Origin of the sequence: Microbacterium sp. CFBP9034 (genome assembly GCF_034045255.1) — a bacterium.
GTDB lineage: Bacteria > Actinomycetota > Actinomycetes > Actinomycetales > Microbacteriaceae > Microbacterium.
This window is the reverse complement of sequence record NZ_JAXCWC010000001.1, coordinates 1,849,848-1,906,532: the sequence shown is the minus strand read 5'-3', so window position 1 is coordinate 1,906,532 and position 56,685 is coordinate 1,849,848. Positions and strand designations below refer to the sequence as shown.

Annotated in this window: 54 protein-coding genes and 3 tRNA genes (1 of these 57 cut by a window edge); 26 read left to right on the top strand and 31 right to left on the bottom strand. The window is 67.8% G+C overall.

Annotated features, from left to right (window positions below):
• A protein-coding gene (locus SOM19_RS08720) for a DUF6993 domain-containing protein (RefSeq protein ID WP_414683634.1) crosses the window boundary here: on the bottom strand, positions 1-470 show its 5' portion. Its footprint begins 76 nt before the window's first position; only the first 470 of its 546 coding nucleotides appear in the window; it begins with the start codon at positions 468-470; its stop codon lies beyond the left edge, outside the window.
• A 43-nt stretch (positions 471-513) separates the two neighbouring features.
• Positions 514-1,074 carry a single-stranded DNA-binding protein gene (ssb, locus tag SOM19_RS08715; protein WP_320486130.1) on the bottom strand — a complete coding sequence of 187 codons (561 nt, stop codon included), beginning with the start codon at positions 1,072-1,074 and terminating at the stop codon, positions 514-516.
• Positions 1,075-1,303: 229 nt separating this feature from the next.
• On the opposite strand from ssb, the gene SOM19_RS08710 reads away from it, so the two are divergent.
• The gene (locus SOM19_RS08710) at positions 1,304-1,567 is read left to right on the top strand and encodes a hypothetical protein (protein WP_320486129.1); all 264 of its coding nucleotides are present in this window, start codon (positions 1,304-1,306) and stop codon (positions 1,565-1,567) included.
• A 2-nt stretch (positions 1,568-1,569) separates the two neighbouring features.
• Here the strand turns inward: SOM19_RS08710 and yczR are convergent, their stop codons facing one another.
• The gene (gene yczR, locus SOM19_RS08705) at positions 1,570-2,997 is read right to left on the bottom strand and encodes a MocR-like transcription factor YczR (RefSeq protein ID WP_320486128.1); all 1,428 of its coding nucleotides are present in this window, start codon (positions 2,995-2,997) and stop codon (positions 1,570-1,572) included.
• A 62-nt stretch (positions 2,998-3,059) separates the two neighbouring features.
• On the opposite strand from yczR, the gene yczE reads away from it, so the two are divergent.
• Complete coding sequence (gene yczE, locus SOM19_RS08700) at positions 3,060-3,689, top strand: membrane protein YczE (protein ID WP_320486127.1); 630 nt, start codon at positions 3,060-3,062, stop codon at positions 3,687-3,689.
• A 52-nt stretch (positions 3,690-3,741) separates the two neighbouring features.
• Here the strand turns inward: yczE and SOM19_RS08695 are convergent, their stop codons facing one another.
• Positions 3,742-3,954 carry a methyltransferase gene (locus SOM19_RS08695; protein WP_320486126.1) on the bottom strand — a complete coding sequence of 71 codons (213 nt, stop codon included), beginning with the start codon at positions 3,952-3,954 and terminating at the stop codon, positions 3,742-3,744.
• 108 nt (positions 3,955-4,062) lie between these two features.
• On the opposite strand from SOM19_RS08695, the gene SOM19_RS08690 reads away from it, so the two are divergent.
• From SOM19_RS08690 to SOM19_RS08665, 6 genes are all read left to right on the top strand, one after another.
• Positions 4,063-4,135, top strand: a tRNA-Arg gene (locus tag SOM19_RS08690).
• 64 nt (positions 4,136-4,199) lie between these two features.
• On the top strand, positions 4,200-4,826 hold the full coding sequence (gene orn / locus SOM19_RS08685) for an oligoribonuclease (RefSeq protein ID WP_320486125.1): 627 nt from the start codon (positions 4,200-4,202) through the stop codon (positions 4,824-4,826).
• Between the two features lie 37 nt (positions 4,827-4,863).
• Positions 4,864-4,939: transfer RNA gene (locus SOM19_RS08680), tRNA-His, on the top strand.
• A gap of 49 nt (positions 4,940-4,988) precedes the next feature.
• Entirely contained in the window at positions 4,989-5,336 is a 348-nt protein-coding gene (locus SOM19_RS08675) for a metallopeptidase family protein (RefSeq protein ID WP_414683648.1), read from the top strand.
• Positions 5,327-5,635, top strand: coding sequence for an ATP-dependent Clp protease adapter ClpS (clpS, locus tag SOM19_RS08670; RefSeq protein ID WP_320486123.1), 309 nt, complete (start codon positions 5,327-5,329; stop codon positions 5,633-5,635). Before SOM19_RS08675 ends, clpS begins: the two co-directional genes overlap by 10 nt.
• Entirely contained in the window at positions 5,632-6,123 is a 492-nt protein-coding gene (locus SOM19_RS08665) for a DUF2017 family protein (RefSeq protein WP_320486122.1), read from the top strand. Before clpS ends, SOM19_RS08665 begins: the two co-directional genes overlap by 4 nt.
• On the opposite strand, the gene SOM19_RS08660 is transcribed toward SOM19_RS08665, so the two are convergent.
• The 3 genes from SOM19_RS08660 to dinB are packed head-to-tail and all read right to left on the bottom strand — an operon-like array spanning position 6,124 to position 8,310.
• Positions 6,124-6,717, bottom strand: a complete 594-nt coding sequence (locus SOM19_RS08660; protein WP_320486121.1) for a nucleoside/nucleotide kinase family protein — start codon at positions 6,715-6,717, stop codon at positions 6,124-6,126.
• Positions 6,692-7,012, bottom strand: coding sequence for a hypothetical protein (locus SOM19_RS08655; RefSeq protein WP_320486120.1), 321 nt, complete (start codon positions 7,010-7,012; stop codon positions 6,692-6,694). The genes SOM19_RS08660 and SOM19_RS08655 overlap by 26 nt, the downstream gene beginning before the upstream one ends.
• Before the next feature lie 32 nt (positions 7,013-7,044).
• The gene (gene dinB, locus SOM19_RS08650) at positions 7,045-8,310 is read right to left on the bottom strand and encodes a DNA polymerase IV (protein WP_320486119.1); all 1,266 of its coding nucleotides are present in this window, start codon (positions 8,308-8,310) and stop codon (positions 7,045-7,047) included.
• A 128-nt stretch (positions 8,311-8,438) separates the two neighbouring features.
• Between dinB and SOM19_RS08645 the strand changes: the two genes are divergently transcribed.
• Positions 8,439-8,828, top strand: a complete 390-nt coding sequence (locus SOM19_RS08645) for a RidA family protein (protein ID WP_320486118.1) — start codon at positions 8,439-8,441, stop codon at positions 8,826-8,828.
• A gap of 23 nt (positions 8,829-8,851) precedes the next feature.
• Here SOM19_RS08645 and gatB read toward each other — a convergent pair whose 3' ends face one another.
• The 3 genes from gatB to gatC are packed head-to-tail and all read right to left on the bottom strand — an operon-like array spanning position 8,852 to position 12,188.
• Positions 8,852-10,369, bottom strand: a complete 1,518-nt coding sequence (gene gatB, locus SOM19_RS08640; protein ID WP_320486117.1) for an Asp-tRNA(Asn)/Glu-tRNA(Gln) amidotransferase subunit GatB — start codon at positions 10,367-10,369, stop codon at positions 8,852-8,854.
• Positions 10,369-11,880 (bottom strand): Asp-tRNA(Asn)/Glu-tRNA(Gln) amidotransferase subunit GatA, encoded by a 1,512-nt coding sequence (gene gatA / locus SOM19_RS08635; protein ID WP_320486116.1) that lies wholly within the window; start codon positions 11,878-11,880, stop codon positions 10,369-10,371. The genes gatB and gatA overlap by 1 nt, the downstream gene beginning before the upstream one ends.
• An 8-nt stretch (positions 11,881-11,888) precedes the next feature.
• Positions 11,889-12,188, bottom strand: a complete 300-nt coding sequence (gene gatC, locus SOM19_RS08630) for an Asp-tRNA(Asn)/Glu-tRNA(Gln) amidotransferase subunit GatC (RefSeq protein ID WP_320486115.1) — start codon at positions 12,186-12,188, stop codon at positions 11,889-11,891.
• Positions 12,189-12,255: 67 nt separating this feature from the next.
• Here gatC and SOM19_RS08625 point away from each other — a divergent pair, with 67 nt between their 5' ends.
• Positions 12,256-13,959, top strand: coding sequence for a long-chain-fatty-acid--CoA ligase (locus tag SOM19_RS08625; protein ID WP_320486114.1), 1,704 nt, complete (start codon positions 12,256-12,258; stop codon positions 13,957-13,959).
• 119 nt (positions 13,960-14,078) lie between these two features.
• Here SOM19_RS08625 and SOM19_RS08615 read toward each other — a convergent pair whose 3' ends face one another.
• The 4 genes from SOM19_RS08615 to SOM19_RS08600 form a co-directional block, all read right to left on the bottom strand.
• Positions 14,079-14,390, bottom strand: coding sequence for a YciI family protein (locus tag SOM19_RS08615; RefSeq protein ID WP_491715921.1), 312 nt, complete (start codon positions 14,388-14,390; stop codon positions 14,079-14,081).
• Positions 14,391-14,397: 7 nt separating this feature from the next.
• Positions 14,398-16,689, bottom strand: coding sequence for an NAD-dependent DNA ligase LigA (ligA, locus tag SOM19_RS08610; RefSeq protein ID WP_320486697.1), 2,292 nt, complete (start codon positions 16,687-16,689; stop codon positions 14,398-14,400).
• 240 nt (positions 16,690-16,929) lie between these two features.
• Positions 16,930-18,027 carry a tRNA 2-thiouridine(34) synthase MnmA gene (gene mnmA / locus SOM19_RS08605; RefSeq protein ID WP_320486113.1) on the bottom strand — a complete coding sequence of 366 codons (1,098 nt, stop codon included), beginning with the start codon at positions 18,025-18,027 and terminating at the stop codon, positions 16,930-16,932.
• Between the two features lie 9 nt (positions 18,028-18,036).
• Positions 18,037-19,224 carry a cysteine desulfurase family protein gene (locus tag SOM19_RS08600; RefSeq protein WP_320486112.1) on the bottom strand — a complete coding sequence of 396 codons (1,188 nt, stop codon included), beginning with the start codon at positions 19,222-19,224 and terminating at the stop codon, positions 18,037-18,039.
• 118 nt (positions 19,225-19,342) lie between these two features.
• Here SOM19_RS08600 and glgX point away from each other — a divergent pair, with 118 nt between their 5' ends.
• The 3 genes from glgX (at position 19,343) to glgB (ending at position 25,745) form a co-directional block, all read left to right on the top strand.
• Positions 19,343-21,427 carry a glycogen debranching protein GlgX gene (gene glgX / locus SOM19_RS08595; protein ID WP_320486111.1) on the top strand — a complete coding sequence of 695 codons (2,085 nt, stop codon included), beginning with the start codon at positions 19,343-19,345 and terminating at the stop codon, positions 21,425-21,427.
• A gap of 152 nt (positions 21,428-21,579) precedes the next feature.
• Positions 21,580-23,571 (top strand): maltotransferase domain-containing protein, encoded by a 1,992-nt coding sequence (locus tag SOM19_RS08590; protein ID WP_491715922.1) that lies wholly within the window; start codon positions 21,580-21,582, stop codon positions 23,569-23,571.
• The gene (gene glgB, locus SOM19_RS08585) at positions 23,568-25,745 is read left to right on the top strand and encodes a 1,4-alpha-glucan branching protein GlgB (RefSeq protein ID WP_320486110.1); all 2,178 of its coding nucleotides are present in this window, start codon (positions 23,568-23,570) and stop codon (positions 25,743-25,745) included. Before SOM19_RS08590 ends, glgB begins: the two co-directional genes overlap by 4 nt.
• Before the next feature lie 23 nt (positions 25,746-25,768).
• Here glgB and SOM19_RS08580 read toward each other — a convergent pair whose 3' ends face one another.
• Both SOM19_RS08580 and SOM19_RS08575 read right to left on the bottom strand, forming a co-directional pair.
• Positions 25,769-26,701 carry a tetratricopeptide repeat protein gene (locus tag SOM19_RS08580; protein ID WP_320486109.1) on the bottom strand — a complete coding sequence of 311 codons (933 nt, stop codon included), beginning with the start codon at positions 26,699-26,701 and terminating at the stop codon, positions 25,769-25,771.
• Positions 26,698-28,521, bottom strand: a complete 1,824-nt coding sequence (locus SOM19_RS08575) for a DUF8094 domain-containing protein (RefSeq protein ID WP_320486108.1) — start codon at positions 28,519-28,521, stop codon at positions 26,698-26,700. Before SOM19_RS08575 ends, SOM19_RS08580 begins: the two co-directional genes overlap by 4 nt.
• Positions 28,522-28,697: 176 nt before the next feature.
• Between SOM19_RS08575 and SOM19_RS08570 the strand changes: the two genes are divergently transcribed.
• A complete protein-coding gene (locus tag SOM19_RS08570) occupies positions 28,698-29,759 on the top strand; it encodes an AI-2E family transporter (protein ID WP_320486107.1) in 1,062 nt (353 codons plus the stop codon).
• A gap of 9 nt (positions 29,760-29,768) precedes the next feature.
• Here the strand turns inward: SOM19_RS08570 and SOM19_RS08565 are convergent, their stop codons facing one another.
• From SOM19_RS08565 to rpsB, 9 genes are all read right to left on the bottom strand, one after another.
• A complete protein-coding gene (locus SOM19_RS08565) occupies positions 29,769-30,497 on the bottom strand; it encodes an alpha/beta hydrolase (RefSeq protein WP_320486106.1) in 729 nt (242 codons plus the stop codon).
• A gap of 26 nt (positions 30,498-30,523) precedes the next feature.
• On the bottom strand, positions 30,524-30,808 hold the full coding sequence (locus tag SOM19_RS08560) for an Rv1322 family protein (protein ID WP_320486105.1): 285 nt from the start codon (positions 30,806-30,808) through the stop codon (positions 30,524-30,526).
• A gap of 4 nt (positions 30,809-30,812) precedes the next feature.
• On the bottom strand, positions 30,813-31,565 hold the full coding sequence (locus tag SOM19_RS08555; RefSeq protein ID WP_320486104.1) for an aggregation-promoting factor C-terminal-like domain-containing protein: 753 nt from the start codon (positions 31,563-31,565) through the stop codon (positions 30,813-30,815).
• Between the two features lie 59 nt (positions 31,566-31,624).
• The gene (locus SOM19_RS08550) at positions 31,625-32,188 is read right to left on the bottom strand and encodes a DivIVA domain-containing protein (RefSeq protein ID WP_320486103.1); all 564 of its coding nucleotides are present in this window, start codon (positions 32,186-32,188) and stop codon (positions 31,625-31,627) included.
• The gene (locus tag SOM19_RS08545) at positions 32,185-33,237 is read right to left on the bottom strand and encodes a phosphatidate cytidylyltransferase (RefSeq protein WP_320486102.1); all 1,053 of its coding nucleotides are present in this window, start codon (positions 33,235-33,237) and stop codon (positions 32,185-32,187) included. Before SOM19_RS08545 ends, SOM19_RS08550 begins: the two co-directional genes overlap by 4 nt.
• Before the next feature lie 6 nt (positions 33,238-33,243).
• A complete protein-coding gene (gene frr / locus SOM19_RS08540; RefSeq protein ID WP_320486101.1) occupies positions 33,244-33,798 on the bottom strand; it encodes a ribosome recycling factor in 555 nt (184 codons plus the stop codon).
• A 51-nt stretch (positions 33,799-33,849) separates the two neighbouring features.
• A complete protein-coding gene (gene pyrH / locus SOM19_RS08535; RefSeq protein WP_320486100.1) occupies positions 33,850-34,569 on the bottom strand; it encodes a UMP kinase in 720 nt (239 codons plus the stop codon).
• Between the two features lie 82 nt (positions 34,570-34,651).
• The gene (gene tsf, locus SOM19_RS08530; protein WP_320486099.1) at positions 34,652-35,479 is read right to left on the bottom strand and encodes a translation elongation factor Ts; all 828 of its coding nucleotides are present in this window, start codon (positions 35,477-35,479) and stop codon (positions 34,652-34,654) included.
• Positions 35,480-35,588: 109 nt separating this feature from the next.
• Complete coding sequence (gene rpsB, locus SOM19_RS08525; RefSeq protein ID WP_320486098.1) at positions 35,589-36,542, bottom strand: 30S ribosomal protein S2; 954 nt, start codon at positions 36,540-36,542, stop codon at positions 35,589-35,591.
• 350 nt (positions 36,543-36,892) lie between these two features.
• Between rpsB and SOM19_RS08520 the strand changes: the two genes are divergently transcribed.
• Positions 36,893-37,405, top strand: coding sequence for a murein hydrolase activator EnvC family protein (locus tag SOM19_RS08520; protein WP_320486097.1), 513 nt, complete (start codon positions 36,893-36,895; stop codon positions 37,403-37,405).
• A gap of 6 nt (positions 37,406-37,411) precedes the next feature.
• On the opposite strand, the gene SOM19_RS08515 is transcribed toward SOM19_RS08520, so the two are convergent.
• Positions 37,412-38,326 (bottom strand): tyrosine recombinase XerC, encoded by a 915-nt coding sequence (locus tag SOM19_RS08515; RefSeq protein ID WP_320486096.1) that lies wholly within the window; start codon positions 38,324-38,326, stop codon positions 37,412-37,414.
• A gap of 159 nt (positions 38,327-38,485) precedes the next feature.
• Between SOM19_RS08515 and SOM19_RS08510 the strand changes: the two genes are divergently transcribed.
• The 7 genes from SOM19_RS08510 to SOM19_RS08480 all read left to right on the top strand — a co-directional run bounded on the left by SOM19_RS08510 (position 38,486) and on the right by SOM19_RS08480 (position 47,546).
• Positions 38,486-38,854 (top strand): YraN family protein, encoded by a 369-nt coding sequence (locus tag SOM19_RS08510; RefSeq protein ID WP_320486095.1) that lies wholly within the window; start codon positions 38,486-38,488, stop codon positions 38,852-38,854.
• Complete coding sequence (locus tag SOM19_RS08505; protein WP_320486094.1) at positions 38,851-39,942, top strand: YifB family Mg chelatase-like AAA ATPase; 1,092 nt, start codon at positions 38,851-38,853, stop codon at positions 39,940-39,942. The genes SOM19_RS08510 and SOM19_RS08505 overlap by 4 nt, the downstream gene beginning before the upstream one ends.
• A 161-nt stretch (positions 39,943-40,103) precedes the next feature.
• A complete protein-coding gene (locus SOM19_RS08500; protein ID WP_320486093.1) occupies positions 40,104-42,068 on the top strand; it encodes a type I restriction-modification system subunit M in 1,965 nt (654 codons plus the stop codon).
• Positions 42,061-43,245, top strand: coding sequence for a restriction endonuclease subunit S domain-containing protein (locus tag SOM19_RS08495; RefSeq protein WP_320486092.1), 1,185 nt, complete (start codon positions 42,061-42,063; stop codon positions 43,243-43,245). Before SOM19_RS08500 ends, SOM19_RS08495 begins: the two co-directional genes overlap by 8 nt.
• Entirely contained in the window at positions 43,242-46,361 is a 3,120-nt protein-coding gene (locus SOM19_RS08490) for a type I restriction endonuclease subunit R (protein ID WP_320486091.1), read from the top strand. The genes SOM19_RS08495 and SOM19_RS08490 overlap by 4 nt, the downstream gene beginning before the upstream one ends.
• Entirely contained in the window at positions 46,327-46,590 is a 264-nt protein-coding gene (locus SOM19_RS08485) for a helix-turn-helix domain-containing protein (protein ID WP_320486090.1), read from the top strand. Before SOM19_RS08490 ends, SOM19_RS08485 begins: the two co-directional genes overlap by 35 nt.
• Positions 46,591-46,706: 116 nt before the next feature.
• Positions 46,707-47,546 (top strand): hypothetical protein, encoded by an 840-nt coding sequence (locus SOM19_RS08480; protein ID WP_320486089.1) that lies wholly within the window; start codon positions 46,707-46,709, stop codon positions 47,544-47,546.
• A gap of 91 nt (positions 47,547-47,637) precedes the next feature.
• Here the strand turns inward: SOM19_RS08480 and SOM19_RS08475 are convergent, their stop codons facing one another.
• Positions 47,638-50,169, bottom strand: coding sequence for a DEAD/DEAH box helicase (locus SOM19_RS08475; RefSeq protein ID WP_320486088.1), 2,532 nt, complete (start codon positions 50,167-50,169; stop codon positions 47,638-47,640).
• Positions 50,170-50,826: 657 nt separating this feature from the next.
• On the opposite strand from SOM19_RS08475, the gene SOM19_RS08470 reads away from it, so the two are divergent.
• Together SOM19_RS08470 and SOM19_RS08465 are read left to right on the top strand one after the other, a co-directional pair.
• Complete coding sequence (locus SOM19_RS08470) at positions 50,827-51,159, top strand: helix-turn-helix domain-containing protein (RefSeq protein ID WP_320486087.1); 333 nt, start codon at positions 50,827-50,829, stop codon at positions 51,157-51,159.
• 13 nt (positions 51,160-51,172) lie between these two features.
• Positions 51,173-51,247, top strand: a tRNA-Arg gene (locus SOM19_RS08465).
• Positions 51,248-51,470: 223 nt separating this feature from the next.
• Here the strand turns inward: SOM19_RS08465 and SOM19_RS08460 are convergent.
• Positions 51,471-51,752: a helix-turn-helix domain-containing protein gene (locus SOM19_RS08460; protein ID WP_320486086.1), complete on the bottom strand. Its 282-nt coding sequence runs from the start codon at positions 51,750-51,752 to the stop codon at positions 51,471-51,473.
• 62 nt (positions 51,753-51,814) lie between these two features.
• Here SOM19_RS08460 and SOM19_RS08455 point away from each other — a divergent pair, with 62 nt between their 5' ends.
• Together SOM19_RS08455 and SOM19_RS08450 are read left to right on the top strand one after the other, a co-directional pair.
• Positions 51,815-52,192 carry a hypothetical protein gene (locus tag SOM19_RS08455; protein ID WP_320486085.1) on the top strand — a complete coding sequence of 126 codons (378 nt, stop codon included), beginning with the start codon at positions 51,815-51,817 and terminating at the stop codon, positions 52,190-52,192.
• 18 nt (positions 52,193-52,210) lie between these two features.
• Positions 52,211-52,348 carry a copper resistance protein CopC gene (locus tag SOM19_RS08450; protein WP_320486084.1) on the top strand — a complete coding sequence of 46 codons (138 nt, stop codon included), beginning with the start codon at positions 52,211-52,213 and terminating at the stop codon, positions 52,346-52,348.
• A gap of 133 nt (positions 52,349-52,481) precedes the next feature.
• On the opposite strand, the gene SOM19_RS08445 is transcribed toward SOM19_RS08450, so the two are convergent.
• From SOM19_RS08445 to SOM19_RS08435, 3 genes are all read right to left on the bottom strand, one after another.
• On the bottom strand, positions 52,482-52,796 hold the full coding sequence (locus SOM19_RS08445) for a hypothetical protein (RefSeq protein WP_320486083.1): 315 nt from the start codon (positions 52,794-52,796) through the stop codon (positions 52,482-52,484).
• Between the two features lie 77 nt (positions 52,797-52,873).
• Entirely contained in the window at positions 52,874-54,952 is a 2,079-nt protein-coding gene (locus tag SOM19_RS08440) for a hypothetical protein (protein WP_320486082.1), read from the bottom strand.
• Positions 54,949-56,451: a hypothetical protein gene (locus tag SOM19_RS08435; RefSeq protein WP_320486081.1), complete on the bottom strand. Its 1,503-nt coding sequence runs from the start codon at positions 56,449-56,451 to the stop codon at positions 54,949-54,951. Before SOM19_RS08435 ends, SOM19_RS08440 begins: the two co-directional genes overlap by 4 nt.
• Positions 56,452-56,685: the final 234 nt, after the last annotated feature.

The following is a 56,685-nucleotide window of genomic DNA, read 5'->3' as shown; positions in this document are numbered from 1 at the left end:
TCCCCCGTGGCGGGACCCACCTGGCCGACGAGGCACTCCTCGCCCCAGCGCACCGAGAACTGGATGCTCTCGGCCGGGTTCCCCACCGTCGACACGTCGTCCGTGACCTGCATCGCCGCCTTGTCGAAGCCTGCGGCGACGAGGGCGTCGATGTACGCGCGACCGGCCACGCTGTCAGGGGATCCCCAGACGGCGAGCGTCACCGCACTGAACAGCGGAAGGTTGTCGGCGGCGGTGCCGTCGGGCACGAGCGTGGGTGCCGCCGGCGTCGTGGGCGTCGGCGATGACGACGGAGTGCCCGTCGACGGCGACTGGCTCACGGACGGCGACGAGTCCGGCGGAGTGGTCGGCCCGGCGTCCGTGCATCCCGTCAGCGCTGCCAGGCCGACGATCGCGAAGGCCACAGCGGTGAGCCGCTTCGCCGCCGCAGGACGGCCGGGCGAGGCGGAGCGAGCGGGATGTCGGGCCACGGGGAGAGTCTAGAGCCCGACATCCCGAGCGAATCGCCGGGGGTCAGTGCGTCGGCTCCAGTTCCGCCGGCTCCAGTTCTGCCGGGTCGAGGTCGGCGGGGTCGAGGTCGGCCGGGTTGAGCGGCCGTGCGTCGTCCTCCGTCGCGACGACCTCCCACTCCTGGGCACCGTCGGGCGTCACGCCCGGTGCAGCCCAGTCGTCGGCGGGCTGCGCGGGAGACGGCGATGCGTGTCGCTCACCCGTCGCCTGCGCATCCTTCACGAAGGTGGTCGTTCCCCAGAGGAGGTCGTGGCCGATGGCCTCGACGTCGATCTCGACCGCCGTCCCGCGCTTGGCCCCGTTGTCCCATTCCCGGAGGCGCAGGCGTCCCGTGAGCACCACGCGGTCCCCCTTGCGGAGCGAGTGGAACGCGTGGTCGGCCAGCGACCGGAACGCCGAGACGGTGTACCAGTTCGTCCCCGCGTCGACCCAGGCGTTCGCAGCCCGGTCGAAGCGGCGCTGACCGCTCGCGACCCGGAACGTCGTGATGGTGACGCCGGATGGCATGCGCTTGTGGTCGGGGTGGGTGGCGACGTTCCCCGTGACCGTGATCGTGTCGCTCATGTGGTTCCTCTCGTTCGTGACCGGGGACCGTCCTCGGCCCCGCCGGCGCCCCGTGCCCGTCAGGCGCCGGCGGTCGGTTCAGGATGCCGCGAGCCGCCCCGCCGTGCCCGCGCCGCCGGACGGGATGTGGACGGCGGAGAGACACCAGCGGGTGGGGAGGAGGCGCGGGATGCCGCGACCCGGCGATGTCGGAGGTCGCACATATGTTCGAAGTGCGAAGGAGGAAGTCATGGCCACCACTGCCGAGATCTCAGCGATTCACACTCCCGCGCTCGCGCGCGGGGCCGCCGTCCGCCTCGCCGCGGCGGCGCCGGCACTCTGGCGGGTGATCGATCGCAGCGGACGCGTGATCGGCCACCTGCAGGCCCTCAGTCAGGGTCAGGACGTCCGGTACCGCGCCCGGCGGTTCCACGCCGCCTCACGGGCGTTCCTCGAGCTCGGCGACTTCTGGTCGGCGGATGACGCCGTGGACTGCCTGCGTTTCGCCCGCTGACGTCAGACGACCGACTCGAGCTGGTCGATGATCGACACGGGCGCGCCCGCTCGCACGCGCCGCCACGACGCCCCGAGCAGTGAGACGGCTCGCACCAGTTCGTCCGGCGGAGCGGTGAACGGCACGCGCAGGTGCCGGTCGTGGCCGCCGTCGACGGAGAACCGCGGCCCGGCGGAGAGCAGCACCCCATGGGATCGCACATCCATGACGAGCGCCGAGCTCAGTGCGGCATCCAGTTCGATCCACAGCGACACGCCGCCGTGCGCCCGCGGCACGCGCCACTCCGGCACCTCGCGGTGCAGCGCGTCGACGAGCGCGTCCCGTCCCGCACGCAGCAGCGCCGAGCGCTGTGCGGCGATGCCGGCGAAGTCCTCGAAGAGCGCCGCGGCCACGGCCTGCTCGAACTCGGGCGTGCCCAGATCGTGCGCCGGACGCGCGGCCATGAATCGACGCACCAGGTCGCCCTCGGCGCGGATCCATCCCACCCGCAGCCCGCCCCACACCGTCTTGCCGAGCGAGCCGATGCGTACGACGGTCGCCGGGTCTCCCCCGCCGAAGCCCGCCGCGACCGGCGGACGATCGATGTCGAGGTCGGCCGTCGTCTCGTCGAGCACCAGCACCGACCCCGCACGCTCGCCGGCGCGCAGGAACACATCCCGCTCCTCAGCGGTCATCGAGCGTCCGGTCGGGTTCTGGAAGTCCGGCATGAGATACGCGAGCACCGGCAGCGTCCGCGCGAACGCCTGCTCGGCGCGATCGAGGTCCCACCCGTCGTCCGTGGTGACCGGGACACCGACGAGTCGTGCGCCCGCACGTCGGAGCGCATCGACCGCGTGCGGATACGTCGGTGTCTCGACCAGGACGCGGTCACCGCGTCCGAGCAGCACGGATGCCACCAGGTGGATCGCGCTCTGCGCGCCCGTGGTGACGAGCACCTCGCTCGGCGACGTGGGGATCCCCCGCCGGTCGTAGTGCCGGGCGATCGCCTCGCGCAGCTCGATGCTCCCCAGCACGTCGTAGCCGACTCGCGAGACCAGGGCCGCAGCCGAGCCGGCCACCTCGCCGATGATCCCGGCGAGCCCCGGCCACGCCGGCGGGCTGGCCTGCTGAAGGTCGATCGTGCCCTCCGCCGCCGCGGTGGTCCGCCCGGGATCGCGGCGCTGGAGGGGCAGCGTCACGCTGCCGGAGCCGCGCAGGCTGGCGATGTGACCCGTCTCGCGGAGACTCCGGTAAGCGGCGGCGACGGTGCTCCGGCTGAGCTGCAGCGCGATTGCGGCCTCGCGCTCGGCGGGAAGAGCGGTGCGCGGTGCGAGCCGATTGTCCAGGCAGAGCAGTCGGATGCCGTCCGCCAGCGCCTCGTACGCAGGCTCCCGCGTGCGCCACCCGCCGAGCGCAGCCGCGAGTGCACGGGCGGAGATGCGCGAGTCCATGAAGCCAGACTAGTCACATTGGCCCGATCCGCTCAGGCCAATCATGCGATTGGATGGTGCACATGACCCGTCGCGTGATCCAGCTCTTCGTCGGCCTGTTCCTCTACGGCGCCGGCTGCGCCATGACGGTGCAGGCCGGGCTCGGCGTCGATCCCTGGACGGTGCTCGCGGAGGGCCTTTCCATCCACACCGGGATCGGCATCGGCTGGATGGCCAACATCCTGGGCTTCTTCGTGCTGCTGCTGTGGATTCCGCTGCGGCAGAAGCCGGGCATCGGAACGATCGCGAACATCCTGCTCGTCGGCACCAGCATGCAGCTGGTGCTGTGGGTGCTCCCCCCGATCACCGGATTCTTCGCCCAGCTCGCGGTCCTGCTGGGAGGAATCGTCGTCGTCGCGATCGCATCGGGTCTCTACATCGGCGCGCACTTCGGCCCGGGGCCGCGCGACGGCCTGATGACCGGCATGCACCGACGCCTCGGCTGGCCGATCTGGACCTGCCGCGCCCTCGTCGAACTGTCCGTGCTGCTCATCGGCTGGCTGCTCGGCGGAACCGTCGGCATCGGCACGGTGCTGTTCGCGTTCCTCATCGGTCCGCTCGTCCACATCGCGCTGCCGCTGCTCGACACGCGACGCAATGTGCGGACCGCGGCCCCGTCCGACACGACGTCGACCGCCCCGGCGCACTCCTGACGACCAGCGGCGGGCGCGGCATCCGTCCCGCCGTCGACGACGGGCGAAGGCGTCAGTGCTCGCGGAACTCCGGCCAATCGCTGCCCGGCGTCATGCGGGCGTGGAGCGCGCTCTTCGCGATCTCCATCGACGGGTAGCTGCCGGCGGGGGCGTCGGCGCCGGCCATCGTGACGGTGTAGCCGGCTTCGTCCTTGCGGATGCTTCCGACCACGCCGGATCGGCCGTAGGCGACCCAGAGGGGGTGGTGCGTCTCTGTGGTGCTCATGGGAGAACTCCTTTCGATGCGTCCGATCCCGACGCTACGCCGCGAGCGGCACACGCGCCAGCGTCCGCCCCGGTGTTGCGCGAACCGATAGCCTGGTCTCTCACCCTTCCCTCCGTAGCTCAGGGGACAGAGCGAGCGGTTTCTACCCGCAAGGTCGGGGGTTCGAATCCTCCCGGAGGGGCTGTGGGGGTCTCGGCTTGGGAGCCGCGACCCCGGCGTCTGGGGCCGTCAATAGGATGGAGTGCATGGTGGGGGCACCTGAAAACGATCGACTCGTGTGGATCGACTGCGAAATGACGGGACTCGACCTCGAGGTCGACGAACTGGTCGAGATCGCTGTCGTGATCACCGATTTCGAGCTGCGGCTGCTCGACCCCGGGTTCCAGGTGGTGATTAGACCCGACGCGTCGGCCCTCGCGAACATGAGCGAGTTCGTCACCAAGATGCACGAGAAGTCCGGGCTGCTGGAGGAGATCCCGCAGGGAGTGAGTCTCGCGGATGCCGAGTTCCAGGCCCTCGAGTACATCCAGCGCTTCGTGCCCCTCGAGGGCCGGGCGCCGCTGGCGGGGAACACGATCGGCACCGACCGCATGTTCCTCGCGAAGTACATGCCGCGGATCGACCACTGGCTCCACTACCGGAACGTCGACGTGTCGAGCATCAAGGAGCTCTCCCGTCGGTGGTATCCGCGGGCCTACATCCACGCGCCGGCCAAGGACGGCGGGCATCGCGCCCTCGCAGACATCCTCGAGTCGATCCGCGAGCTCGCGTACTACCGCCAGGCCGTCTTCGTCCCCGAGCCGGGCCCGACGAGCGACGGCGCGCGCGCCGCCGCCGCCGCGGCGGTGTCGCTCTTCGCTCCCGAGGTGTGAGAGAATCTTCTGGTTGCCCGCTCAGGCGGGAGACATGGTGGGTATAGCTCAGTTGGTAGAGCGCGGCCTTGTGGTGGCCGATGTCGCGGGTTCGAGCCCCGTTACTCACCCCAATGACGACGCGCACTCATATCGTGCGACCGTCGAAGGCGAGGCATCATGATGGAGATGGATGCCGCGACGTTCGAGCAGCTCGTGATCGACGAGCTGGACCTCCTCCCCGACGACATGGTCGAAGGGCTCGACAACATCGTGTTCGTGGTCGAGGACCGCCCCGAAGACGGCAGCCTCGATCTTCTCGGTCTGTACGACGGATGGGCGCTCACCGAGCGCGACCGCTACGGCGTCGGCGAGCTTCCGGATCGCATCATCGTGTACCGCGAGTCCCACCTCGCCGCGTGCGACGACCTCGACGAACTCCGTGATGAGCTGCACACCACCCTCGTCCACGAGATCGCGCACTTCTACGGGATCGACGATGATCGGCTCCACGAGCTCGGATGGGCATGATGACGGCGCTCTCCACACCCGATCTCGACATCGACGTCGACCTCCGCGAGCGGAGCGTCCCCGATCGCCCGTGGCAGACGGTGGTCTGGGACGACCCCGTGAACCTGATGAGCTACGTCACCCACGTCTTCCGCGAGTACTTCGGCTTCCCCCGCGCGCAGGCGGAGAAGCTCATGCTCGCCGTCCACAACGACGGCCATGCCGTCGTCGCCGAGGGCGCGCGCGAGCAGATGGAGCTCCACACGCGCGCGATGCACGACTACGGCCTCTGGGCCACCGTCAGACAGGCACCCGAATGACCCCTCGTATCATCGCCATGGAACTCGCACGCCTCGAAGCCGCTCATCTCTCCGGGCTCGTCACCCAGTTCGCCGAACTGGTGGAGGCCACCGACACGAGCAGCGGCGATCCCGCCATCGACCGCCTGGTGCCCGACGCATACGCGGACCATGACGCGGCACGCGAGTTCCGGGACCTCACCGAGCACGACCTGCTCGCCCGACGGCGCGATGATGCGGCGATCGTCCTGGCGACCCTGCGGACGGCGGCGGTGATTCCCGACGATCCCGACGATCCCGCCCTGATGGAGACCGTCGAGATCGACCTGGAGCCCGAGGCGGCACATGCCTGGCTGAGGACGCTCGCCGCGATCCGCCTCGTGCTCGCGACACGACTCGGGATCTCAGCGCCCGAAGACCACATCCCCGACGATCCGCGGTTCGGCATCTACGACTGGCTCGGCTACCGCCTGGACGGGCTGGTCACCGCGATGGACCCCGACGCCTGATCAGGGGATCTCGAACACGTGGGTCGCGAGCCGCAGCGGTTCGTCGCCCGACACGTGCCGCTCCTCCTGCCGCGCCCACCGATCCCAGTAAGGACGGTACGTGTCGCCGTCGCGCGTGAGCGCCCGGTGCTTGCGAGAGGGCGTCGGGGACTCCATCCACACGCGCACGTCGGCCAGCTTGGCCGTCAGCGGTGTCAGCAGGCCGGAGCCCTCCACCACGAGCGGCAGCGACGGGTCGATGGCGTGCGCCTCGGCCGGGGCCGCGGCATCCCAATCCCACCGCTGCCAGACTCCGACGAGCCCGCGCGCGTGCGGCATCAGGATCTGCTCGCGCGCGAGCTCTACACCCTGGTCGAGCCCGTCCCACCCCGGGTAGAGCGAGTCGAGCGCGACGAGCTGCACGCGACCGGCCAGAGGCCACCGCGCGATGAGTCTGTGCGCCAGCGACGTCTTCCCCGCTCCGCTGCGCCCATCGATCAGGACGACCGGGTTCGACGCGGCGACAGCCGTGATCGCGCCGAGAAGGCTCGACGCCGCCGCATCCAGCGAGAGGGCGACCGGGTCGGGGCTACTTCTTGAGGACGCGGATGACACGGCTGAGCGCGCGCCCGGCGAAGAAGACGAAGGGGATCGCGACGGCGATGAGCGAGACGATGTTCGGCTCGAAGCGCAGGTCGTCGCCGCGGCGGATGTAGGCACCGAGCGGTACGGCCCAGCCGCCTCCGCCTCCGCCGCCGTTGCCGGCCTCGTCGGAGCCGCCGCCGAATCCCGACCAGGTGATCGCGACGGGGATGACGCGGATGCCGTCGACATCCTGCTGCTCGCCGTAGGCGCTCCTGACTCCGAAGGATGCTGACTGCTGGCCGAGCTCGAGTGCGATGTTGGGCATGGGTCAACGGTACCCGCCGGGCATGCCCGGTGTCAGCCCCGATCGAGCTTCGGCGGAGGCGGGCTCGAGGGCACGGTGCCCCCGCCCCTGGCTTTGCCGAGGAGCGTCGCGCGCGTCACCGCCCCGCGCCCGAACTTCGCCGCCGCGCCGTCGAGCGCATCTTCGATGCGCCGCCACTCCGCGTCGTCGTCCCAGAGCGCCAGCGGCGCGGAGCCGGCCATCTCGAGCTTCTCGGCGCGGACGCCGATGAGGCGCACGGGCAGCCGCCGGTCTACCGACGCGAACAGCTCGTGCGCCGCGTCTCCGATCCGCTGACCCACCGCGGTCGGCTCGGCGAGCGTCTGAGACCGCGAGATCGTCGTGAAGTCCGCGAACCGGACTTTGATGGCGATGGTGGATGCCTCCCATCCGCCGCCGCGGAGCCGCGCGCCGACGCGATCGGCGAGCCGGCGCAGCTCGGAACGGAGGATGACCGGGTCGGCGATGTCCTCGTGGAAGGTCTCCTCGTGCCCGATGCTCTTCTCCACGCGCTGGGTGTCGACGACCCGGGGATCGATGCCCCGTGCGAGGTGCCAGATGCGCTCCCCCATCGCCTCGCCCAGAGCGCGATCCAGCACCTCCCGCGGTGAGTCGAGCACGTCGGCGACCGTGTGGATGCCGCGGCTCTCGAGCGCCTCGGATGCTTTGGGGCCGACTCCCCACAGCGCCCGGACCGGGCGCGGGGCGAGGAAGGCCGCCGTCTCGGCGGCCGGCACGATCAGGAGCCCGTCGGGCTTGCTGATGGTGCTGGCCATCTTCGCGACGTGCTTGGTCGCCGCCACGCCGATGCTGCACCGCAATCCCGTCTCGTCGGCCACGCGCGCCCGCAGGGCACGCGCGATGTCGCCTGGCGGCCCCCACAGCCGCCGGACGCCGCGCACATCGAGGAAGGCCTCGTCGATCGAGAGCGGCTCGACGAGCGGCGTGACGTCTCGGAAGATGCGCATGACCTGCGCGGAGAGCTCGAGGTAGCGATCGAAATGCGGCAGCACCACGATCGCCGTCGGGCACAGGCGCAGCGCCTGGCCCACGGGCATGGCCGATCTCACGCCGAACCGCCGCGCCTCGTAGGAGGCGCTCGACACGACGGACCGGCCGTCGGGGGCGCCGACGATGATCGGCTTGCCGCGCAGCGAGGGATCGTCGAGCACCTCGACGGACGCGTAGAAGGCGTCCATGTCGACGTGGAGGATGCCGGCGCCGGTGTCGTCGGCGTCGGACGCGGAGACGATCCGACCCGTCCCGTCGCCGCGTCCCATGCATCGATTCTGCCCCGGACCTCCGACGTTCGCGGACTTCCGAGTGTCCGACCCCGGTGCCAGGGTGGTCGGAACGGCGGAGAGACCGCCTGTCCGATGCTTCGTCACCCCGATCAGAGGAGCTCGTCATGCCCGTCACGCACCTGAATCCGGACTCGCTGCACAGAAACCCGGCGTTCAGCCAGGGCGTCGTCGTCGAGCCGCCCGGGCGGTTCGTCTTCGTCGGCGGTCAGAACGGCGTCGACGGTTCGGGCGCCGTCGTCGCGGACGATCTGGCCTCGCAGACCCGGCAGGCCCTGCTCAACATCATCACGGTGCTCGAAGCCGCCGGCGCGACGCCGGCCGACGTCGTCACGATGAACGTGAACCTCGTCGCCCCCGCCGACATCTCGGCGGCCTTCCCGGTGGTCGGCGAGGTCTGGGGACCCCACCCCGCCGCGGTGACGGTGCTCCAGGTCGCCGATCTCGGGCCCGAGGGCGCGCTGGTCGAGATCAGCGCCGTCGCCTTCCTGTCCTGACCACGAGCCGGTCCGCCGACCGATCAGGACGCGGCGGCGCGCTCCAGCACGAGTTCGCGCACGCGAGCGGCGTCCGCCTGGCCCTTCATCGCCTTCATCACCGCGCCGATGACGGCACCCGCCGCCTGCACCTTGCCGTCGCGGATCTTCGCGAGCACATCGGGCTGCGAGGCGAGGGCCTCGTCGATTGCCGCGATGAGCGCCCCGTCGTCGGACACCACCGCGAGCCCGCGGGCGTCGACGACCTCCTGCGGCGTGCCCTCGCCCGCCACGACGCCCTCGAGCACCTGGCGCGCGAGCTTGTCGTTGAGCGCGCCGGAGTCCACGAGGCCCTGCAGGGCCGCGACATCCGCGGGAGTCACGAGATCGGATGCCTCGCGCCCCTGTGCGTTCGCGATGCGCGTGAGCTCGCCCGTCCACCACTTGTGCGCGGCCGCGGGCGTGGCGCCGGCGGCGACCGTGGCCTCGACGTCGGCCAGCAGCCCGCCGTTGACCACGTGCTGGTATTCGAGGTCGGTGAAGCCCCAGTCGGTCTTCAGCCGGCGGCGACGAACGGCCGGAGCCTCGGGCAGCGCGGCCCGCAGCTCCTCGATCAGCGCCGTGCTCGGCGCGACCGGGAGGAGGTCGGGCTCCGGGAAGTAGCGGTAGTCGTCAGCGTCGGACTTCGGGCGACCCGGAGAGGTCGTGCCGGTGTCCTCGTGCCAGTGGCGGGTCTCCTGGATGATCGTGCCGCCCGCAGCGAGGATCGCCGCCTGGCGCTGGATCTCGTAGCGCACGGCGCGCTCCACCGAGCGCATCGAGTTGACGTTCTTCGTCTCGGTCCGTGTGCCGAGCTTCTCCTGGCCGCGCGGGCGCAGCGAGACGTTGGCGTCGCAGCGCAGGTTGCCGCGCTCCATACGGGCCTCGGAGATCCCCAGCGCGATCACGATGTCTCGGATCGTCTGCACGTAGGCCTTGGCGATCTCGGGGGCGCGGTGCTCTGCCCCGAAGATCGGCTTCGTGACGATCTCGACGAGCGGGACGCCCGCGCGGTTGTAGTCGACGAGCGAGTATTCGGCGCCCTGGATGCGACCCGTCGCGCCGCCCATGTGGGTCAGCTTGCCGGCATCCTCCTCCATGTGGGCGCGCTCGATGGGCACCGTGACGATGGTCCCGTCGCTCAGCTCCACGTCGACTGAGCCCTCGAAGGCGATCGGCTCGTCGTACTGCGAGATCTGATAGTTCTTGCCGAGGTCCGGGTAGAAGTAGTTCTTGCGCGCGAACCGGCTCGAGGGTGCGATCGAGCAGCCGAGCGCGAGACCGAGGCTGATCGAGTACTTCACAGCCTCGGCGTTGACGGTCGGCAGCGAGCCCGGCAGCCCCATGTCGACGGGTGCGACGAGCGTGTTCGGCTCGGCGCCGTGGTTGTCGAGGTGAGCGGGGTTCGCGGCGCCCGAGAACATCTTCGTCTTGGTGTTGAGCTCGACGTGGACCTCGAATCCGAGCACCGGCTCGTAGACCTCGAGGGCCTTGTCGAAGTCCATCAGCTTGTCCTTGGCCATCAGCGTGCCCCTCCGAGGATCGGTGCGCGGTCGAGCAGCGGCGCGCCCCACGAGTCGACGAGCACGGCCTCGAGGGCGGCTCCCACGCGGTAGAGCCGCGCGTCCTCGCGGGCCGGCGCGAGGAACTGGATGCCCACGGGCAGGCCGTCCTCGCTCGCGAGGCCGGAGGGGATCGAGATTCCCGGGACGCCGGCGAGGTTCGCCGGAATCGTCGTCACGTCGTTGAGGTACATCTGCATCGGGTCGTCGATCTTCTCGCCGAGACGGAACGCCGTCGTCGGAGCGGACGGGGTGGCGATGACGTCGACGGCGGCGAAGGCGCCGTCGAAGTCCTGCTGGATGAGCGTGCGCACCTTCTGCGCCGAGCCGTAGTACGCGTCGTAATAGCCCGCCGACAGCGCGTAGGTGCCGAGGATGATGCGGCGCTTGACCTCGTCGCCGAAGCCGCGATCGCGGGTGGCGGCCATGACGTCCTCGACCGTCCCGCCGGGGACGTCGACGCGCAGGCCGAAGCGGACCGAGTCGAACTTCGCGAGATTGCTGGATGCCTCGGCCGGGAGGATCAGGTAGTACGCGGCGACGCCGTACTCGAAGTGCGGGGCGCTGATCTCGACGATCTCCGCACCCTGCGCCTCCATGGCCGCGAGAGCGGCGCGGAACGACTCCGACACGCCCGGCTGGAAGCCGGCGTCGGGCAGCTCCTTGATGACGCCGACCTTGAGGCCCTTGAGCACGTCGCGGCGGGCGCCCTCGCGAGCGGCGTCCGCGAACGACGGCCACGCGTCGGTCAGCGACGTCGCATCGTGCGGGTCGTGCCCGCCGATGACGTCGTGGAGCAGGCCGGCGTCGAGCACGGTCCGGGTGACAGGCCCGACCTGGTCGAGGCTGGAGGCCAGCGCGATCGCGCCGTAGCGGCTGACCCCGCCGTAGGTGGGCTTCAGCCCGACGGTGCCGGTCACATGGGCCGGCTGACGGATCGAGCCGCCGGTGTCGGAGCCGAGCGCCAGCGGTGCCTCGAACGCGGCCACAGCCGCGGCCGACCCGCCGCCGGATCCGCCGGGGATGCGATCGAGGTCCCATGGGTTGCGCGTGGGACCGTACGCGGAGTGCTCGGTCGACGAGCCCATCGCGAACTCGTCCATGTTCGTCTTGCCGAGAGGCACCAGCCCCGCGGCGCGCGCCCGGGCGACGACCGTCGCGTCGTACGGCGACATGTAGCCCTCGAGGATCTTGGACCCGCTCGTGGACGGCATGTCGGTGGTGACCAGCACGTCCTTGATGGCGAGCGGGACGCCGGCCACCGGGCCCAGCTGCTCGCCGGCCGCTCGACGGCGGTCGATGTCCGCCGCGACCTCGAGAGCGTGGTCGCTCACATGCAGGAAGGCGTGGATGTCGCCGTCCACGGCCGCGATGCGATCGAGGTGCGCCTGCGTGGCCTCGACGCTCGAGACCTCGCGGGCGGCGAGCTTGTCTGCGAGCGCAGCGGCGCTCAGCTTCGTCAGATCGGTCACAGGGGTCCTTACTGCTCTTCGCCGAGGATGGCGGTCACGCGGAAACGGCCGTCCGCGGCATCCGGAGCATTCTGAAGCACCTGCGCCGGCGTGAGCAGGTCGCCCACGACGTCGGGGCGGAAGATGTTCTCCAGCGGAATGGGATGGCTGGTGGCCACGACGTCGGGCGTCGCGACCTCCGACACCTTCGCGATGTTGTCGACGATCACGTCGAGCTGGCCGGTGAGGCGCTCGACCTCCTCGTCGCTCAGCTGGATCCGGGCGAGCACACCGAGATGGCGCACGAGATCAGGGGTGATTTCAGACACCGGCCCAGTCTAATCGTGGCGCGGGGGCCACCCGTGGCGGCCGAGGGGCCGGGCGTAGGCTGAGCGGGTGACGACGACGTATGACCCGCCTCGCCCGTGGATCGCCAGCTATGCCGCCGGGGTGCCCGAAGACCTCGCCCCCGTGAGCGGATCGCTCATCGACATCGTGGCGGCGTCGGCGACGGACTATCCGGATGCCCCGGCCCTCCAGTTCTTCGGACGCACCACCTCGTACCGCTCGATGCAGGAGCAGATCGACCGTGCCGCCGCGGGCCTGCGCGACCTCGGCGTCCGCGCCGGCGATCCGGTCGCCATCGTGCTCCCCAACTGCCCGCAGCACATCGTCGCCTTCTACGCGATCCTGCGCCTGGGCGCCGTTGTCGTCGAGCACAACCCGCTCTACACCCCGCGGGAGCTGCGCAAGCAGTTCGAGGACCACGGGGCGAAGCACGCCATCGTCTGGTCGAAGGTCGTGAAGACCGTCCAGGAGTTCCCCGCCGACCTCGCGGTCTCCTCGGTGATCTCCGTCGACATCACGTCGGCGATGCCGTTCGCCACGCGGCTCGCCCTGCGCCTGCCGATCGCCAAAGCCCGCGAAGGTCGCGCGGCTCTGACCGAGCGGGTGAGCGGCGCACTGTCGTGGGACGACATCGTGCGCTCCACGCCGCTTCCGTCGACCCATCCGAAGCCCGCGACCGACGACCTGGCGCTCATCCAGTACACCAGCGGCACGACCGGCACGCCGAAGGGCGCCTCGCTCACCCACCGCAACCTGCTCTCCAACGCCGCACAGGCGCGGGCGTGGGTGCCCTCGATCGTCCGCGGCGACGGCTGCGTCGTCTACGCGGTGCTCCCGATGTTCCATGCGTACGGACTGACGCTGTGCCTGACGTTCGCCATGTCGATGGGTGCGCGACTCGTGCTCTTCCCCCGGTTCGACCCCGATATGGTCCTCGAGGTGACGAAGAAGCATCCCGCCACCTTCCTCCCGCTCGTCCCGCCGATCGCGGACCGGCTCCTCAAGGCCGCGCAGGAGAAGGGCATATCGCTCGCCGGCACCGAGGTCGCCATCTCCGGGGCGATGGCCCTGCCGCACGAACTGGTCGTGCCGTTCGAGGCCGCCTCCGAGGGTTACCTGGTCGAGGGCTACGGCCTGAGCGAGTGCTCCCCCGTGCTGATGGCCAACCCCGTCGCCGACAGCCGCGTGCCGGGCACGGTGGGCCTCCCGCTGCCGGGAACCGAGTGCCGTGTCGTCGATCCCGACGACCCGACGACCGACGTGCCGCGCGGTGAGCGCGGCGAGCTGGTCGTCCGCGGCCCGCAGGTGTTCAGCGGCTACTACGGCAAGCCCGAGGAGACCGAGGCGGTCTTCACCGACGGCTGGTTCCGCACCGGCGACATCGTGACGATCGACGAGGCGGGTTTCGTCCGGATCGTCGACCGCATCAAGGAGCTCATCATCACGGGCGGTTTCAACGTCGCTCCGACCGAGGTCGAGATCGCCCTGCGCCAGCATCCGCAGATCGACGACGCGGCCGTGGTCGGCCTTCCGAGCGATCACTCCGGTGAAGAGGTCGTAGCCGCCGTCGTCGTCGCCCCGGGCGTGGACGTCGACGTCGAGGCGGTGCGCGAGTACGTGCGCGGCATCCTCACCCCTTACAAGGTGCCCCGCCGCATCTTCGTGGTCGACGAGCTCCCGAAGTCTCTGATCGGCAAGGTCCTGCGCCGTCAGGTGCGCGACCGGCTGCTCACCCTCACGTCGGGCGCGTAGCGCGCGATCGCTCCTCGGGGTCGTCGCCGCGCGCAGCGCGTCCGCCGTCGACCGGAATCACCGCGCCGGTCACGAAGGATGCGTCGTCGGAGAGCAGACGGTCACCCGCCGCGCCTGACTCATCGGTCCTCGAGCCCGTCGCGAGCGACCGTCACCGCATACGGGTGAAGGGAGGCGGCGAAGAGCCCCGCCCGGACGCCCGGATCCTGCTCCATCACCTCCCGAGCCCTGGCCTCGTCGTCTGCTTCGAAGACGGTGAGCCCGAACGTGCCGACGGACTCCTGCGTGCGTCCAGCGATGATCAGGATGCCGCGCTCCTTCAACGCCAGCAGGTAGCGGACGTGCTCGCCGACGATCCGCTCCTCGTCCGGCGTCGCATCCGTGACCATCTCCGGCCGCGTGGGCACGATCCGGTAGAGCCAGTGCGCCATCGCCCGCTCATCCCGCGTCGGTCGCGGCGGCGTCGAGCGCGGCCGGACCCTCGGTCACGAGCACGTGGAACTGCGCCGCATCGAGGATGCGCACACCGAGCTCCTCCGCCTTCGCCAGCTTCGACCCGGCGCCCGGGCCCGCCGCCACGAAGTCCGTCTTCTTCGACACGCTCGACGCCGCCTTGCCGCCCGCTTTGAGGATGGCCTCCTGGGCGCCTTCGCGGGAGTAGCCCTCGAGGCTGCCGGTGGCGACGACGGTCAGTCCGTCGAGCACACCGCCCTCGACCGCAGCCGCGCCAGGACCGGGGTGACCCGGGGTGGCGAGCTGCGCGCCGGCGGCGGCCCACCGGTCGACGATCTCGCGGTGCCAGTCGACCTCGAACCAGTCCGTCAGCGAGTCGGCGATGATCCCGCCGACCCCCTCGACCGCGGCCAGTTCGTCCCGGCCGGCGGCGCGGATCGCCCCGACGGAGCCGAACCACTGCGCGAGGGCGCGCGCGGCCACCGGCCCGACATGGCGGACGTTCAGCGCGACCAGGAAGCGCCACAGCTCCTTGGTCTTCGCACGCTCGAGGTTGGCGAGCAGGGCCATCGCCGCTGAGGCCAGGATCGCGCCCGCGTCGCCGTCGAACGCGCCGTCGGGGTCGAAAGCGGGGTCCGTCTTCTTCCGCTGGCGCCGGAACGGCGACCGGGTGTCGGGCGTTCCGTCTTCGAGCAGTCGCGGCAGGCCTGTTTCGGCGTCGCGCACGACGACGTCGATCTGGAAGAGGTCTTCCGGCCGCAGGTCGAACAGCGCGGCCTCCGTGACGAGCGGCGGAACCTCGGGCCGAACCGGCTGGGTGAGCGCGGCCGCGGACACTTCGCCGAGTCCCTCGATGTCGAGGGCACCGCGCGACCCGATGTGCTCCACCCGACCCCGCACCTGCGCGGGGCACGACCGGGCGTTCGGGCACCGCAGATCGATGTCGCCTTCCTTCGAGGGTGCGAGGCGCGAGCCGCACTCCGGGCAGTCGGCGGGCATGACGAAGGCCCGCTCACTGCCGTCGCGCAGCTCGACCACGGGCCCGAGCACCTCGGGGATGACGTCGCCGGCCTTGCGCAGCACCACCGTGTCGCCGATCAGCACGCCCTTCGCCTTCACGACGTCCTGGTTGTGCAGCGTCGCCTGTCGCACGACGGACCCTGCCACCTTCGCGGGTTCCATGACGGCGAACGGCGTCGCGCGCCCGGTGCGGCCGACCGACACGACGATGTCGAGCAGCTTCGTGTTGACCTGCTCGGGAGGGTACTTGTAGGCGATCGCCCAGCGGGGCGCGCGGCTGGTCGCGCCGAGCTCGTCGTGCAGCGCGAGCTCGTCGACCTTGACGACGATCCCGTCGATCTCGTGCTCGACATCGTGGCGGTGCTCGCCGTAATGGCGGATGAACTCGTCGGCGCCCTGCGCGGAGTCGACCACCGTGAAGTACGCACTCGTCGGCAGGCCCCACGACTTCAGCAGCCCGTACATCTCGCTCTGGGAGCCGACCGGCGGGTCGCCCCAGGCGCCGATCCCGTGGACGGTCATGCGGAGCCGGGAGAGCCGCTCGTGCATCGCGCGCAGCTGCTTCTCGTTCTTCCCCTCGCTCTTCTGACGGAGGGAACCGGATGCCGCGTTCCGCGGATTCGCGAACAGCCTGTCGCCCTGCTCCTGCTGGAAGGCGTTGAGCGACTCGAAGTCGGCGACGTCGAAGAACACCTCTCCGCGCACCTCGACGAGCGCGGGGTGGCCCGTGCCGGCCAGCGTGTGCGGGATGCCCGCCAGCTTGCGCACGTTCTCGGTGACGTCTTCGCCGACCCGGCCGTCGCCGCGGGTCGCGGCCGTGGTCAGTCGGCCGCGCTCGTAGCGGAGCGATAGCGCCAGGCCATCGATCTTCAGCTCGCACAGATAGTGCACCGGGCGGCCGGCATCGCGCTCGACCTTGGCTGCCCAGGCGAGGAACTCCTCGTCGCTGAACACATTGTCGAGGCTCAGCATCCGCTCCGCATGCTCGACCGGGGCGAACAGTGAGCTCTCGGCCGACCCGACGCTCAGGGTGGGTGAATCCTGGCCCTGCACCTCGGGATGCAGGCGCTCGATCGCCTCGAGACGGTGCATCCAGCCGTCGTACGTCGCATCGTCGATGATCTCGGCGTCGTCGCCGTAGTACGCGTCGCGAGCGGCGAGGATGCGCTCGGTGAGGCGCTGAGCCTCGTCTCGCGCGTCGTCGAGGCTCAGTGCCTCGAGCTCGGCGGTGCTCTGCGGGTCGGGACGGGGGTCGATCGTGTCGCTGGCCACCCGGCCAGTCTAGGGACGGCCTCCGACGCAGGCTCCTGCGCGCCGCGGGACTCCGCAGGGGGATCTGGCTGCGCCGAGATCACCCGCTGCGGTGATCTGCCCGGCTCAGGAGATCTGCCCGACTCAGGACGCTCCGGCGCGAATCGTCCTGATACCGGCGGATCCCCTGTCCTCGGCCGGTGCGGCCGTGGCCGAGACCGCTGCGGTTGGGCCGAGCGGACTCGGTCAGGCCGAGACCGGCACGGCCGACACGGTGCGGTCGATCGTGAACTGGCCGATCACCCGCGTGCCCTCGTACAGCACGGCGGTCTGACCCGGCGCGACGCCGTCGAACGGCGTCTCGGGAACAACGGTCAGGGTCCCGTCGGCGAGCGTCGCCCGCGCCGGCACCGGATCCGCGTGCGCGCGGATCTGCACGTGGCAGTCGAACGTCCCCTCGGCCTGCGGACGCCCGGCCCAGGAGTACCGCTCCCCCGCGATCTCGGCGGTGGCGAGGGCCTCCTTCGGACCGACGACCACGGTGTTCGACACCGGACGCACCTCGAGCACGAAGCGCGGCTTGCCGTCGGGCGCCGGCACCCCGATGGAGAGTCCGCGGCGCTGTCCGACCGTGAACGCGTGCGCCCCTTCGTGGGTGCCGACGACGGCACCGCTGCGGTCGAGGATCTCGCCCTGCTCGGCGCCCACCTTCTCGGCGAGCCAGCCTCGGGTGTCGCCGTCGGGGATGAAGCAGATGTCGTGGCTGTCGGGCTTGTGTGCCACGGTGAGTCCGCGGGCCTCCGCCTCGGCGCGCACGAGCGCCTTGGACGGCGTGGCACCCAGCGGGAAGTAGGTGTGGGCGAGCTGCGCGGCGGTGAGCACGCCGAGCACGTACGACTGGTCCTTCGCGGCATCCGATGCCCGGTGGAGCTCGAGCCCCTCGGAGCCGTCGATCAGCGTGGCGTAGTGACCGGTGCACACGGCGTCGAAGCCCAGCTCGATCGCGCGCTCCAGCAGCGCGGCGAACTTGATCTTCTCGTTGCAGCGCATGCACGGGTTCGGCGTGCGACCGGCCCGGTACTCGGCGATGAAATCGTCGATGACGTCGTCGCGGAAGCGCTCGGAGAAGTCCCACACGTAGAACGGGATACCGAGGCGGTCCGCCGCCCGCCGGGCGTCCATCGCATCCTCGATCGTGCAGCAGCCGCGGCTGCCGGTGCGCAGCGTTCCGCCCGCGCGGGAGAGCGCCAGATGCACGCCGACGACCTCGTGACCCGCCTCGACGGCCCGTGCGGCTGCGACGGCGGAATCCACGCCACCGCTCATCGCCGCCAGGATCCGCATGGGTCCAGTCTACGAGCGGGCGGCTGAAGGAGTCCCGGATGCCGCGCGCGCACGCTCCACCGCCGGCGGGAGCACCCCGAGCACCGTCGCGACGTCGTCCGGCGTCGTGGTGCGGCCCAGCGTGAATCGCAGCACCTGGCGGGCCTCGGCATCCGTCCGCCCCATCGCCTGCACCACGTGCGACGGCTCGGGGATGCCCGCTTGGCAGGCCGACCCGGTCGACACCGCGACACCGGCCTGATCGAGGAGGAAGAGGAGCGTCTCCCCCGAGGCTCCGGCGAACAGCAGGTGGGCGTTGCCCGGGATGCGCGCGACCGGATCGCCCAGCAGCTCCGCACCGGGGACCGTGGACAGGATGCCGCGCACCAGCGTGTCGCGGAGCGCCCGCACCCGCTCCGCCTCGGTCTCGCGCTCGGCCTCGGCGAGCTCGGCCGCCACGGCGAACGCCGCCGCACCCGCGATGTCCTGGGTACCGGGCCGGAGTCCGCGCTGCTGCCCACCGCCGTGGAGGAGCGGCGACAGGCGCGCCCGACGCGACACCACGAGGCCGCCGACCCCCGCCGGGCCGCCCACCTTGTGGGCCGAGACGCTGAGGGCGCACAGCCCGGCGCTTCCCTCGGCCTCTCCGCGCCAGGTGCGGAACGAGACGGGGACCTGACCGAGCGCGGCCACGGCGTCGAGGTGGAGCGGCACTCCGGCCGATGCCGCGGCTCCCGCGAGCGCGGCGGCATCGTTGACGGTGCCGACTTCGTTGTTCGCCACGAGGGCAGTGGCCAGGGCGGCGCCGGGCAGCGCTGCCGCGAACTCCTCCGGGTCGATCGCGCCCGCGCCGTCGAGGCGGACGGGACGCACGGCGGCGTGCTCGTTGGTGCGGAGCCACTCGACGGCGTCGAGGCTCGCGTGGTGCTCGCCGTCGGGGAGGACGATGGCCTCTGCGCCGTCGCCGCGCGCCCACCAGAGCCCCTTCACTGCGAGGTTGACCGCCTCGGTGCCGCCGGAGGTGAAGACGACTTCGATCGGATCGCAGCCGAGCACCGCGGCGAGACGCTCACGCGCCTCCTCGAGGAGTCGCCGTGCGCCCTGGCCGTAGCCGTGGATCGACGAGGCGTTGCCCACCTCGTCCGCGGCGGCCAGCCACGCGGCCCGTGCCTCCCGTCGCAGCGGTGTGGTCGCGGCGTGATCGAGATATACCTGCATCGCACACCTCCTCCGACTTTCCGCGCGACCGCGACGCCGACGCTGCGTCTCGGTCTCACCGACGCGGGAACCGGGTCCCGTGACGCTGGGGACTCACGGTCTTACTACTCTAGATCGCATGCCCAGTCTCGAGTCCGCTGCGACGACCCTTCCCGCGGGCCTGCTCAGCAGCCGCTTCGACGACCTCGGCGTGACCCTCGGTCCGGACGGCGGCACGCTGCGGGTGTGGTCCTCGAGCGCCGACGCGGTGGACCTCGTGGTGTTCGAGCACAGCGACCTCGACTGGATCACCGACACCACGCCCCTCGCCCCGGTCGGCGGTGGCGCCTGGGAGGTCACCACTCCCCTGCTTCGACCCGGAACGCGATACGCCCTGCGCGTCGACGGACCGCACGCCCCCGGGAACACCTTCAATCGCGGCACCCTGCTCGTCGAGCCGTACTCGCGCGGGCTCGACCGCGGCGGCTACGACGACTGGCGCTCCGTCGTGGTGGACGGCTCGTTCGACTGGGGCGGCGTGGCCAAGCCCGCGGTGCCGATGGATCGGACCGTGATCTACGAAGGGCATCTCAAGGGCCTCTCGAAGCGGCATCCCGGTGTCCCGCCGGCGCTGCACGGCACGTACGCGGGACTCGCGCACCCGGCCATGGTCGAGCACTTCCTCTTCCTCGGGGTGACGAGCATCGAACTCCTCCCGGTGCACGCTTTCGCGACCGAGCCGCGCCTTCTCCAGCACGGGCTGGCGAATTACTGGGGGTACAACACCCTCAACTTCTTCACACCGCACGCCCCGTACGCGACCGAGCAGGCACGCCGGGAGGGTCCCGAAGCGGTGCTCCGCGAGTTCAAGGGCATGGTCCGCCTGCTTCACGAGGCTGGCCTCGAGGTGATCCTCGACGTGGTCTACAACCACACCGCCGAAGAGGGCATCGGCGGGCCGCGGTCGAGCCTGCGCGGCATCGACAACCGGGCGTACTACCGGCAGACCGACGACGGCGCCTACATCGATGTCACAGGCTGCGGCAACTCGGTGAACACATCGACGGATGCCGCGGCCCGCCTGGTGCTGGACTCCCTGCGCTACTGGGCGGAGGACGTCCAGATCGACGGCTTCCGGTTCGACCTCGCCGCGACCCTCGGCCGCGATGCCGCGCACGAGTTCACGCCCGACCATCCGCTCCTGCGTGCGATCGTCGACGATCCGCGCCTGGCCGGAGTGAAGAAGATCTCCGAGCCGTGGGACGTCGGCATGGGCGGCTGGCAGACCGGCAACTTCGGCAGCGGCTGGGCCGAGTGGAACGACCGCTACCGCGATCGCGTCCGCAACTTCTGGCTGAGCGACGTCGACTACGCCCGCCGCGCGTCCACCGCGCCGGTCGGCATCGGGGGCTTCGCGACGCGGCTGGCCGGGTCTGCGAACACGTTCTCCGTCGAGCGCGGGCCCCTCGCCGGCGTCAACTTCGTCACCGCCCACGACGGCTTCACGCTGCGCGACCTCGTCTCGTACGACGTGAAGCACAACCTGGGCAACGGCGAGCACAATCGCGACGGCGCCGACACGAATCGTTCCTTCAACCACGGCGCCGAAGGCCCGACCGACGACGAGGGGATCCTCGCCACCCGCCGGAAGGCGATGCGGAATCTCCTCGGCACGCTCCTGCTGTCGGCGGGCACGCCCATGCTGACCGCCGGTGACGAGTACGGCCGCACCCAGCGCGGCAACAACAACGCGTACTGCCACGACTCGCCGCTGACGTGGCTGTCGTGGGAGCACGCGCCGTGGCAGCAGGACCTCTTCGCCCATGTGCAGCGGCTGATCCGGCTGCGACACGAGAACCCGGCGCTGCGCCCGATCAACTTCGCGCGACTCGACGAGCGCACGCCGTCCGCCTCGGTCATGGACTGGTACGACGAGCACGGCGAGACGATGTCGAGCGAGCGCTGGACGAACCCGTCGCACCGGACGCTCCAGTATGTCGCGGCATCCACCCCCGAGGTCGAGGCGTTCAACAGGATCCTGCTGATCGTCCACGGCGAGGAGGCGCCCACCGACGTCACCCTTCCCGAGATCGCGGGAGTGACGCGCTACGTGTCGCTGTGGTCGAGCGCCGCGGAGAACCCGGAGGAGCCCGGCATCGACCGCACCCCCGGCGAGATCGTCGCGGTGCCCGGCACGTCCATGCACCTCTTCCGGGTGGAGTGAGCGGCGCTCCCTGGCGCGGCCGCCTGTCGTACCGTCGCACGTCGGGGTAGGTTCGAGACGTGGTCACGACGTCGCGCGCCGTGCGCTCCCGCCCCTGGCGCAGCGCCTCCTCCATCCCTGTCCGAGATGCCCGCGAGTGGCAGCCCGACCGTGTGACGGCATCGCGCCGTCTGCCGCTCGCGCAGCCCTACCCCTCGGTGCCGTGGGGCGACTACCGGCCGAAGGCCTTCGCCGGTGAGGTGGTCCCGTTCCGGGTCACCGCGTTCCGCGAGGGCCACGACCGGATCGGCGTCCAGCTGCGCCTCACCTCGCCGTCGGGCGATGTGTCGCTGCATCGGCTGACCGCGCTCGACGACGGCTTCGACCGCTGGGAGACCAGTGTGGCCGTGCTCGAGCAGGGCGTGTGGACGTTCCGCTTCGAGTCGTTCGGCGACGAGTTCGCCACCTGGGAGCACGCCGCCGACCTCAAGATCGAAGCGGGGGTGGATGCCCCGGTCATGCGCGAGCTCGGAGCCCAGCTGTTCGAGCGGGCCGGCGCCGAGAAGGGACGACCCAAGGCGCAGCGCGATGCCCTCGCCCTCGCGGCCGCGGCGCTGCGCGATCCCGCCGTCGACGATGCGGCGGCGCTGACGGTCGTGCGCGACCCGCAGATCGCCCGGTACTTCTCCGAGCGCCCGGTCATGTCGCTCACGACGGTCGGCGACGACCTCGAGCTGCTCGTCGAGCGCGAGCGGGCCGGCGTCGGGGCCTGGTACGAGTTCTTCCCCCGCTCGGAGGGCGCTCGGCGCCTCAAGGACGGCACGATCAAGAGCGGGACCTTCCGCACGGCGTCCCGCCGGCTTCCCGCGGTCGCCGAGATGGGGTTCGACGTCCTCTACCTCCCGCCGATCCATCCGATCGGGCGCATCAACCGCAAGGGCCGCAACAACACACTCGATCCCGGTGCGGCAGATCCCGGATCGCCGTGGGCGATCGGCGCCGCCGAGGGTGGCCACGATGCCGTTCACCCCGACCTGGGTACGCTCGCGGACTTCCGCGCCTTCGTGCGGGCCGCGCGAAGCGTGGGGGTCGAGGTCGCGCTGGACTTCGCGCTGCAGGCAGCGCCCGATCATCCGTGGGTCGCCGACCACCCCGAGTGGTTCACCACGCTGCCCGACGGCTCCATCGCGTTCGCCGAGAACCCGCCCAAGAAGTACCAGGACATCTACCCCGTCAACTTCGACAACGACCCCGCCGGGATCTACGCCGAGGCGCTGCGGGTCGTCCGCCACTGGATCGCCCAGGGCGTCCGGATCTTCCGCGTCGACAACCCCCACACCAAGCCGCTGCAGTTCTGGGAGTGGCTGATCGAAGCCGTGAACGCCGAGCACCCCGACGTGGTCTTCCTCGCCGAGGCGTTCACGCGCCCCGCGCCGCTGCAGAGTCTCGCGTCCGCCGGCTTCCAGCAGAGCTACACCTACTTCGCCTGGCGCAACACGAAGGCCGAGCTCGAGGAGTTCCTGTCGGGCCTCGCGCACGACACGGCGGACTTCGTTCGGCCGAACCTGTTCGTCAACACGCCCGACATCCTCACGGAGTACCTGCAGTTCGGCGGGCGCCCGGCGTATCGCATCCGCGCTGCCATCGCCGCCACGGCGGCTCCGACCTATGGCGTGTACGCGGGCTACGAGCTGTACGAGAACGTCGCCCGGCCGGGGTCGGAAGAGAACATCGACAACGAGAAGTACGAGTACAAGATCCGGGACTGGGCGGGCGCCGAGGCACAGGGCGACTCGCTCGCGCCGTATCTTCGGCGTCTCAATGAGATCCGGCGGGAGCATCCGGCGCTCTCGCAGCTGCGCAACCTCAGCATCCACTGGAGCGACGACGACGCGATCCTCGTCTACGCGAAGCATCTGCCGGGCGCGCTCTCGCCCACCGGACGCAGCGACACGATCATCGTCGTCGTGAACACCGATCCCCATTCCGTGCGTCAGACCATGGTCCACCTCGACACGCGGGTGTGGGGCGTCGAACCCGGCGAGCCCTTCGAGGTCGAGGATCTGGTGACCGGCGGGCAGTGGACATGGTCCGACCACAACTTCGTGATGCTCGACGCCTTCACCGAACCCGTCCACATCCTTCACGTCAAGGAGCCGCGATGACGTCTTCCGATCAGGTCCTCGACGCGATCGGCGCCGGTGCGCACCACGATCCCCACAGCGTCCTGGGCATCCATCCGAGCGCGGACGGTGAGGGTCGCTCGGAGTGGACGATCCGCGCGCGGCGCCCGCTGGCCCGGAGCGTCTCGGCGGTGTTCGTCGACGGCACGCGGGTTCCTCTGGAGCACGTGCGCTCCGGCATATGGGAAGGCACGCGTGCGGGCGCACCCGGCCGCTACGAGCTCGTCACGACCTATGCGGAGGGCCCCGACTACGTCGCGGACGATCCCTACCGGTTCCCGCCCACGATCGGGGAGCTCGACCTCCACTTGATCGGCGAGGGGCGGCACGAGGAGCTCTGGCGGGTGCTCGGCTCCCACGTGCGCGAAGTCGAGGGAGTGGCCGGAACGGCGTTCGCCGTCTGGGCCCCCAACGCGGGCGCCGTGCGACTGGTCGGGGACTTCAACGGCTGGGACGGGCAGAGCCACGCCATGCGCTCGATGGGCGGCACCGGCGTGTGGGAGCTCTTCGTCCCCGGCATCGGGGCGGGAGCGACCTACAAGTTCGAGCTGCTGAGCCGCCACGGCGCCTGGGTGACCAAGGCCGATCCGATGGCGCGCTACGCCGAGGTGCCGCCGGCCACGGCATCCGTCGTCGTCCAGGCCCGTCACTCGTGGGGCGACGACGACTGGATGCGGCGCCGTGCGAAGTCCACCCCGGTCTCACAGCCCATGTCCGTGTACGAGCTGCACTTCGGCTCGTGGCGGCCCGGGCTGTCCTACCGCGACGGCGCCGACCAGATCGTCGAGTACGTCACCGCGCAGGGGTTCACGCACGTCGAGTTCCTGCCGCTGGCGGAGCACCCGTTCGGCGGATCGTGGGGCTACCAGGTCACGGGGTACTACGCGCCCACCAGCCGATTCGGCCACCCCGACGACCTGCGTTATCTCATCGACCGGCTGCATCAGGCCGACATCGGCGTGATCATGGACTGGGTGCCCGGCCACTTCCCGAAGGACGCGTTCGCGCTCGCCCGCTTCGACGGCGAGGCGCTGTACGAGCACCCCGACCCGCGCCGCGGCGAGCACCGCGACTGGGGCACCTACATCTTCGACTTCGGCCGGAACGAGGTCCGCAACTTCCTCGTGGCGAACGCCCTCTACTGGTTCGAGGAGTTCCACGTCGACGGACTCCGGGTCGACGCGGTGGCGTCGATGCTCTACCTCGACTACTCCCGCGAGGAGGGCGAGTGGGTTCCGAACGTGCACGGCGGCCGCGAGAACCTCGAGGCCATCCGCTTCCTCCAGGAGGTCAACGCCACGGCCTACAAGCGCTATCCCGGCATCGCGATGATCGCCGAGGAGTCGACGAGCTTCCCGGGGGTGACCAAGCCCACGAGTCAGGCGGGACTCGGGTTCGGCTTCAAGTGGAACATGGGCTGGATGAACGACTCGCTCCAGTACATCAAGCGCGATCCGATGTACCGCGCGCACCACGAGGGCGAGCTCTCGTTCTCCTTCGTCTATGCGTTCAGCGAGAACTTCATGCTGCCGATCAGCCACGACGAGGTCGTGCACGGCAAGGGCAGCCTCTTCGGGCGGATGCCGGGCGACCATTGGCAGAAACTCGCGAACATGCGGGCGTTCCTGGCCTACATGTGGGGCCACCCGGGCAAGCAGCTGCTGTTCATGGGCCAGGAGTTCGGCCAGCTCTCGGAGTGGTCCGAGGGCCGCTCCCTGGACTGGTGGCTCCTCGAGCAGCCGTCGCACCAGGAGCTGCAGGGCTTCGTCGCCACCCTCAATCGCGTCTACCGGGAGCACTCCGCGCTCTGGTCGCGTGACAGCGACGGCGCCGCGTTCACCCGCCTGGGCGCCCCGCAGTGGAACCCGAACGTCGTCGCGTTCGCCCGCCGCGACTGGCACGGCAACGCCGTGGCGGTCATCTGCAACTTCTCCGGCGTGCCGCTGACGTCCTATGAGCTCGATCTGCCCGAACGGGGGGTCTGGCACGAGGTGCTCAACACCGATGCGCAGGCCTACGGCGGCTCAGGCGTCGGGAACCTCGGAGTCGTCCACGCGGGCGACGGCGGTCGGGCCCGGCTCGTCGTGCCGCCACTGGGCGTGCTGTGGCTTCGTCACGATCCCGAGGCTCACATCCCCTCGCCCAGCCGCGGCTGACGAGGTCGAGCGGGCGGTCGTTCTCAGAAGAGCAGCGACGCCAGCTGGCCACGGGCGCGGAGGACGCGCGGATCGGCATCGCCGACGAGCGTGAACAGCTCGAGGAGCCGTTCGCGGACCGGTGCACGCTCTTCGGAGGGGAGCTGGGCGAACAGCTCGAGGATGCGCCCGAAGGCGTCCTCGACGTGGCCTCCGGCGAGATCCAGATCGGCGACGGCGAACTGCGCCTGCACGTCGGTGGGCGCGGCCGCGGCTGCCGCACGGGCGGCCTGCAGGTCGAGGCCCTGGACGCGGTCGAGCAGGCGCACCTGACCGAGTCCCGCGCGAGCCTCGGCGTCCCGCGGGTTCTCGGCGAGTGCCTTCTCGTAGGCCGAGATGGCCCGCGGGTAGTCGCCGGCCTCGATGGCCTCGAACGCCTCGGCGTGAAGCGGAGGAAGCGGGGGTTCGACGGGCTCCTCGGGAGCGGCATCCGCGTCCACCGCCACCGAGCCGGTCACGCCGTTCTGCGCGGCGAGCTGGAGAAGCTGGGCGAACACCTCGCGCACCTGCGCCTCGGGGACGGCCCCGTTGAAGAGGGGCACGGGCTGGCCGCCGACGAGGGCGACCACCATCGGGATGGACTGAGCACGGAACGCCTGCGCGAGCTGGGGGTTCGCATCGACGTCGACCTTCGCGAGCACGAGTCGTCCGGCGAGCTCGGTGACGACGCGTTCGAGAACGGGGCTGAGCTGCTTGCACGGACCGCACCACTCGGCCCACAGGTCGATGACGACCGGCACCGTGCGCGACAGCTCGAGCACCTGGGGGAACGTCTCGTCGGTGACATCCATCACCAGAGACGCGACAGGAGGCGCGGCCGTCGGCGCCTCACCGGGCGCCGCAGGCGCGGGCCGGTTGCGCAGACTCGAGAGATCGACGGCGCCGCGGAGTGCGGCACCCGAGCCGGAATCGGTCACTTGATCACCTTCGCGTCGAGGATGTCGGAGGAATAGCCGAGCAGGCGGATCTTCTCGGTCGACCCCTGGCCGGGGACGTAGAAGAAGACCTGATCGGTGAATGTCGTGGTGAAACCGGTCGGCGACTGCTCGGCGCCCGCGAGCGTGTTGACCGTCGGGTTGTTCGGGAGCTTGATGACGGCTTCCGGATTGGTCGGGGTCACCTTGTCGGTCTCGTGGATGTTCACGGCGACGATCGCGCCGCTCTCCACGGTTGCGAGGGCGAACGGCCCGTACTTTCCCGGGCCCGAGGAGAACGTGAAGCTGCCGGTCTTCTCCGCGGCGGTCTCGTTGAACTCGGCCAGTCGACGATCGCGGTCTGCCGCGATGCTCTCGCGGAACTGGTCGCCCTCGGCCTCGAACATCTCGTAGAACTCGCTCTTCTCGCCCTTGTTGATGATGTCGGCGTACGCCGCGGCGACATCCTCCGGCGCCATGACGAGGAAGTCGGACTCCGGGGGGACCTGCGTCGCGCCGATGTAGGCGGGAGCGAGGTCGGGCATGAGCGTCGATGCCTCGAGGTTCGCGACGTACGAGAGCTTGTAGTCCGACCACGCATCGGCCTGGGTGAGCACCATGATGCTCGAGGTCTTGGTCTCCTCGTCGTCCACGACCGTCATCACGGAGCGCGGCCAGCCGTCGTACGCCTGTGGCAGGACGAGCTTCAGCGGCTTGGTGAGCACGGCCGCCGGCGCGGGGTAGTCGGCGATGGCGCCGCGGAGCGTGTAGTTGGTCGCGCGGGCGGCGAGGACGGGACCGTCCAGACGCGTCGCGGCGAGCTGCTCGTCGCGCGCCTCGTCCGCTTCGGCCACGGTCTCGGCCACCCGGGTCAGGATGCGCTCCGCCTGTGCCTTCGTGACAGCCGGCGCCTGCTGGCCCTCGGGGGCGATGACGGTCGCCGTCGGCGTCGGCGTGGGGGTGGCCCCGAATTCGGGCCAGGACTCGGGCGAGCACCCGGTGAACAGCAGCGCTGAGACGGCGACCACCGGCAGCACGGCGAACGCCCGTCGGCCACTCGTGACCGAACGACGGGTGGTCGGGCCGGAGCTGATGACGCCCTTGTCAGCGCCTTCCACGGCGAGATCGATCGGCTCGGTCACGGGAAGCGGGAGACCCTTCCGGCGAGGTCCGCGCGAGCGACGCGCGTGACGGATGCCGAGGATGTAGAGGAACACGCCGATGGCCATCAGGATGCCGCCGACGACGATGAGCGGACCGGCCCACGGGGTCCCGTTCCCGATCGGCCAGGAGATCGACACGTTGGCAGGAGCCGCCGCCGTGCCGTCCGACGCGACGAGAACGCTCATCTCGGCGGGGAGCTGCAACGGCGCGATCAGGATGTCGCTCTGCTGGAACTCGTCGAGCCAGAGATCCGACCCGATCGGGCTGCGAGGAGCGGCCTCCTCGTCGTCGGCTGTCTCGCCGGCGGCCTCCTCCTCGGTGACATCGGCGGGCGCCTCCGGTTCGACCAGCTCCGTCTCGATCTGGCCCTCGCCGTCGAGCGTCGCGACGTTGTAGGTGGTGTCGGAGAGCCACGCCTCCATGTCGGCGGTGCGGCCGTAGGCGGCGAAGATGTCGCCCTCCCCCTGGGCGCGCAGCGTCTGGGAGCCGGGGAGGCCGTTGAGCACTTCCCCGTCGATGAGGAGATAGGCGGCCTCCTCCGAGACCGAGATGGCCGCGGTCTCTGTCGTGGGTCCCTGGAAGATCGTTCGCTGAGCGATGCCTGCCCCGATCATCAGAGCGGCGAGCACCAACGCCGCGACGGCCCACACGAAACGCACGAAGAACACCTTTCACAGGTCGCGCCGGACGCGCAGACCTTCGATTCGACATTTCAGACTATCGAAAGACACCTGAAAGCGGCCCGGGAGGGAGTGTCCGACTACCTGGGCGTCAGCAATGCGTATCCTGACGGAACACGATCGGCGAGCGGGCCGGGCGTGATGGGGAGGATCGCATGAAGGTGCACAACCCGTTCCGGGTGGCGTTCGTCGCGACGCTGGGCGTCGGGCTCGGACTCGTCCTGATCTCGAGTATCCAGACGCTGTCGACGATCCTCCTCTACGTGGGCACGGCGCTGTTCCTGTCGTTGGGGCTGGACCCCATCGTCGCGTGGCTCGAGCGTCGCAAGCTGCCGCGGTGGGCCGCGGTGCTCATCACGATCCTGGGCGTGCTCGCCGCCTTCGCAGGCATCATCCTCATGGTGGTCCCCATCATCGTGCAGCAGGTGGGACAGCTCGTCGCGGCGATCCAGGAGCTGGTCGAGGGCGGCTTCGATCCGGTCACCGAGCTCCGCGGCTGGATGACCGACAACTTCCCCCTGCTCAAGGTCGACGAGGTCTTCGACTACATCCAGGAGTGGGTGGCCTCGATCGACTACGGTGCCATCGGCGGCTCGATCGGCGAGAGCCTCATCGTGATCGGCGGAGCGATCCTCGCCGGATTCGCCGGCGCGTTCATCGTGCTGATCCTCACGATCTACTTCACCGCCTCGACGCCGAGCCTCAAGCGCTCGGTCTACCAGCTGGTGCCGGCGTCCAAGCGCGCACGGTTCATCGATCTGGGCGAGCAGATCACCGACTCGGTCGGCTACTACGTCATCGGTCAGCTCAGCCTGGGTGTCATCAACGGCGTGCTGAGCGCCATCTTCCTCTCGATCATCGCGGCCCCCTTCCCGGCCGTGCTCGCGGTGATCGCGTTCTTCTTCTCGCTCATCCCGCTCGTCGGCACCCTGACGGGCTCGACGATCATCGTGCTGCTGTGCCTCGGCCTCGGCTCGCCGACCACGGCGCTGATCGCGGCGATCTACTACCTGATCTACATGCAGATCGAGGCCTATGTGATCTCACCGCGCATCATGGGGCGTGCGGTCTCGGTGCCGGGAGCGGTCGTGGTCATCGCCGCGCTGGCCGGCGGCGTCCTCCTCGGCCTGCTCGGCGCCCTGGTGGCGATCCCCGTCGCGGCCAGCATCCTGATCATCTACCGGCAGGTCGTGATCCCGCGCCAGAACGAGCGCTGAGCCGCCCGGTCAGGCGTCCGCGAGCACGGGGCCGTCCCACCCCAGAGGCAGGGGAAGGGCGTCGGGGTTGACGGCGGCGACGATCTCGGTGAGCACTCGCCGGGTCTGGTTCTCCCCCACCCAGAGGTGCTTTCCGCCCTCGACCGGGATCACGACGGCCTCCGGCACGCTCGCGAAGCGGGTGGCCGCGGCATCCGGGCGAAGGTAGTCGTCGAATTCCGGAACCAGGACGATCAGGCGACGCTCGTCGCCCGCCCAGGCCGCGACCTCGTCATCGGTCGCACGATGCAGCGGCGGCGACAGCAGCACCGCCCCGGCCACCGCGTGGTCTCGCCCGTACTTGAGCGCGAGCTCGGTGCCGAAGGACCACCCGACGAGCCAGGGGTCGGGCAGCGACCGTTCCCGCACGAAATCCATCGCCGCGGCGAGATCGAACGCCTCCGCCCGCCCGCCGTCGAACGCACCTTCACTGGTGCCGCGGGGCGAGGTCGTGCCGCGCGTGTTGAACCGGAGCACGGCGAGGTCGGCGAGAGCGGGGAGACGTCCGGCCGCTTTGCGCAGGATGTGCGAGTCCATGAACCCGCCCGCGGTGGGAAGCGGATGCAGCGTCACCAGCGTCGCGACGGGGTCACGGTCCTCGGGGAGGGCGAGCTCGCCGACGAGGGTCAGTCCGTCGAGCGTCTCGAGCTCGATGTCCTCTCGCCGGGCAGGCAGCAGCATCGGTCCGCGGATCTCCATTCAGACGGCCTTTCCGAGGCAGGCGCTCACGCCAGCCTCCAACAGTGCTGATGCCAGTGGCGGCGTGCGGCGAGGTCGGCCTCGGCGCCGAGCACACCGTCTGCGCGCCAGGCGACCACGTGCGCGACCCCGACGTCGATCGATCGCCCGCAGCCGGGGCAGACGTAACTCTTCTGCGCCTGGGCGCCGGACACCGGCTGCACCGTCCACTCGGTGCCGCGACGCACCTCGGTGCGCTTCCAGCCCGCGAGGAGGCGCCCCAGCGAGTCGTCGTCGCTCGAGTCCGGACGGCGACGGTTCGACCGCGGCATGCGGTCAGTACCAGCCCACGCTCTGCGAGTGGCCCCACGCGCCGCACGGCGTGCCGTAGCGGCCGCCGATGTAGCCGAGACCCCACGAGATCTGCGTGGCGGGGTTCGTCTCCCAGTCGGCCCCCGCGCTGCCCATCTTGCTTCCGGGAAGCGCCTGCGGGATGCCGTACGCGCCGCTCGAGGCGTTGTAGGCGTTCACGCGCCAGCCGGACTCCTTGTTCCACAGCGCCACGAGGCACGAGAACTCGCCATCGCCCCAGCCGCGCGCCAGGACCATTTCGTAGGCGATGGCCTGCGCCGAACCGGGGTCGGGGCTGACGAACGGCGGCGACCAGCCTCCGCCCGACGGGGACGCGGAGGCCTGCACGGGCGCCACGACAGGTGCGGGCTTCGGCTTCGGCTTGGGCTTGACGTACACCGAATACCCACCGCGATTGAGGTCGACGGCAGCCGGCGCCTCGGCATCCTCGTCCACCGCGAGGGTCTGGACATCGTCGACCGAGCTGGCGTACAGGGAGATCTGGGCGGTCTCCTCGGCGTTGGCCTCGTTGAGCGCCAGGCCGGTGGGGCCGACGTAGGCGGCGACGAAGCCGACGGCGGCGAAAGCCGCGAACACCCCCAGCACGCCGCGGCGGCGCGACCAGCGGGGCTTCGGAGCGGCGGCACGGCGGGGTGCCGAGACCGGTGCATCTGCGAGGGTCGATACATCCTGGCGACGCGCACGCCGGGTGGGAATCAGCTCGTTTCCAGAAGTCACAGTTGTTCGAGTCTAGCGACGGGTGCCTGCATGTGCCATCCGAGGGTCGCGGGTCGACGTCAGGCGACCGCCAGCATGACCTCGACGACCGCGTCGAGCACGGCATCCACCTGCGCCTCGCGGTAGCCCCCGCGCTGCATCCGGAACGCGACGGAGCGCACCTGCTCCACAGAGACGGAGCGTCCGGTCTCGAGGTAGCCGGAGATCTTGTCCGAGACCAGGTCGACCTCGTCGATGCGGTAGCCGTACCGCAGCGACGACACCCGATCGAAGCGGTGACCCCGCGGGCGCGAGAGTCGGTCGAGCACGGCCTGGGCGATCTCGCGCGTGTGACCCACCCATTCTCGGGCAGCTCCCTGCGACAGGGCCGCCTCTCGTTCGCGAGCCGCGAAGGCATCCTCGATGCGGCCGAGCGCAGCATCCACCGAGGCGATCGCGTAGCCGCGCCGCACGAGCGGGAACGCGACCCTGCGGACGTCGCCCGCGGTCAGGGGTTCGCCACCCGCTTCGAAAGCCGTTCGTGCGCGCGCGAGGAACTCATCGACGGCGCGCTTGTCGTACCCCTTCTCACGGCCTCGGGTCTCGGGGAAAGCCGCCGGCGCGGATGCCGGTGCGGTCGTCATGATGCCACCAGGGGGGAGAAGACATAGTAGAGGGCGAGGGCAGCGGCGGCAGAGGGCAGGATCGAGTCGAGGCGGTCCAGCACGCCGCCGTGCCCGGGCAGCCAGGAGCTCATGTCCTTGATGCCCAGATCACGCTTGATCATCGACTCCCCCAGGTCGCCGGCGGTCGCCGTGCCGAGGATCACGATGCCGATGACGACGCCCATCCACCAGTCGAGGCCGAGCATGAAGATCCCGAGCAGAACGGCCGCGAGCACCGCTGCGGCGACGGCGCCGGCGAAGCCCTCCCACGTCTTCTTGGGACTGATGCGCGGCGCCATGGGGTGCTTGCCGAAGGCGATCCCGGCCGCGTACGCACCGGTGTCGGCGGCGACGACGACCGCGATGAACGCGAGCACCCACCACTCCCCGCCGTCCTGCGCCAGGAGCACGACGCACAGGCTCGCCAGGAACGGGACGTACAGCTGCACGAACCCGGCGATCAGTGCGTCGCCGAGAACGGCGCCGTAGGTCCGTCCGTCCCGCGAGGCCATCTGCGCCACGAGCCGCCAGATGACGACGATCGCGATCGCGACGAAGACGACGACCCAGTGCAGCCAGAGGTCGAGGAAGTAGCCGGACAGCACGATGACGGCGGCCGCCACCAGCTGGGGCACGAGGTCGACACGTCGACCGGCGGCGCCCAGTGCGCGGGTGAACTCGAAGACGCCCATGAGGACCGCGGCCAGGGCGAACACGAGGAACAGCTGCTTCACGAAGATGAGCGAGCCGACGAGGACCGCGCCGGCGGCAACGCCGATCAGGATCGCCAGGATGAGGTCGCGCCCTGTGCGCTGCTTGATGCGCTCGTTGGCCTCCTCGAACTCTGCGCGGGCGTGCGCGACCTGGCTCTCGAACTCGGAGCGGGCCGCGCGGATGTGCCCCTGGATCGCGGCGGCGGGCTCCGCGTCGTCGTCGGAGCGACGCGACTCGGCCGCCGCGCGCCGCGTCAACGGCACGTCAGGGGGTGATCGGTCGACCCCCGAGGTTTCACCCGATGCATCGGTCATGTGACCTCAGACCTCGAGAAGCTCGGCCTCTTTGCGCTTGAGCGCCTCGTCGATCACATCGACGTGCGCGCGCGTGAGGGCATCGAGCTCCTTCTCGGCACGGGTCAGCTCATCCTCGCCGGATTCGCTCTTCAGATCGTCGAGGTCGTCCTTGATCTTGCGACGGATGCCGCGCAGGTGGACCTTGTGGTCCTCACCCTTGGACCGGACGAGCTTGACGTATTCCTTGCGTCGCTCCTGGGTGAGCTCGGGCATCGTGATGCGGACGATGTTCCCGTCGTTCGTCGGGTTGACGCCCAGGCTCGGGATGTCGCGGATGGCCTGCTCGATCGCCTTGAGCGCCGACTTGTCGTAGGGCGTGATGATCAGCGAGCGTGCCTCGGGATTGTTGATCGACGCGAGCTGGGCGAGGGGGGTCGGAGTGCCGTAGTAGTCCACCAGGATCTTCTGGAAGAGCTGCGGGTTGGCGCGTCCCGTGCGCACGGTCGCGAAGTCCTCCTTCGCAGCCTCGACGGCGCGGTCCATACGCGCTCCGGCATCGGCCAAGACGTCCGCGATCACAGTGTCTCCTTCATGTGGATGTAACCTGCTCAGTCTACTCAGGGCGGGGTTTCACGCCGTGACCAGCGTGCCGATCGGCTCGCCGAGAAGTGCACGGGTCACGTTGCCGGCGGGCTCCATCCCGAAGACCCGCATGTCCATCTTGTTGTCCATGCAGAGGCTGAACGCCGTGGAGTCGACCACCTTCAGGCCCCGCTGGAGCGCGTCGAGGTATGTGATGCGGTCGATGCGGGTGGCCGAGGCATCCGTCTTGGGATCGGCGGTGTACACGCCGTCGACGCCGTTCTTGGCGACCAGCACCTCCTGCGCGTCGATCTCGAGCGCACGCTGGGCGGCGACCGTGTCGGTCGAGAAGTACGGAAGTCCGGCGCCGGCGCCGAAGATGACGACGCGGCCCTTCTCCATGTGACGTTCGGCGCGGCGCGGAATGTACGGTTCGGCGACCTGCGTCATCGAGATCGCAGACTGCACGCGGGTCGCGGCACCGGCCTGCTCGAGGAAGTCCTGCAGGGCGAGGGCGTTCATGACGGTGCCGAGCATGCCCATGTAGTCGGCCCGGCCGCGGTCCATGCCGCGCTGGCTCAGCTCCGCCCCGCGGAAGAAGTTGCCGCCTCCGACGACGACCGCGATCTCGACGCGGTCCACCGCCTCGGCGATCTCGCGGGCGATCTGGCTGACGACGTCGGGATTGACGCCCAGCTGGCCCGCGCCGAAGGCCTCACCCGACAGCTTCAGGAGGACGCGGCGGCGCCCGGTGGTCTCATTGATCACGACGATCCTCTCGTTGACGACAAACTATCGAAGGGCATGAGAAAAGGCCCGCACCGGAATCGATGCGGGCCTTCTCGATGTCTTACGCGCCGACCTTGAAGCGGGCGAAGCCCGTCAGGGTCAGGCCCGCGTCCTTGGCGACCTGCGCGACGGACTGCTTGTTGTCCTTCGCGTAATCCTGGTCGAGGAGCGAGACCTGCTTGAAGAACGCGTTGACGCGTCCTTCGACGATCTTCGGCAGGGCGGCCTCGGGCTTGCCCTCGTTGCGCGAGATCTCGGTGACGATCTCACGCTCCTTGTCGACCTCGGCCTCGGGGACCTCGTCGCGCGTCAGGTACGTCGGGTTCGCGAACGAGATGTGCTGCGCCAGGCTGCGAGCGGTCTCGGCATCGTCGCCCGAGTAGGCGAGAACCACGCCGACCTGCGGGGGCAGGTCCTTGCTGGTCTTGTGCAGGTACACCTCGAACTTGTCGCCCGACAGCGTGCGCACGCGACGCAGTTCGACCTTCTCGCCGATGATCGCGGCCTCGTCGTCGATCAGCTGGGCGACGGTCTGCGCGCCCGCGGTCGCCGCGAGGGCGGCCTCGACGGAGTCGGCGGCGACGGCGGCCGCGGCGTCGGCGACCTTGTCGGCCAGTGCGATGAAGCGGTCGTTCTTGGCGACGAAGTCGGTCTCGCAGGCGAGCTCGATGAGCGTGACCTTGCCGTCCTGCTCGCGTGCGGCGACGAGGCCCTCGCTGGTGGAACGGTCGGCGCGCTTGGCGTTGCCCTTCGCACCCTTCAGACGCAGGATCTCGACGGCCTTCTCGACGTCGCCGTCGGCCTCTTCGAGAGCCTTCTTCGTGTCGACCATGCCGGTGCCGAGCTGGTCGCGCAGCGCCTTGATGTCAGCGATCGTGAAGTTTGCCATGGTGTGGCGGCTCCTAGATTGTGGTGAGTTCGTTGGATGCCTCGGCGGGACCGCTCAGGGCCGAGCCCGGGGCGATCCCGCCGAGGCGGAGTTCATTCGGCGGAGCGAATTACTTCGCGTCGGCCTCGGTGTCGGCGGCTTCCGTGTCGGCCTCGACCACGTCGACCTCGACGACCTCGACCTCGATGCCCTCGGCGGTCTCGGTGACGACCTCGACCACGTCGACCTCGACGACCTCGATGCCTTCGGCGGCCTCAGCCTCGACGACGGCCTCGGCGACAGCCTCGCCCACCTCAGCTGCGGCGCCCTGCTCGAGGAGCTCGCGCTCCCAGTCCGCGAGGGGCTCCGCGTCGGCGGCCTCGTCGGTCGGCTGGTGGCGCTGGATGAGGCCCTCGGCGGCGGCGTCCGCGATGATGCGGGTCAGCAGGCTGACCGAGCGGATCGCGTCGTCGTTGCCGGGGATCGGGTACTGGAACTCGTCCGGGTCGGCGTTCGTGTCGAGGATGCCGATGACCGGGATGCCCAGCTTCGTGGCCTCGTTGACGGCGAGGTGCTCGCGCTTGGCGTCGATGACCCAGATCGCCGACGGCGTCTTCTGCAGGTTGCGGATGCCGCCGAGCGACTTGTGGAGCTTGTCGAGCTCGCGCTTCTTGATCAGCAGTTCCTTCTTGGTGAAGCCGCTGCTGGCCGGGGTCTCGTAGTCGAGCTCCTCGAGCTCCTTCATGCGCGCGAGGCGCTTGGAGATCGTCTGGAAGTTGGTGAGGAGGCCACCGAGCCAGCGCTGGTTCACGTAGGGCTGGCCGACGCGGGTCGCCTGCTCCGCGACGATCTCCTGGGCCTGCTTCTTGGTGCCGACGAAGAGGACGGTGCCGCCGTGCGCGACCGTCTCCTTGACGAACTCGTACGCCTTGTCGATGTACGTCAGCGACTGCTGAAGGTCGATGATGTGGATGCCGCTGCGCTCGGTGAGGATGAAGCGCTTGACTTTCGGGTTCCACCGGCGGGTCTGGTGCCCGAAGTGGACGCCGCTGTCGAGCAGCTGGCGAATGGTGACGACGGCCATGGCCGTTCTCCTGTTCTGGCGCGTGCGCGCCTCTTGCGGTTGTGTTCGCGCCGGTCGAGGCCGGCGAGCCTGGTGCCCGGCACACGCCCGCTCACAGATTCTCTGTGAGACCGTTGGGAGTGGATGCCGCATCGCGGGGTCCTGCGGACCGCCGCAGTGCTCTGGGCACGCGGAGTCACCCCGACTCGCGGGGTGCAGGTCCAGTGTATCAGCAGCGCCTTCTCCCCCGCGCGGGTCTCGGGGCTGTCGTCCACGGCTTCCGCGACCCGGCCGGCCGCGAGGAGAACGTTCGCCATCGTGTGAGCATGCGCTCATCGCCCCGACCACGCAGCCGCCTTCGACGGTGGGCGGTGATCGCGACCGCGGCGGCGATGGCGGTGGGCGGCACGGGGCCGTCCACGGCATCGGAGCAGGTCCCGCGCCACCGGGCAGCGCCGTCGGCGGCGGATACGTCTTCCTCCGGCTGGACATGGCCGGTGGAGCCGTTCCGGCTCGAGCGACCGTTCGCGGCGCCCGCTCACCGGTACGGCGCCGGGCATCGCGGGATCGACCTCCGCCCGACGGGCGACTCGTCCGTGCGGGCGCCGGCCACCGGAACCGTCGCGTTCGCCGGCGGGGTCGCCGGACGCGGCATCCTGACCATCGATCACGGGCAAGGGCTGGTCACCACCCTCGAGCCGATCGACACCCTCCTCACCGCCGGGGCGCCGGTCGCACAGGGCGACGACGTGGGGACTGTCGCGCTCGGGGGGCACGCCGTGCCGGGGGTGCTGCACTTCGGCGTGCGCCTGCACGGCGAGTACATCAACCCGATGCTGCTCCTGGGCGGGGTGCCGCGCGCCGTGCTGCTGCCCTGCTGCTGACGGCCATCACGCGCGAGGGTGCGCGAGACGGTAGGTCGCGGTGAGCCGCTCGCTCGACACGTGGGTGTAGATCTGCGTGGTGCCGAGGCTCGCATGGCCGAGCATCTCCTGCACCGCGCGGAGGTCGGCGCCCCCGTCCAGCAGGTGGGTCGCCGCCGAGTGCCGGAGGGCGTGCGGGCCGACCATCGCGCCGAGTTCGGGTCCGAGGATGCGCGAGACCACGTCGTAGACCGCTCGCGGGCCCAGCCGCGCGCCGCGAGCCCCGAGGAAGACCGCGGACCGCGCGGTCGAGGCCACGGCCTCCTCGCGCCGCGCCAGGAGGGCCGGGCGACCGCGCACGAGGTACGCCTCGAGCGCTCGCGCTGCCGCGCCGCCGAAAGGAACGACCCGCTCCTTGGACCCCTTGCCGAGCACGCGCAGGGTGCGGCGGCGGTGATCGATGTCGTCGACGTCCAGGCCGCACAGCTCCGAGACGCGCACCGCGGCGCCGTAGAGGAGCTCGAGCAGCGCGTGGTCCCGGAGCGCCAGGGGGTCGCCGTCCGCGGCGGCCGAGGCGAGACGCTCGAACACGCCGGTGAGCGCGTCGGCCGTCGCCACCTTGGGCAGGGTGCGACCTCGTTTGGGTGCGACGAGTCGAAGGGCGGGATCCTCGGCCAGCCGGCCGTTCTCGACGGCCCACGCGAAGAAGCCGCGCACGGATGAGGTGCGCCTCGCGATCGTCGCCCGGGCGTCCCCCCGCTGGGTCGCCTGCCACAGCCACTCCCGCAGCAGCTCGAGATCGACGTCGACCAGCTCGGGGTCGCCGCTCATCGTCACGAGGTCCGTCAGGTCGGCGCGATACGCCCGGACGGTCGCGGGAGACAGCCGGCGCACCTCGGCGAGATGCTCCGCGTAGCTCTCCGCCGCCGCACCGAGTCTCATGCGTCCAGCTTGCCCCTCCGCCGGCGGCCCGCTGCCGCGACGCTCCGCGCGGGAATCGACGAGAACGCCATCTCCTCCACAGCGGGGCCGCCGAACGACGGGTGAACGGATGCCGCGACCTGGCCATGGCCGCGACCGCGGCCGCGCCACCATTCCCACATGGCACAGAAGGACGCGCTCGGGCGCGACGGTGAGGATCGCGCTGCGCGCTACTTCCACGACAGCGGGTATGCGATCCTGGCGCGCAACTGGCGCTGCCGGGCCGGCGAGATCGACCTCGTCGTCGCGAACGGCGACTCCATCGTCGTCGTCGAGGTGAAGACCCGGCGCGGCGAGGGGTTCGGGCATCCGTTCGAGGCGATCGACGCCCGCAAGCGTGCTCGCCTGTGGCGCCTCGCCGCGGCGTGGACGGCGGAGAACCGGGCGTCGGTGCAGGGCCGGCGGCTGCGCATCGACGCCGTCGGATTGATCGGCCCCGACCCGCGAACGGCGCGGCTCGAGCACATCGTCGACGTGGAGGTGCCGTGAGCGTCGCGCGCACGTGGGCCGTCGCGCTGGTCGGCGCCGAGGGAGAGCGCGTCGAGGTCGAGGCCGACCTCTCCAACCAGACACCCGACTTCAAGATCATCGGCCTCGCCGACAAGGCGCTCGGCGAGGCGGTCCAGCGCGTCCACAACGCGTGCGCGAACAGCGGGATCCCACTTCCCCGCCGGCGCCTGACGGTGAACCTCTCGCCCGCGAGCCTGCCCAAGCAGGGGTCGGGCTTCGACGTCGCGATCGCGATCGCGGCGCTGGCCACCGAGCTGCCGATGGATGCCGCATCCGTCGCGGACACGGTGCATCTGGGTGAGCTCGGTCTCGACGGACGACTGCGGCCGATCCCCGGCATCCTGCCCGCCGTCGTGGCGGCGGCGCGCGCCGGGCATCGCCGGGTGGTCGTGCCGTGGGCGAACCAGGCCGAGGCCCGCCTGGTGGAGGGCATCGAGGTGATCGCCGCGACGAACCTCGCCCAGGTCGCCGCCTGGCACGGTGCCGAGGTGGACGTACCCGACGAGGAGCCGGTCGCGCTGCCTGAGGACGACACGGCACCGCCCGAGCAGCCCGACCTCGCCGACGTCATCGGGCAGCGCGAAGCCGTCGACGCGCTCATCGTCGCCGCGGCGGGCGGGCATCACCTGCTCATGTGCGGTCCGCCCGGCGCCGGCAAGACCATGCTCGCCCGGCGACTGCCCGGCATCCTGCCCGACCTCGACGACTCGGCTGCCCTGACCAGCGCGTCGATCCGCAGTCTCTCGGGAAGCCGCGTGGTCGAGCTCTCGCGGATCCCCCCGTTCGAGGCGCCGCATCACAGTGCGAGCGTGGCGGCGCTGGTCGGCGGCGGATCCCGCACGGTCCGTCCAGGGGCGATCGCACGAGCGACCGAAGGGGTGCTCTTCCTCGACGAGGCCGGCGAGTTCCAGGCGAGCGCCCTCGACGCCCTGCGCCAGCCGCTCGAGAACGGCTCGATCACGATCCACAGGTCGGTCGCCAGCGCGCAGTTTCCCGCGCGCTTCCAGCTGGTCGCCGTTTGTGTACGACTGGGCAGTGTTCAGAGCATCACGACGACCCGCAGGTGACGCGTACGTGCCTCCGGAAGGCCGACCCCCTACTCGGCGGCCGAGACGTGATGCTCGCCCGCGCAAGTCAGTTCTGCGCTCTCGAGGTTGTCGGTGATGAGAAGGATCGGAAGTAAACAATCTGATACAAAGGAGGTTCTCCCGATCAGCGAAGAGGCTCGATGACCAGCTCCGTACCGGCCCAGGCCCAGCGCGCCGCGACCACTGCGAACGTCGTATGGGATACCGCTGACAAGTTTTTGCGCAACGTCGTCGAGGAGACTGAGTATGGCGACTACATCCTGCCGTTCACCGTTCTGCGTCGCCTCGAGTGTCTGTTAGCGGAGACGAAGGACGAACTCAGCAAACTCGTCCACACACTCGTCGAGAAGGACACACCCACACGTTTCATCGACGTCGAAGTCAAGCGTCGGTTTGGCCTGAGCTTCTACAACACCTCAACGCTGAGCCTGACGGCTATCGCCGCCACGGACGACAACGTCGCAGCCTCCGTGCTCGACTACGTCGCAGGCTTCTCGCACAACATCTCGGACATCTGGTCATCGTTCGAATTCCCCCGCCTCGTGAAGAAGCTTGCTGATGCGAACCGTCTACACGCGGTCATCCGCCACTTCTCAGGTCTTGACCTCTCTGCAGCATCGATGCCGAATACCGCGATGGGCGACCTCTTCGAGGACGTCATGTACCGCGCCTTCGACAAGAAGGGCAAAGCAGCGGGTGGGTTCTACACACCACGGGATGCCATTCATCTCATGGTCGATGTCCTCTTCGCTTCGGACGAAGACTCGCTCGCCGGCCGCAGCACGACGCGCTCGATCTATGACCCCACTGCAGGTTCGGGAGGCATGCTTCTCGTCGCGAAGGATCATCTCGCCGCGCTCAACCCCGACATCGAGGTGAACCTTTTCGGCCAGGAGCTCATGCCGAGCGCCTACGCCTTGGGCAAGGCCGACCTCCTCATCCAGGGCGGCCCGCCCGACGCGATCCGTCAGGGTGACACGTTGTTGAGGGATGAGTACGAGGACCGGAGGTTCGACTACGTCCTGTCGAACCCGCCTTTCGGGAGCGACTGGGAGGTGCAGCAGACCTCTGTGATGGAGCAATCGCTTGTGTCGGGTTCTCGCTTTTCGCACGGCCTGCCGGGCACGAGCGACGGGCAGATGTTGTTCCTTGCGCACTGTGCTTCGAAGCTCGCACCCGCTGGCAAGGCCGGCCACGGCGGCCGCGCTGCCGTGGTATCAAACGCTTCACCGCTGTTTGCGAGCGACAAGGGTCCGAACGCGATCCGGCAGTGGCTGTTCGACGAGGATCTCATCGACGCGATCATCCAGCTACCGAACGATATGTTCTACGGCACAGGAATCGCGACCTACGTGTGGATCCTGGACACGAACAAGGAGCCCGAGCGCAAGGGAAAGGTACAGCTCATAAACGCCTCGGCCAAGTGGGACTCGATGCGGAAGCCTATGGGCTTCAAGCGACGTCAGATGACCGAGAGGAAGCGCCAGCTCGTCCACGAGGCGTACAAGGCCTTCGAGGAGGCAGATGCGTTTATTTCGCGAGTCATGGTCAAGGAAGACTTTATGTTCCGCGACGTACCCGTCTACAAACAGGCCCGGCTCGCGACACGGTTCTCTCAGGACGCTCTAAACCAGGTTGCGAAGCACAAGAGCTGGTCTAGCGATTACGCCGCGATCATGGAAGGCCTCCACGGCTCGCCGTGGAACACCCTGTCTGAGGCGTTCGCGGACAGATGCAAAGCCATGGGTCTCAAGGCCCCGGTCGGAGTCATCGACTCGGTGGCTGCTGCGATGGGGGTTCAGGACGACGACGCCCCACTGGCAGTGGATCGCAAAGGCAAGCCGGTGCTGCTCGACGGCTGGAAGATCATCGAGCGCGTGCCGCTAAGCGAGGACCTCGGCGAATATATGCAGCGGGAGGTGCTGCCGTTCGCCGAGGGCGCGACCTGGGATGAGGTCAAGGCGAAGGAAGGCAACGAGATACCGTTCACGCGCATCTTTTACGCACCAAACGAACCGCGCAAGCTCGACGAAATCGATGCCGATGTCGCACGCCTGATGACCGAGCTAGGCATGATGTTCGAGGCGGTGCACGAGGGTGCCTGAGGCGGCGCCGCTCTGGGCGTTATGTTCCATAAACGACGAGGCACTCTCCGACAAGACCGACCCTGGATACTCGTTCGAGTACGTCGACATCTCGAATGTCTCGCAGGGACACATCAACGAAGACCTTGAGACGGTGAGTTTCGCGGAGGCTCCGTCGAGAGCGCGGCGGGTTGCGCGCCCCAACGATGTGATCGTTTCGACCGTTCGCACGTATCTGCGGGCCATTGCGCGTGTCGAAGAGACGGATAATCCGCGGATCTATTCGACGGGATTCGCCATACTGCGGCCCGAAGCCGGGCGGGTTGACCCGCGTTACATCGCATACGTAGTTGGGTCCGATCGCGTTATGGACGAGATCGTGGCGACGTCGGTCGGCGTCAGCTATCCCGCGATACAAGCCACAGCGCTGCATCGGATTCGCGTCCCATTCGTGCCATTCAAGGATCAGAAGCGCATCGCAGACTACCTTGACCGTGAGACTAGCGAGATCGATGCGATGATCACGAAGCTCGACGAACTAGCAGCGCGTGTTCGCGAACGGCGAGGTTCAGTATGGTCATCGACATTTGCACGGGGATTTGCCCTGCAGCGATTGCAGTGGTTCGTCACCGAGATCGACGAACGAGCAGGTGCCACTCTGGTGCATCTCCCGATGCTCTCGGTTTCGATCCACCACGGCATCCAGCGGCGGGAAGACTCCTCCAGCAAGCAGCGTGCCGGCGAGGACCTAACGAAGTACAAGGTCGCTCGCGAGGGGGACATTGTCGTCAACCGGATGCGAGCTTTCCAAGGCGGGTTGGGTCGGACCAACGTCGACGGCTTGGTGAGTCCGGATTACGCAGTGCTGCGTCCGATCAACGGCTTCGACGCAAGATGGGGCCATTATGTGATGCGTTCCCCGCGGTTCGTCGATGAGATGTCGCAGCGGCTGCGCGGGATCGGCGGTGCCGATCAGACCAGCGTCCGGACGCCGCGTATCAACGTCCGCGATCTCCTGCTGATCTTGATTCCAGTGGCCGATTCGAAATCCCTCAAGCAGGCGACGGATGACCTCGATGAGGTCACTGGGCGCATTGACCAGATGCTGACCAAGGTCAGCGACCTCAAAGATCTCTTGCTTGAGCGGCGCTCGGCTCTCATCACCGACGTTGTCACCGGACGAAAGGTCGTCGCGTGAGCACCGATCAACTGATGGAGGCCGAGTTCGAGACCAACCTTTGCGAGGCACTAGCCGAGCGAGGCTGGATCTACAGCGATAGAGGTAACCCGAACCTCGCGGGGTGGGATGTCGCGCGCGCGATGGTTGTCGGCGACGTACTTCACTGGCTCGCTACGCAATACCCCGACGAGTACGAGAAGGCGGTGCCCTCTGACCTCGTGAACGGCGCTCTCGAGCTTGCTCAGATCAAGCTCCTTGATCACATCGTCAAGGAGCTTGGCAAAGTCACGAAGATGGACCCGATCACCGGACATCCCATGGGCGGGCTGCTGGGCGTGTTGCGCAAGGGATTCAGCTTCGCGCAGGTCGGACGTCCAACGGCGAAATTTGGTCCGCTCATGGCCTTCCCGCCAGCGAATCCGAATCTTGCCAGCGTCATCGATCAGGCCAACTCGGTCAGACTGAGGGTGTTGCGTCAGGTGCGGTTCGATACCAAGACCACCGAGACCGTCGACGTGGTTCTCACAGCTAACGGTCTACCCGTCGCATCGCTCGAGCTCAAGACTGACAATACGCAGACGGTCAATGATGCGATCAAGCAGTACAAGAACGACCGCGTGCCCGGCGCCTCGCGAGCGCTTCTCGCGCCTGGGCGCGCGCTGGTGCACTTCGCGGTATCGAACGACCGCGTCTACATGACGACAAAACTCGCCGGTGCCGAGACGCATTTTCTGCCGTTCAACCAGGGCGACAACGGGCACGAGGGCAACCCGCCGTCCGCCACCGGGTCGGCGACGGATTACTTGTGGCGAGAGGTTCTCGCGCGTCCGACCTTCATGCGCATCATCAAGGACTTCGCGCTGTACCAACCGGGGCGCTCGAAGAGTGGCGACGGACGCCTGGTCTTTCCCCGATTCCACCAGCTGCGCGCAGTCGAGCGCATTGTGGCGGACATTGAGCGGGTCGGCCCCGGCGGGCGCTACCTGGTCGAGCACTCGGCGGGGTCGGGCAAGACCAAGACGATTGCCTGGCTCTCTCACCGACTCATTCGGCACATGGGAGTTGATGGCACATCGACGTTCGATTCCATAATCGTCGTCACAGACCGCACGGCGCTCGACGAGAACGTGCGCGCCGACATGAGGCTCGTGCAGTCGAGCATGGGACTCATCGTCAATGTGGGTTCGGAGTCTGGCGCGAAGTCGGAGCATGTGAAGAACGCGCTTGTCGAGGGCGGGCACATCATCACCTGCACTCTGCAGACCTTCCCTTACGTCATGAAGCGCATCGAGGACACCGACGAGCTGCGTGGTAGGCGCTGGGCAATCGTCGCCGACGAGGCGCACTCCTCGCAAACAGGATCGTCGTCTCGCGCGCTGAAGTCACTCCTCGTTGACGTCGACCTCGCCGATGATGAGGAGATCACCGCGGACGATCTGCTCGCCGCAACGGACTCGGCTATCGCAAAGAGCGCGAACATCACCTTCGTCGCGCTAACGGCGACACCGAAGGCGAAGACTCTGCGCCTGTTCGGCACGAAGCTGGACGGCGAAGAACGGTGGCAAGCCTTCGACAATTACACGATGGCCCAAGCGATTGAGGAGGGTTTTATCCTCGACGTGCTCACGAACTACTCCACTTACGACATGTTCCTTCGCGTGAGGAACGCCCTGGGAGATGAAGAGACCGAAACCGAAGTCGAGACTGGACGCGCGGTAAAGGCGATCGTCCGGTTTGCACAGCTTCACCCCACCGCGATTGCGCAGAAAGTACAGGTCGTTGTCGAGCACTTTCGCAGGAACGTCCTCGGCCTGCTCGGCGGTGAGGCGCGCGCGATGGTCGTCACCTCGGGGCGTAAGGACGCCGTCCTTTGGTCTGAGAAGATGAACAGCTACATCGCCAACGAGGGCTACGAGAAGGAGCTGCGGACTCTCGTCGCCTTTTCCGGCACCGTTACGAACGGTGCCGATCAGGAAGTTACGGAAGTATCGATGAACGGCGTGACTGACGTCGCCAGAGCCTTCCGAGAGGAGGACGAGTACAAGGTCCTCATCGTGGCCAACAAGTTCCAAACCGGCTTCGACGAGCCGCGCCTCGTGGCCATGTACATCGACAAGGTGCTCACTGGCGTCGCGACTGTGCAGACGATTTCACGGCTCAATCGCATCTACCCGGGCAAGTCGGCCCCCATCGTGGTCGACTTCGTGAACAGCCCAGCAAGCATCCAAAAGGACTTCGAGCAGTACTACACCTCGGCGAGCATCAACGGCGAATTCGACCCGAACGAGCTCGTTACCCTCGCTGAGCGGCTCGACTCGGCAGGCCTGTACACGGCCGACCAACTTGATGCGGTCGTGGCTGCATACCAAGAGAAGAAGGGGGGTGAGGCGATCCAGCATTCGCTTGGTCCGATAAAGCACGCCTGGGTGACAGGACTGCAGCAAGCGAAGCTCGCCGGCGACAAAGAGCGGTACGACGAACTCAAGCAGTTTCGTTCGGATGCGATCAGCTTCCGGAACGGCTGGCAATTCCTCTCCCAGATCGTTGACTTCTCGGACGCGGACCTGGCGCACCGGTATGTGCTGATGGCTCTCCTCGCGCGGAACCTCCACCTAACGCCGGAGACATATGACGACAGCTACATGGAGGGCGTGCAACTCGCCGGCGTCAAGGTAATGCCGGGTAAGGTCGGCGAGAACTACGCACTTGGGGTCGGCGGCGACAACCAAGGCCTCGAACTGCCGTCCTTCGGCACGCAGCCGCGAAGCGAAACCGCGAAACCACAGGGCCCCATCGACGAGGCAATTGCGAAGGTCAACGAGCTTTTCAGTGCCAAAGGCATCGAGGCGAACCCCGCGAGCATCTCCGGGTTTATCACCGCCTACTGGGGCTACCTCGATGCCGACGAAGAGGCCGTGGCGATGGCCAAGAGCAACACTGTCGAGCAGCTGGACAGTTCGACGAAATTCTCGGACGCGGCTGAGTACGCGGCATTCCAAGCCTTCCAGGACGCTGGGGAGATCAAGAAGGCGTTAGCTGACGCGGATGTGATGGACAAGCTCATCGCTATCAGCGCGGAGATGATGCACGCAAAGCACAATGCGCGAGCTGACGATGATGACCAAGCGGACTGACCCGATGACCGAGATCGCGAAGCGGGTCCGTGAGGCCCGCCTCGCCGCCGGCTTGTCCCAACAGGAACTCGCCGACCAGGCCGGTGTCTCCCGGCCCTCCGTGGCTCGCGTCGAAAGCGGCGAGGACATGAGCACCGCCACTCTGGCTAAGATCACCGGCGCGCTCGGACTTGTGTTACAGCTGGCAGAGGATGGCTCATTCATCAGCACGGATGAGCGCAAGGAGTGATATTGGCGAAGCAGTTTCGACTCTGACGCAACAGCCTCAACGCCTAAAGCCGGCCTCCGTCGTTCTTTCAGGATGAGCGACTTCTGATGCGCTCACCACATGCCATGATCATGAACATGTCTGAAGAGCGCTGGGAGACTGTCAACGGGATCATGATGACCACCGAGCGGATCGGGGCGTACGGGGGTACCGGCTTCGATCGCGAGATGCTCGAGAGCGCCGCGGCGTCGATCAAAGCGAACGGCTTGCCGATGCATGTCGAACACGACCTCGGTCGCCCGATTCGCGTCCGAAATTTTGACGCCTTCGTCGAGAACCGTGCAGACGGCATCGATCTGCTGCGCTTCAGCGTCGAGATTCACCCGGATGACGCTCACTGGGCCAACGATCTGGGCTCCGTTTCATTCACCATGACGACGCCGATCGACCGTCCGTCTGGTTACGTCGAACCGGACGCGCCCGAGATCGCAATCAGCGCAGACCACGCATGGTTTGACGACGACGCCATTCTGGCAGCGGAGACTGCAATGCGGTCGGCCGGAGTCGCTCCCGAATTGATCTCTGCCGAGCGAGCACTTCAGTTCAGTTTCCTGCCCGACCCGCAGATATTCCTCAGCGTCGCAATGGATCTGTTGACCGGGCTTGGAAGCAGTGCGATCTGGGAAGGGGTGCTGATCCTCTTCCGTAGCCGACGCACACCGCCGGGGGGCGACGCAGAAAAATCGACAACGATAAATCTCACGCTTCTCAACGATGAATCTTCGATGACCGCAGTTATCGAGACCAACAGCGAGGCAGTGGCACTCCGCGCGCTCGACAGCGTCGATGAGATGGTCCGCGCGATCCGCGGCCAGAAAGTCAATTCGGATGCGGAGGCACACCTCGATGCGCTCCCCTCAGAGCCTTCAACCGTGATCTGGGATGATCAGGCGCGTAAGTGGACGCCTCCCGCGTGAGTCGACGTCCGCATCACTTTGTGACCCGGGGGTTCTTCTGCCGCGAGCCCGTGCGCCTCGGGTCGTTCTGGGCTGACATATCGCTGCAAACTCAGGCGCTCGTCGGCGCAACGGTAGATCTGAGGAGCGCATCACGCCCCGTCAGACCGTGCAGACTGAGCAAGGCTTGCACGCGCTCCGGCATCTTCCACCCATCCGCAACGCTGACAGCATCCGCGAACGCCTTTACCCGTGTCTTGAGATCGTCGACTCCGAATGGTGTGAGAATCCTGGTCCCTGGCGGAGGCGTCCCGTCAGTGAGGTGAATTGACTCTGGATGGACGAGCACCGGAATCGACGAATCTTGGGATCCGTAGTTTGCCCGATGCCAACTGACATGCCCGGAAAGCTGATCCAGTTCACTCTTCTTGATTCGAAGGTCCGCGCGCGTGACGCCCGTCTTCAGCTCAATAAGAAGCTGCAGGTCATCGCGCACCGACCATAGAACGTCGGGTCCAGTGCCGTACACCTTGTCCGGTCGCTCAGCCGCAAAGCCGATGTGAAGCCCAAGCAGCATGAACGCCGCTTCGGCATCCGGCACTCGGGCAGGATCGAATGCCATGTCCCCGAGCATCATCTGGACGCCAAGGACAAGTTCAACACCAGTCGCGTACTTGCCTGTGAGGAAGATGCTCGCGGCTTGCGCTTGCTCAGCCGTCGCTCGTAGGCGCTGCACCGGCGGTGTCGACAGGGGCAGCAACACGTTGATGTTCGCGAGCCGGGCTTCGCGAAGCGTCGACTGCGCGCCGTCTGGGTTTGTGGCGTGCTGGTAGCGAGCCACCTCCTCCCGGTACCATCCGGACTCGTAAGGCGTCGCAATGCTCGCAAGCGCTTGGGCAACACGGCTCGATGCCTCGAGGGTCTGTCCAGCCCGTGCTAAGTCGAACGCCTGCCTTCGCGCCACGGCGATTTCAGTGACGTGGCCGTCGGAATCATATGCGATGCCGGCGATGGCCTCACTGCTCACCTGAAGCCAACCCGGGTCACGGCGCAGGAACAATCCGAGTGCCTCGCGGATCGCGTCGATTCCCTGGTTCTGAAGCTGAGCTGCGACGTCCTGGCTCAGACCGATTTGCGCCCGCGTGGCCGGCGAGTACAGATCGCGGTACTTCGGATTCTTCAGGGTCATCGCGAGGTCGGCTCCCATAAGCAGAACCGCACAGTGGTCTTCGGCGTCGCGGATTCCGCGGCCCATGCCCTGCTCAATCTTCTGTACCTGCCGAGCAGCGAAGGTATCTGTGCCCGCTAGTGCACTCGCTTCCCGTGCCTCGCTCGGTGCAAGCGGAAACGGCACGCCGTCGACCACCAGGAGACGGCAAGCATCGCCAGGCAGATCTACGCCGTCGTACTTGTTCACAAGAACGACGACTCCGATGTGTTCTCCGCCCTTGAGCCGCTGCACGACCGCGTCCAGATCTTGGACTCGGCAGGTTTCGTCGGCGTAAGGAGCCCACTTCGCGGCTCGTACGTTGGACGGCACAAGCACGATGGCGTTGATTGCTGGATCAGTCGGCGTGCCGCTGCCGGTGTAGTCCCCATTCGCGAACTCTCGAACCAGTGCGCGCACGGCCTCCTCGCTCAGCGAAGGATTGAGCGCAAGAGGAGCGAGAATCAGCCGATCCCCAAGGTCAGCAGCGCGTTCCGGCGAGATGGGCTTTGCGACGTTGGACGGCTCAGCTCCAAGCTCAGTGACCAGCACACTGTCATCGGCAAGAGTCGCGGTCAGGTAGACGCGCCGATCCGCCTGAGCGAACGCGGGAATCAGGTCCACTGGGGCGCAGTAGGGCTTTATCTCGAAGGTGTCGGTCGTGACAGTAGCGGTGCACAGTTCCAGTACCTGCGAAAGTGCCGGCCAAGCAAAGAATATCCATGGCTCGGAGTCGAGCTGGGCGAACGGACCCAAGATGTCTCGTACCTGACTGAGGCGCGATTGCCATTCCCAAAACGGCACGCAGATTGGCGACGACGGAATGCCGTCGTCAATGGCACGTGCGCCCGCCGCGCTCTGATGAGCAAGCGCGTCGCGAAAGAGCTCGACCAGCTTGTTGTAGGCCTCGTGCCCGCGTTCCACGGAGACCGTGAACTGACGCTCGGCGATAGAAAGTGCCGCATGTGCGTCGTCGACAATGACGGTGCCGATCCGTTGGATCGGACGCCCCGTGCCAATCACTCCGAATCCGCTACGACCATTCACAAGCTTCTGGAACGTTGTCACGAGAATTGCTTCGCCTGAGAGGAATCGGTCGTCTCGTCGATCCTGAGTCACGGCTATGCCGAGGCGCTCAGCTTCGTGGACAACTTGCGCCGCGAGGTACGTATCTGGTGCGAGATAGGCAACTGGCCCAGCTTGCTCGTTGAGGCTCGACTGTCCAATGAGCAAGCCGATTACCGTCTTCCCGCCTCCCGTGTTCTGCTTTATAACCGTGTCACGTTCGGTCCGCTTGGCGAACCACTCTTTGAGAACCTCACCCTGTTCGAGGCGCAGGCGCGTCCAAGGCTTGTTCGGCAAGGACGTGAAAATGTCGCGCGGATCGATGGGTGCGGGCCGGCGACTTGCACCGATGCGCGAAAAGTCGACTGCCAAGGCCACTCCGTAAGATCGTTTGCCCCATTCTGACCGACAAGTTGCTCACAGCGGACTCATCCTCACTTCTCGACACGCCGCGGCCGCCCCTTGCCCATCGCGACGGAACCGTGCAGGAGAGGCTCGGAAGTGCAAGCTCAAACGCGGTTCGCGGCGACTAGCGCGGTCAAGGTCTCCCTCGCATGAGCAAGGGTGGGGGAGCGCTCTATAACGCACCCGAATTGAGACCGTACTAGCGGCACGTGGGCATCATCAGTGAGCCCTGTGGAGAACTGACTTTGCTCATTTGGACAGTGCTCTACCCTAAAAATATGGGCGAGCTGATCCAGCTGGATAACTTCGCGGAGTTCTGGTGGACGACGGAACCTCAACTCCACGAGTGGCGGTACTCGGGCTCCGAGGCGAGAACTGACGAGTCGATGAGCCCCCTCATCTCGCCTCGGTGACAGCCCCCGGGGCGTCCGACTCGCGAGTGGCTAACGGACTCTTCGCGATGGATCACTGAGGCGAACCAGGCGTACCATCGTCCCAGGACGGAGCTGCTCGGGCCCTGGGGGCAACCCTGGGGCCCTCTCCGTTTCAGGTCGGGCGAGTCGCCCAGGGGGCACCATGCGATTCAGGGTTGTCATAACGAAGGTGGAGGTGGCGGAGCGTTGGGTGCGTGCCACCGACGAGGAAGCCGCCGCGCAGAAGGTCAAGGATGAATTGACCAGTCCCTGGGCGTACGCCGGCAGGTGGGAGATCAAGGAGCGTGAGGTCGAGGTCGTCGAATCTGAGGCCGAGATGTCGAGCGTTCAGCTGCACGCACAGACCGAAGGCGGCCCGATGTTGCTCAAGCTGAAAGACGCGGCCACCGAGTTGGGCATCTCCTATGGGACATTGCATGCGCTGATCAAGGACGGTGGTATCGAGTTCACGCAAGTCGGGGCGAGCAAGTACATCTCGCGCGTGTCGCTTGCAGCATTCATCGAAGCGAACACCCACCGGTAAGATCGGAGTGCTGGCCTCCGTAGCTCAGTGGAAGAGCCACTCCGTCCTAAGGAGAGGGTCGGGGGTTCGAATCCCTCCGGGGGCACCAACCTATTGCCCGTGCTCTCGCAGGTGCAATCACTGCGCGCACGTCTGCTGGATCGTGTTCTTCGTCCAGTCGGTGACTTCCTTCGGGATCCTTCACGAGTCGATGCCCGATTCGGACCGCAAGAGCACTCAACATTCTCAGCGAGGCCACAAAGCTTGATCTGCTGATCAGTGCGGGCGACTGTCTCCGCAACCTCCGGCCACGGAGCGACGGGCCTAGGCGATCAGCGTGCGGTCAGATCTGGCACCGTCGGGGGCAGCAGGTCGTCGAGTGTCACGCGTAGGACTTGTGAAATGGCAAGCAGTGTCATGAGTCTCGGATTTGCGGGCGTGCCAGGGCGAGACTCACCCTTTTCCAGCTTCTGGTAGGTATATCGACTCAGGTTTGCCTCGTATGCGACTCGGTCCTGACTGAACCCACGTGCGACGCGATGGCGCTGAATATTGGTGCCGATCTCTCGGGCAAATGAGTCCCAGTCGCGTGGCGGCGAGATCGGATTGGACACCTCCTCAGGTTGTCTGTGAGGCCTATCCCGTAAGGCCTAATCGGTATGGCAAAGTTCTACCTATGACCAGCGGAGGCGTGGAGATCTCTTCGTTCACCCTTCTGGTGCACGAGCCCTTTCTTGAGGCGCTAATCAGTCTTGTTGCCGAGCCGAACGGGTCAGCTATGGCTGACCACGCATGCACAACAACGCGCGAGTGGTGGGATGAGCATGGAGGCGGCCCCACGTGCGACGAGTTGCTCCTCGCGATGTTTGCCCCTGACGACTGGGCCTCCGTTTTTGATGACCCGTCGCGAACAGTGTTCGATCGGGTCGCACAGATCGAACTGCTGCGCGGTTGGCTCATCCACTATTGGACCCGCGTGGGTGCGATCGCCTTTGTCGCTGGCCTTGACTCGGAAGTGCGTCCAGGTCGGCTCACACTCCGCGCAGATTCGTGAGCTGAGGATGGCAATCAGTTGACGGAGCTCGGTGCCGCAGGCGATTATCGAGTCCTTTGGCGGGCCGTGGCTGACAACGGGCACCCGATCTCGTCCGAGTACTCGTTCACCTACGCGCCGGTTGAAGGACTCCAGCAAGCCCTCAAATTGCTGTGATTGCGAGATCAAGCCGACCGCTGAGCATCGGGCGCTCTTCGCACGTTGGGCTCGGTGTCTCAGTGGTCTGCGACGGCGCCCGACGTGCCCTCGAGTGGAGGCAGAGTCAGTGCGAGAAACCCGCTACCAGGGCTCAGTCACCGATCTCGGGGCGGATTCGTGCGATTCCGGCTAGTTGCTGACTCTGAGTTCGAAAATCGTCGAGTTCCAGCGACATCCGCTGAATCGTCGCGATTGCCAGGTCGAGTTGCCCGCGCAGAACACGGTTTTCCGCGCGGAGTCGAGCTTCCGTCTGACGAGCGTTCGCCTCGGGCGACAGTTGGGCTGGCGGTGTGTTGCGCAACGATTGCCGCCGCTCGTCGGCGACCGTCTGCGCTATGGCGGGGAAGCATCGCCAGAATGTTGAGTTGGACAATCCGAGATGCCCCGCCAACGCTCTCGCAGTCACAGGGCCCTCTGACACTGCTCGGAGGTCAGCAAGTGCGCGAGCAACCCTCGCCTCTGTTGGAAGGTCAAGTCGTCGAGTCATGCTGGCGTTCCGTCTCGATCTAGAAGTTGCGTGATTTGTCGTTGCCGATCCTGGAGTTTCGCGATCAGTAAAGGCGGGAGCAGGGGTGTCGACTTCAGTTCCGTTTCGATGCTCGTCAACTCGGCTTGCCAGGTCGCTCGGTTGGCTTCGGTTAGGGCAACGTTCTTGCAAGCGAGCGGCTTGCAGTTTCCAAGGTCGGGCGTCGAGTCCGTGGTCTGGTTCTGATCTCTGCAGAGCGCCTTGCTGTGCGTGTACACGCAAGTGACATATTTGCCGGGGTAGACCGCCGGGGCGTTGACAGTGATCAGGCGGAGGAAGCGTTGTCGGTCTGTCGTGACGGTGCCACCGAACCGTGCGTCGCGGCCCATCTTCTGTAAGCGTTGCTCAGCTTCCTGAGCGGCGGGACCCGTGAGATTGGTGTGCTCATTTCGGTCAATGGCGGCGAGGAGGTCCTCTCCACGGGTGAGCGCTTGTTCCGCTTCGACTTCGGCGCGGAATCCGGAGTCGCTGGTGCCGGCATACCCTTCGAACATTTGGATGCTGTGGTGGCGATAGGCGATCGCGCCAGCGATGGATCCCCCTGGTTTGCGAGCGATGTACCAAGCGAGAGTGCGCCGGAACTGCCGTGTGCTAAGTCGCCAAGGCTTTCCATCGACGTAGGGGATGCTGTCGCGAAGACCACGGGCTCGGCAGTAGTCGTTGACCCAGGTGATAAACCTGTTGAGCTGCCGGTTGCTGCCGGCGTTGGTCATCGTCTTGTTACCGTGGCGTCCCGCGGATCCGATACCCGGTCCGGTTTTGATAGGTGCGAACAGCCAGTCGGTGCGGTTGTGCGAGTGAGCTTGCACTCGTTCGAGGACGCTGATTGCCTGGGCGGCGGGTGCTCCGATCACCCACGTCGCGGCGACTCCAGCTGGGTCGTCTTCACCTTTGAACGCCAGACCGGTGACCGTCCAGCGGTAGGGTCGGCCGTTGCCATCCAGGTGTGTGGTGCTGCAACCGTTGCGCAAATGCTTGACCTCGCTGTCGCGCATTCCGGAGAGGAACGCAACGGTTATGTAGCACGCGGCCTGCAGCATCTGTGTGAGTACAGCGAGAGAGTCATCGCGAGCCGGGTCGAGGGTGACACCGTCGATCCAGGGGTTCCCGTCGATGCGTCCCTTCACGTTGACGTCGAGGTAGACGAAGTCAGACACACCCAACTCTCGAGCCGCGTCCGCAAACTTGACGGCGTGGTCGTCGACCGCGCGGCGATTGCATCCGATCGTGCGCGCGATAGCCGCGTGGTTCACCCGCCCGTTGAATCCTGGCAAGGGCTTGCCATCGGCATGCGCGTTGGCCAGGTAGTCGGTGATGCTGGCATCGTTGACGTGGCGGGCATTGCGGCTCGGTGGTCTGGGGCGTCGCAGCTTCTCCCAGGTGGTAACGGCGGTGATGATGTCATCGGCGAAGTCGTTCACGAAACGCATCGCCCACACCAGCGTCCTACTGTGTACAGCCTCAGGGATCCTTGCGGTGGTGTTCTCCGAGGGACGCGCGCCTTGCTCCCGCCACCCGGGAATTCGTCGCGGGTCCAGCCGCAATGCTTCGGTGCCGAGCGGCTGCCGGTATCGCCACAGGAACGTGACGGCGGCGCGCAATGCGTGACGACGTTGCGGGCTTCGGTGAGCGGTGAGGAGATGTCGCTGGTACATCAGGAGAGTGTCCGCGGTGATTAGCGAGATGGGACGCCCGCCGTGGTTGATGTCGAGCCATCGTAGGAACACGGCGACGTTGTAGAACGTGGCGTAGACGCTGCTGAGGCTCAATCGTGCCTCGCTGGGTGGGAGCGGGCCGGACAGGGCTGTGTAGGTGAACAGCTTCAGCACATGCCGGTACTCCTCGCCAACAGAGTCGAATCGGAGATTGAGGTTGCGCTGCTGCGTCTGCAGCACACCGGGACCCATCGGCCATTCATCGTCACCGAACCGTGCCGTCTCCTCGAGCGTGATGCCCGGACGCAACGGGCGCCCCTGCAGTACGAGGATTCCGGCGGGATCTTCGGTGGCCCGGTCTGACAGGTGATGCGGTCTCATGGCTGCTCCCATGTCGGCTCGACGAGGTCGAGGAGACTGTCATCGGGCTTGGTCTTTGCGGCATGGCTTAGTTCGGCTTCGCTGAAGGTCGGTAAGACCTCGAGCCGGATTGCCGCCCACGTGGCGCCGTATCGCTCCCACCAGGCGTTATCGGTCATTTGATGGCGGCGTTGCTCGAGCGCGTCGAGGAGACTCAAGAGGCGCGGCAGATGGTCGTCCGTAATGACACAGTTCCCGCAGTGGAAGCAATCCAGGAAGCTTGCCGTACATCGCCGCCCCGTCGCGGGATGATGATCGTGGTCAGCACACTGCGTCCATGCAGTCTCCGCCCCGTCTGCGGTTGCTCCGCCCACTTCGGTGGACGGTCGGATCCGCAGTGAGGTCCTGCCGGGCACCTCCAGTGACTTCCGATGCGCATCCCAGGAGGCTCTCTCGACATCGGTGAGGGCATCCGCGACGACCTCACGGGCCCAGTCAATAGTCGTCGGGTCGCCGGACAGGTAATTGCGGAATAGGACGGTGGTGCTGTTGCTGCGCGCAGCGCTCGGCAGGTGACCGCCCATCTGGCGTGTGCGGCGGACATCAATGCTGGTCTTGAGCCGGTTGAAGTTCAGCACCAGCGGCAGCGGAGCGTCGCGCTCGGTGACAGGGTCGGCGAGGATCCCACGCGAGCGCACCCATCCCTGCAGGTCCGTGGTTACGCTCAGTGCTTTGCCGAATGTGCTTCTCACACCTTGCTTGCCTTGACCGGCGCGGTGCCAAGTCACCCAGAAGGGTGCGTCGGAGACGAGTGCACGTGCTGGAGCCATCAGCGTGTGGAAGAGCAGGTAAAGTCCGCCGGGGGTCTCGAGTTCTTTATGCGCGGGGCCGATTTCCCATGTCGTGGTTTGGTGCCAGCGTCCGGCTCCGCGTCGCCGTTTCGTCACCTCTACTTCGACGGCGAGGTCCTCGATTCGGCGGAATCGGGACGGGAGTTCTTTGATGACTTCCACGTTCCAGCCGGTCGTGACTACTAGCAGAACGAACATCGGGATCAAGTCGTCGGCGGTGACGAACAGGCGCCGGGCAATCCGATCCCGGGTCTCTGTCTGGTCCTGGACAGGCAGCCCCGCTACCGACACGAAACCGCTCTGTTGTGCAGCTTCGAAGCGTCCTTGCTCCGCCTCCGGGACGCCGCCGGACTGAGTGAGCCGGCTTCGAATCGCTCGAACGTCCGCGCGTGCTGCCGTAATGATCCGCCGCAGTTCACCGTCAGAATATCCCGGCCGTGGGCTATGGCGTTTCCGATTGTGTTGGCGCATCCGGTCACGCAGCTCCGGGGCGACCATGCCCGCCAAGGGAGGCAGGTCGAAAGTGAGCGCGGCGTTGCGGGCTTCTTCCTTCGCGGCCTGGACGCCAATCGCGATCGCGCGAACTCGCAGATAGGAGTCGACGTGATCGGCTGTGAGATTGTTTGGTGCCCGCGGTGGATCGAGCAATTGGGCGTAGTGACGGATCATCCGACCTAGTCGGCCCCACGCGGCTTGCGCCGACGCGCGTGTTCGCAAGGATCCCGCTTCGCCAATTCTCGCCGCCCAGCTCGCCGCGATTGCGTCATGCCAGCCCGGGAGAGGCAGGGTTCCGACATCGAACGTGTACGAGCGGTCGTCCTCGCCGTGGAACTCCACGAGGTTGCCGACTACGGCGGGCGCGGGCACGTATCGGCTTCCCGGCATGGCCGCCGCGCGGCCTGT

Coding starts and splice junctions, on each gene's coding strand:
- ssb (WP_320486130.1), bottom strand. CDS start 1,074: ATGAGCGACACGATCACGGTCACGGGGAACGTCGCCACCCACCCCGAC.
- SOM19_RS08710 (WP_320486129.1), top strand. CDS start 1,304: ATGGCCACCACTGCCGAGATCTCAGCGATTCACACTCCCGCGCTCGCG.
- yczR (WP_320486128.1), bottom strand. CDS start 2,997: ATGGACTCGCGCATCTCCGCCCGTGCACTCGCGGCTGCGCTCGGCGGG.
- yczE (WP_320486127.1), top strand. CDS start 3,060: ATGACCCGTCGCGTGATCCAGCTCTTCGTCGGCCTGTTCCTCTACGGC.
- SOM19_RS08695 (WP_320486126.1), bottom strand. CDS start 3,954: ATGAGCACCACAGAGACGCACCACCCCCTCTGGGTCGCCTACGGCCGA.
- orn (WP_320486125.1), top strand. CDS start 4,200: ATGGTGGGGGCACCTGAAAACGATCGACTCGTGTGGATCGACTGCGAA.
- SOM19_RS08675 (WP_414683648.1), top strand. CDS start 4,989: ATGGAGATGGATGCCGCGACGTTCGAGCAGCTCGTGATCGACGAGCTG.
- clpS (WP_320486123.1), top strand. CDS start 5,327: ATGGGCATGATGACGGCGCTCTCCACACCCGATCTCGACATCGACGTC.
- SOM19_RS08665 (WP_320486122.1), top strand. CDS start 5,632: ATGACCCCTCGTATCATCGCCATGGAACTCGCACGCCTCGAAGCCGCT.
- SOM19_RS08655 (WP_320486120.1), bottom strand. CDS start 7,012: ATGCCCAACATCGCACTCGAGCTCGGCCAGCAGTCAGCATCCTTCGGA.
- dinB (WP_320486119.1), bottom strand. CDS start 8,310: ATGGGACGCGGCGACGGGACGGGTCGGATCGTCTCCGCGTCCGACGCC.
- SOM19_RS08645 (WP_320486118.1), top strand. CDS start 8,439: ATGCCCGTCACGCACCTGAATCCGGACTCGCTGCACAGAAACCCGGCG.
- gatB (WP_320486117.1), bottom strand. CDS start 10,369: ATGGCCAAGGACAAGCTGATGGACTTCGACAAGGCCCTCGAGGTCTAC.
- SOM19_RS08615 (WP_491715921.1), bottom strand. CDS start 14,390: ATGGCGCACTGGCTCTACCGGATCGTGCCCACGCGGCCGGAGATGGTC.
- mnmA (WP_320486113.1), bottom strand. CDS start 18,027: ATGCGGATCCTGGCGGCGATGAGCGGTGGCGTGGATTCCGCCGTCGCA.
- SOM19_RS08600 (WP_320486112.1), bottom strand. CDS start 19,224: ATGCAGGTATATCTCGATCACGCCGCGACCACACCGCTGCGACGGGAG.
- glgX (WP_320486111.1), top strand. CDS start 19,343: ATGCCCAGTCTCGAGTCCGCTGCGACGACCCTTCCCGCGGGCCTGCTC.
- glgB (WP_320486110.1), top strand. CDS start 23,568: ATGACGTCTTCCGATCAGGTCCTCGACGCGATCGGCGCCGGTGCGCAC.
- SOM19_RS08570 (WP_320486107.1), top strand. CDS start 28,698: ATGAAGGTGCACAACCCGTTCCGGGTGGCGTTCGTCGCGACGCTGGGC.
- SOM19_RS08565 (WP_320486106.1), bottom strand. CDS start 30,497: ATGGAGATCCGCGGACCGATGCTGCTGCCTGCCCGGCGAGAGGACATC.
- SOM19_RS08560 (WP_320486105.1), bottom strand. CDS start 30,808: ATGCCGCGGTCGAACCGTCGCCGTCCGGACTCGAGCGACGACGACTCG.
- SOM19_RS08550 (WP_320486103.1), bottom strand. CDS start 32,188: ATGACGACCGCACCGGCATCCGCGCCGGCGGCTTTCCCCGAGACCCGA.
- SOM19_RS08545 (WP_320486102.1), bottom strand. CDS start 33,237: ATGACCGATGCATCGGGTGAAACCTCGGGGGTCGACCGATCACCCCCT.
- tsf (WP_320486099.1), bottom strand. CDS start 35,479: ATGGCAAACTTCACGATCGCTGACATCAAGGCGCTGCGCGACCAGCTC.
- rpsB (WP_320486098.1), bottom strand. CDS start 36,542: ATGGCCGTCGTCACCATTCGCCAGCTGCTCGACAGCGGCGTCCACTTC.
- SOM19_RS08515 (WP_320486096.1), bottom strand. CDS start 38,326: ATGAGACTCGGTGCGGCGGCGGAGAGCTACGCGGAGCATCTCGCCGAG.
- SOM19_RS08510 (WP_320486095.1), top strand. CDS start 38,486: ATGGCACAGAAGGACGCGCTCGGGCGCGACGGTGAGGATCGCGCTGCG.
- SOM19_RS08500 (WP_320486093.1), top strand. CDS start 40,104: ATGACCAGCTCCGTACCGGCCCAGGCCCAGCGCGCCGCGACCACTGCG.
- SOM19_RS08485 (WP_320486090.1), top strand. CDS start 46,327: ATGCGCGAGCTGACGATGATGACCAAGCGGACTGACCCGATGACCGAG.
- SOM19_RS08480 (WP_320486089.1), top strand. CDS start 46,707: ATGTCTGAAGAGCGCTGGGAGACTGTCAACGGGATCATGATGACCACC.
- SOM19_RS08455 (WP_320486085.1), top strand. CDS start 51,815: ATGACCAGCGGAGGCGTGGAGATCTCTTCGTTCACCCTTCTGGTGCAC.
- SOM19_RS08440 (WP_320486082.1), bottom strand. CDS start 54,952: ATGAGACCGCATCACCTGTCAGACCGGGCCACCGAAGATCCCGCCGGA.
- SOM19_RS08435 (WP_320486081.1), bottom strand. CDS start 56,451: ATGATCCGTCACTACGCCCAATTGCTCGATCCACCGCGGGCACCAAAC.